We start from the raw sequence: 57,671 nt of genomic DNA on the forward strand, positions 1-57,671 counted from the left end.
AACAAAATTAAACAGCCAGTCTCCGGTAAAATACCGTAAACTGGCTGTACAATAAGGTGTTTTCTTATTGTCTCAAAAAAGACAGGCAGTGCCATAGCAAGAGGGGAGATTTTTTTATTACATCATACCGACACCGATTATACCGATAACGATGATGAATGCGATGATGATGAATAAGAATATAAAAATAACACTTGGAATAAATACGGTGAAGAATGCTTTCCAGTTTGAAATTTGATGAGCTTCAGCGACTACAGCTACAGCAATAACAAAGGACCAAATACTAACTACAATTGTCGCTAGGGTAGCTGGCCAAAAAATCCATGGTGTAGGGCCCATGTAGTCTACAGTTAGTAAAGATTCCGGGGCAACGTACAGCCAAATTAAATAAAACGGAATGAGTACAATATACGGAATAGCTGTTAAACTCAGTGCCTTAAATAGTTCAGAGAAATTACCTGTGCCTTTAAAAAGCTTACCAAATAGCCATGTGATTAATGCAGAAAATGCAGTGCCGATTAAACCAGCTATCGGTGCCAGAAGTATACATAATAGAACGATCCCCCAAACTGGAAAATCGATTTCCATAACGCCTGACAATAATGAACCAAAATAGCCAATCGATAAAATAAGGATTGCATAACCCGTTGATTTTACATCAATCATGTAGCGAGCGGTTTGCTTTGGCTGTAACCAAACTGATATAAATGGGTTTAGCGTAGGCCTGTGCTTCTCTTCTTGTTGATACGGGTCATTGTAGTGTTCCATCGAAAAACCTCCATAAAATAAAATAAGACCATGATGCGTATAATCATTATACGAATGAACTTTGTAAAAGTTTCAAAAATAAAAAGAGCCACATATCTGTGACTCTTTTTATAGACTAATTGTTAGTCAGCAAGCATGATTTTTTCAAGTTCTAAAGGCTCTATGTACTCGTCACCTTTGTAAGCGCGCATGTTACCACCTGAAATTTCATCGATTAATAAAATTTCATTTGTTTTTGCATCGCGACCGAATTCTAATTTAATATCGTAAAGTGTTAAGCCTTTTTTCGCTAGTTCAGCACCTACAAATTTAGAAATTTCAATTGTACGTTGTTTTAAAATTGTATATTCTTCATGCGTAAGTAGGTTTAACATTGCTAAAGCATCTTCAGAGATTGGAGGATCAAGGCGATCGTCGTCTTTAATTGTAACTTCAACGAAAGAATCTAAATCTTGACCTTCTTGTACGTATGCACCATAGCGACGTAGGAAAGAACCTACTGCTTTGAAGCGGCAAATAACTTCTAAACCTTTACCGAATACAGTAGCGGGTTTTACAGTCATTGTTGCATCGTCGAAGTTAGCATCTACGTAGTGAGTAGGAACGCCTTGTTCGTTTAGTTTTGAGTAGAAATAAGAAGTTAAGCGTAAACCTGCAAGACCAGCGCCATCGATAGTTAAGCCAACAGTGTTAGCACCCGGGTCAAATACGCCGTTTTCACCAGTAACATCATCTTTGAATTTTAATAAGTAATGACCATCTTCTAATTTAAATACATCTTTCGTTTTACCTGTATATAATAATTCCACAAAAAACCCTCCAATATTTCGAAATACCTCAGTATTATAACACGAATAATTAAAATAATTAATACCAAAAATGTTCGTTTTTTATATGAAAATAACCATTTTTTCTCTAAAAAATAGCAAAATAGAAGATGATGACGAATATTCGTCATCATCTAAGTGAAATTAAGAAATCTATAAAAAGGAGTATTAATATACGCCTTCAGATAGCATACCGTTTGCAACTTTAATGAAGCCAGCGATGTTAGCACCAACAACAAGGTTACCTGGGTAGCCGTATTGGTCAGCTGCAGCTTTGCTTTCTGCATAAATGTTTTTCATAATTTGGTTTAACTTTGCATCTACTTCTTCAAATGACCAATATACACGGCTTGAGTTTTGTGCCATTTCAAGTGCAGATACTGCAACACCACCAGCGTTTGCTGCTTTAGCAGGACCAAATAATACGCCAGCATTTAAGAATTCGTTGATTGCCTCAAGATCAGAAGGCATGTTTGCACCTTCACCGATTGCTTTAACACCGTTAGCAATTAATGTACGAGCAGAATCGCCATCGATTTCGTTTTGAGTAGCACATGGAAGTGCGATATCACATGGAATTGTCCAGATACCTGTGCAACCTTCAGTGAAAGATGCGTTTGGACGGTAGTTTAAGTAAGTAGAAATACGATCGCCTTTAACTTCTTTGATTTCTTTAATCGCATCAAGATCTAAACCTTCAGCATCGTAGATATAGCCTGAAGAATCCGAACATGCTACAACTTTTGCACCGTATTGCTGTGCTTTTTCGATTGCGTAAGTAGATACGTTACCAGAACCAGAAACAACCACTGTTTTGCCTTCGAATGAATCATTTGCATCTTTTAACATTTCGTTCACGAAGTATACAGTACCGTAACCTGTAGCTTCTTTACGAGCTAATGAACCACCATAAACAGGGTTTTTACCAGTTAATACACCAGACTCGCTTGCTTTTGTTAAACGTTTGTATTGCCCCCATAAGAAGCCAATTTCACGTCCACCAACACCGATATCACCAGCAGGAACATCGACATCTGGACCAATATGGCTGTATAATTCAGTCATGAACGCTTGGCAGAAACGCATGATTTCTGAATCTGATTTTCCTTTAGGATCAAAGTTAGAACCACCTTTACCACCACCGATTGGTTGGCCAGTTAAAGCGTTTTTGAAAATTTGTTCGAAACCTAAGAATTTGATGATTGATTCGTTTACTGTAGGGTGGAAACGTAAACCTCCTTTGTATGGGCCCATTACGTTGCTGTACTGTACACGATAACCACGGTTTACTTGAACTTGGTTGTTATCATCTTGCCATGCAACACGGAAAGAGATGATACGGTCTGGCTCAACGATACGAGATAGGATATTTGCTTTAATATATTCAGGATGCTGTGTGAACACAGGAACTAATGAAAGGAAAATTTCTTCAGCAGCTTGTAAAAACTCTGCTTGATGACTATTTTGTTGTTTCAGTTGTTCGAATACGCCATCTACGTATTCTTTTGCTAATTGTTCGTTGCTTACAGTTGTTGTTGTCATAGTGAAAACCTCCAAATGTTTTGATAGGTGTATCGTATATCTATTTTTCTCACTATTCAATAAAATACTTTTTCCAATGCCTGAAAGTTTGTGAAAAATTGAGCAATAGGGGTGTTGAAAATGTTATACTGATATAACTAGTGAGTGTTTGATTGATCTAATTATGAGAAAGGAATGATGCTTTATTGTGAAGGTATTAATAGACGCTGATGCCTGTCCAGTCGTGGATTTGTCGCTATCTATATCATCTGAGTTTGAGATTGAAACTATCTTGTTTTGCGATACATCACACCGTATTGAACGTGATAATGTAATAACAATTATGGTGCCTAAGGGTCCAGATTCGGTTGATTTTACGCTAGTGAATACGCTTTCAAAACACGATATTGTCATTACACAGGATTATGGTTTAGCTGCCATGGTTTTGGCTCGTGGGGGGTACCCAATCGACCAAAATGGACGTGAAATGACGCATGAAAACATCGAACGTTTGCTCGATATGAGACATGTTGGACAGAAAATCCGACGTGCAGGTGGACGTACGAAAGGACCGAAAAAAAGAACACAAGAAAACAATATTTCGTTCGAATTGAAATTTCGACAAATTTGTGAACGAGCTATTTTAGCGCAAAAAATGGAGGAAACATCAGATGGTAAATAACCTAAAACACGAACTATTCGAAGCATATCCGCTACTAAAAAACATTGCAAATCAAAACACTGTATTGTGGGAAAATACAAAACGATTAAAAAAGGCGCAGACTGACCTCTTTTCAATGGAAGAGGTAAAAGAAGCAGAAGAAACATTAAAACGCTTTTCTTCCTATTTAATAGTAGCGTTTCCAGAACTTGCAGCCAGTGAAGGGCTTATTGAATCATCCATTAAAGAGATTCCAAATATGAAAGCAGCTCTTGAAAAAGAGTTTGAGACATCGATTGCCGGTCAATTCATCTTAAAATGCGATTACGCACTTCCTATATCAGGTTCTATAAAAGCTAGAGGTGGCATTTATGAAGTGCTAAAGCATGCTGAACGACTTGCGATTGCAAATAGTTTGCTCAAGGAAGAGGACGATTATGCGACTTTAGCGACAGACGAGCTCCGAGCATTCTTCCAGCAATATACGATTGCGGTTGGCTCTACCGGTAATCTAGGCTTAAGCATCGGCATTATGGGTACAAAGTTGGGTTTTAATGTCGTTGTACATATGTCTAGTGATGCGAAGGAATGGAAGAAAGCTATGCTTCGTGAAAAAGGTGCTACTGTAATCGAATATGAAGCAGATTATAGTGTGGCAGTCGAGCAGGGGCGTAAAGAAGCGGAGCAAAATCCGATGTGCCATTTTATCGATGACGAAAATTCGAAAGACTTATTTGCTGGCTATGCAGTGGCAGCAAAGCGTTTACAAGCACAATTTGAAAAGACGAACATTGCAGTGGATGAAGAGCATCCATTGTTCGTTTATTTACCTTGTGGTGTCGGTGGCGGTCCTGGCGGGGTAGCGTATGGTTTACGTGAACTTTTCGGTGAACACGTCCATATTTTCTTTGCAGAACCAGTTGCTTCACCGTGTATGACGATTGGACTGATGACTGGTTTACATGATGAAATCAGCGTAGAAGATATTGGCTTAGACAATAAAACGGAAGCAGATGGTCTAGCTGTAGGTCGCGCTTCTAAATTCGTTGGGAAAGTGATGGAAACTTATATTAGCGGCTGTTATACAGTGAAAGATGAAGAATTGTTTACATCACTAGGTTTAGCCATGGAATCAGAAGGCCTATTTTTAGAGCCATCTGCACATGCAGGGATGTTCGGACCGATTCAGTTAATGAAAAACGGGCAAAGTTACTTGGAAAAGCATAACATAGCGGACAAAATGGAACAGGCGACACATCTTGTATGGGCAACAGGTGGGAGTATGGTGCCGCAAGAGATGCGTGAAGAGTATTTAAAAAAGGCATGAGGGTGGCATTAAATGCTGTTTTCGAAAAGATTGTGCCCTTCAATTAACGGGGTGCGATAATTAAAGATTATTGAGTTGCATATGCAGCTCTTTTTTTCTTTATTGAACTCTCATGAAAGAACTTAATCATCTTTCATTATCTGTGGTGAAGTGCTGGTTTTGCGCTACAAATTCATTTTAAAGTAAGAAAAGAAAGGAGCAACAAATGAAAAAAAGAAAAATTAAAAGGACATATATCATTTTGGGGGTATTAACCCTTTTGGTTGTTATGGTTTGGATGAATAATACGAGTCTATTTTATTCGAAAGATACAAATTATAAGATTCTAGCTCATAGAGGGTTGGCTCAAACCTTCGATATTTCAAAGGTAGAGTATGATACGAATACAGCTGAAATCATTTATCCACCTGAGCACCCCTATTTAGAAAATACAATTCCTTCTATGAGGGCGGCATTTGATCATGGTGCTGACGTAGTGGAATTAGATATTAAGTTAACGAAGGATCATCAATTGGCCGTTTTTCATGATTTCACTTTAGAGTATCGAACAAATGGGAAAGGTGAAGTCAAAGATTATATGATGAACGAATTGAAGAAACTAGATGTCGGCTATAGATATATGGCTGATAATGGAGAGAGCTATCCGTTTCGCGGCAAAGGCATTGGTATGATGCCAAGCTTAGATGAGGTGTTTGCCGCTTTTCCTAATAAAGAGTTTTTAATTCATGACAAAGATGGAGATATGGAAACAACAAAAGTATTGTGGGATTCATATTTAAGTAAAATGTCTAAAAAACAATTAGATAAAATAACAGTTTATGGTGATGGAGACAGCGAAGGTTTTGATTATTTACGTTCAAAACATGTAGAGATGAAACTGTTAACAAAAACAATGATGATAAATGCACTATTAAAATATGAATTAGTAGGTTGGACGGGATATATTCCGAAAGAATTGCATAATATGGAGCTCCATTTACCTTTAAAATATGCAAAGTACTTATGGGGTTGGCCAAATAAATTTATTGATAGAATGGAGTCTGTCAACACCCGAGTCGTAATCGTAGAGGGAAATGGTAAATGGTCAGAAGGATTTGATACAACGGAAAGCCTTGAAAAAATTCCAGAAGGATATCAGGGCTATATATGGACAAATAGAGTTGATAGGATTACTGAATGATTTAACTCATCAGAAATCGAACTTCTTATGAGATAAATTTAAATGATTAAAACCCTCCAATATAACACCAGTGAAAATTAGCGTGCTAAGCTAGTACAACCGCTGGAATATTGGAGGGTATTATTATGCAGAATTTTCAAGATGAACATCAAGCTTTAGCAAAGATCATGACAAAATTAAAAAAAGCACACATGGCTGTGAATGCCAAAGTAGGTGACTATGATGATGAATATATGGATTTGAAGCAGTATATGATTGATTACCGAAATGAGATGGATACGATGGAGATGTTCAGTAATCAGCGGGCATTAACAACTATTGATAAAACAGGGGTCATGACATTAAAACAACGTACACAGCTTGAAAAATTGATCGAATCTCCTTATTTTGGACGAATTGATTTTGTCTATGATGGTGACAGTAAAGCAGATGCTGAAACATTTTATATCGGTAAATTTTCATTTACGGATGAAGAGGGGACAATCTGTATTTTCGATTGGCGTGCAGCGATTTCGAGCATGTACTACGACTATGAGCTAGGGGAAGCATCCTATGAAGCATTAAATGGCACGGTTTATGGGGAACTCATTCGAAAACGTCAGCTAAAAATTATTAATAGCGAACTGGACTATGTACTGGAAAGCTCGATAAACATTCACGATTCGATATTACAAAAAGAGCTAAGTAGGGCAGCTGATGAACGCATGAAAACGATAATTGCCACGATTTAGAAGGAGCAAAATGCCATTGTCCGTAATGATCTAGCACATACGTTAATCATTCAAGGGGTTGCAGGCTCTGGGAAAACGTCAATTGCCCTTCACCGTATTGCCTATTTACTGTATAAATATAAAGAGTCTTTATCTTCAGAGCGTGTCATGATTCTGTCGCCAAATAAAGTATTCGCAGATTATATTTCGACCGTGTTACCGGAGCTAGGGGAGGAGCCAATTCGGGAGAGTAGTCTGGGTGAAATCGCTGAGAAAATTCTACCTAGCAAATATAAATTTATATCGCTATATGAGCAAACAAAGCAACTAATCGAATGTCCAGAAAGTGCATTAGCCAAACGTGTGGCTTTTAAATCTTCCCTTCATTTTTTTGAACAGCTAACTGCTTTTCTAAACAATCAAAACACTGATTTATTAATGCCCAAAGACATTACTATTCAAGAAATCGATATTGCTGCTAATTATATGACGGAGCGTTTTGCGAGCTATGCAAAGGAACCTGTGTCAAAACGCATCGAACATGTAGCAGAGGACTTACTAGCGGTTGTCAAAGCGAAACGCCAAGGGGAGGTAAAGCTGCCTTCAAAGAATGAAATCGTCAAACGTTTAAAGAAACGCCTCCGTTTTACAGATGCACTTAGTTTATATAAAGCGTTTTTTGAAAATGTGGGACAACCAGAACAGTTTATTTGGAAAAGAGGGACGTTTGAATTTGCAGATGTCTATCCGTATTTATATTGCAAAGCATATATGGATGGCGTAGATACATTTGATTTGGTGAATCATCTAGTCATTGATGAGATGCAGGACTACACACCTGTACAATATGCAGTTATTCAAAAGCTATTCCGCTGCAAGAAAACGATTTTAGGAGATTTCGGCCAATCGTTAAATCCGTTTGCTGTCAGTACCTCAAATGGATTCCAAGCCATTTTTCCACAAATGGAATACGTGGAATTAAAGAAAAGTTATCGCTCGTCGTTTGAAATCATCGAATTTACGAAACAATTCTTACCTGAAAATGCAATCGAGGCAATCGAGCGCCACGGTGAACAGCCAACAATAGAAAACTATATAAATTTCGCAGAGCAAACAGAAAAAATAAAGCATTATCTTAAAGAATTTGAAGCAAGTAGCTATAAAACATGCGGGATTGTTTGTAAAACAGCAGCACAGGTGGAAGAACTCTACGGGGTACTACAAAAGGAATTTAACGTTCATAAATTGGATGAACATAGTACAGCATTTGCAGAAGGGATTACCCTTTCCTCTGTGCAACTGGCTAAGGGACTAGAATTTGATGCTGTAATTGTGCCATTTGTGGATGAAGCATCGTATGCCAGTAATTTTGATAAAGGTCTATTATATGTGGCTTGTACAAGAGCAATGCATCAATTAACGCTGCTACAATCATCTAACAATTTTTCGCCGTTGCTGTTGGGACAAGTTGGGGCTGTCCAATAAGTCCCTCTACTCATAACATCTTGCTTTCTGTATAGTAAAAATCCGCTTCGCTTTCCGCGGGCACAGCGTAAGTCGCAACCCTCGCTACCCGCGGTTTGTTGCGTCTTACGTCTTGTGCGTACTCCTGCCGCTACGTTTCACTCACGCTTTCGTCGCAAATAATGTTCCCGCAGGAGTCTACGCGGATTTTTACTTGTATATCAAAAAACAGCATGCTGGAAGTACTCACAGCATACTATTTTTCCTTTTAGGAAAGCCCCTTTTGAGGTAGTTGGACAGTAATCGAATTAATTCTTTTATATCCTCCATTGCTTCACGTAAGCCCAGTTCTAATCGATCTGTGATATGAAGTATATCCTCTGTGCTAGAGGGAGTATTTAAAATATCTTTAATATCAAAGGGGAGGACGTCTTCTTGCTGCTGAACAAGGCGTAAAATAGAGACCATTGAAAAATGGGCACTTCGCAAAGTACGAATAACGAGTAGACGTTCGATATCTTCTTCATAATACACACGGTGTCTTTTTGTATTACGTTCCACAGAAAAAAGCCCGTTTCTTTCCCAATTTCGTAATACTTCTTCGGTTATTCCTAATTTGTTCGCCACTTGTTGATGCGTATAGATCTTGGTGTTAGAACTTTGCGTTGAATGGTACCAATTTTTAACGACTTCAATCGCTTCGAGTACATATTGATGTTCTAATTTTAAGTGGGAAAAATACTCCTTTGCCTCTATTAAAGCTTCGGGGAAGGCTTCTTGTCCGCTCAGTTTGACGATTCTCGTTGCACGTTTCCGTAAATTATTTTGAATCAATTCACAACGAAAGGCTAGCCTTGCAATTTTCAATTGAACTACATGAACCGTGTCATATACGCGGTAGCCATTCGCTGCTCGTGGAACAGGGGATAAGTAACCCCACTCCTCATAAACACGTACTGTATTTGGATGGACTTGTCCAATTTCTGCGATTTCATTGGTACGATAAGTCTGACGCATAGATGATCCCCCCAATAAATCCCTAGTTATAGTTCATTTTATACTATTTTTGAGGAGAAGTGCACAAGACCTATTCGTTACTTCTCGGCGATTTAGGAGGCGTACTTATGTTGAGACATTATAGGTGGGAAAAGGAAGAGTCCATAGAGTGTGCTAACCTTTGGTGAAGGGGTAGAGTAGATGCGAAAAACGCAAGAAGTGCTGGTTGATATCAGCATTCTTGCGTTTAGTTCTTTAAGGAAATCTTTTATATTCTAAGTTTAAATGTGTAAATATGGGTAACTTCCTAACATCGCTGATAGTCTCCTAAATCTCTAGTTCGATCTAAAGGTCAATTATTTGCCTTGAGCAGCTAAAAATACTTTATGTGCAGCGAGTACACCTGCGCCCGGTTCAAAATCATAAGAGAAGTCTTGTAGTCCCGCTTCCAGTAACGAAACGGCTTGTAAAACGTCGCTTGGGAAGCAATAGCCCATATGACCAAATCTGAACATTTTACCTTGTAAATGGCCTAGTCCACCCGCAAAATCTAAATGATACTGTTGTTTTAGATGCGGCAAGAAATCGGCTAGCGCAATTCCTTCTGGCGCCATGATTGCTGTAATAGTAGGTGAAGCGTGCTCGTCATCTGTCAAAAGTCCGATGTTGAGTGCTTTCATCGCACTGCGCACCATGTCTTTCATCAGTTCGTGACGCACGACTGTTTTAGCAAAGCCACCTTCTTCCTCGATAAGCTTGCAAACAGCTTGTAGACCATAGATGAGAGTGATAGTAGGCGTGTTAGGCGTCATACCTTTTTCTGCCCAGCTACGATAGCTTTGTAAGTTTAAGTAATAAGATGGTGCTTTATTTTCTTCAATTACTTTCCATGCTCTGTCGCTCACGCTAACTAGAGAAAGGCCTGGTGGTAACATCATAGCCTTTTGAGAACCAGTAACAAGAATATCCACGCCCCATTTATCCATTTCAGCAGGTGCTCCGCCAATGCAGCTTACCCCGTCAACAATTATTAATGCATCCGTTTCATTACGAACAACTTGTGCTAATTCACCAATCGGGTTTAAAATCCCCGTTGAAGTTTCATTGTAAGTAACGAAAACAGCTTTAATGTTATTTAATGGTTGTAAAAATTGTTGCAACTCCTCAGCTGTACATGCTTGTCCCCATTCTTTTTCAAGCTTATGCACGTTAAAGCCATATTTCTCACAGATGGAAACGAAGTAATCACCGAATGCCCCAACAGTGATAACTACAACATCTTCACCGGCAGAAACAGTATTTACTGCAGCTGCTTCTAATGCGGCTGTACCACCAGAAGGAAGTAGTAAAATATCTTGTTTTGTGCCGAAAATAGGCTTCACAAGCTCAGTCGTTTCACGGTACAACTCAACAAATTCATTGCTTCGATGGCTGTAGATATTTTGGCTCATAGCAAGCTGAACCTTTTTTGGAATAGGTGTTGGTCCTGGATGTCTTAAAATATTTTCATACATAATAAATAGATCCCCTTTGCTTAGAAAGTTAGAATTTTAAATTTTCTAACTATAATATAGCATATTCAATCTAAGTTCTAACTTCTTTTTTTAAAATATGATAGCAGAGGATTTTATTTAATTCAAAATGTAATGGAAACTTTGAATGGTTAGTAGAATTTATAAAACCAATTAAAGTTGCCTGCATGGTGAAGACTTGTTATAAAGCTAAGCGATAAGGAAGGAACCATTAACTGATCAGCAACGTCTCATAGTGCAAGAACGAATGGGGAATTTTGTCGCATATGAGAGAAGTACTGCAGTTGTAGATGGATGTTGAATAACAGACGCTCCAGAAGATCATTAGAGAATTTGTATTAGGAGCACTATTAACCTAAATGGTGGATTTTCTTTTTAGAAATTAGTATTAGGGGGTATTTCGGTGAAGAAGATAGCGACAATTTTAATGGTTATTTTGAGTCTCATCTTAGTCGGTATCGCTATAATTGTATTTTCCTTTGTTCAAAGTATGAAACCCGACAAAGAAAAAGAAGAAGAGGTAAGAATGCAAGCAGAGGAATATTTAGAAGAAAAGTTTAATGATAACTTCGAAATATTTGATACTTTGTATGATAATATGGGTAATTTCGGATTTGATTACGCAGCCAAGGCTCGGGATAAGAAAAATAACACTCAGTTCTTAATTTATTATGATGATGAGACAAAACAAATGGTGGATACGTACATCGCGGATAAATGGTCAGATGATGTTGAAAAAGAGATAAGACCATACATTAATGAGCATTTTGGAGAATCAACGGATGTCCACGTTTATTTTGAAGACAAAATTGGGAAACAATTAGATATCGATCCGACTAAACCTAAAAGTTATAAAGAATTTGACGTCAAACCTACTATCCGTCTTGCGGTACCTCGGAAAAAGAGTGACGAAGATGAAAAACTCTTTAATGACTTCATATCATTTCTAGAAAGCGAAGATAAACTGCAACAAGGGGTTGTTATTGTGAGGTATATTGCTGAAAATGGTGAAATATTAGAGGATACTGAGTGGAGTAAAGAATTTTAATTTGTATGTTGAAAGTAATGAGTTAATCGCACCGTTATCAAGTAGCTGGTTTTTTAAAAAAGGACAACGCTCAGTTCAAGTGAACTGAGCGTTGTCCTTTTCGATTGGAAATACATGAAATAACGCGGTTCAATCTTTTTAGTCTCTCTTTCTATTTCTTTTATCGTTCAAATAAATTATAATTATTAAGAAAATTCTAATTATTTTCAAGTGGACAGTAAAACACCTTAAGGAGATAAGATAATGTTAAATTCAGATTTGGATATACGCTTAGAACCGCGCATTAAAGAATTATATGAATTACATAAGGAACGTTCTGCAAATATTGACTGGAGCTATCACGAATTTATTCCGTGGGACAAGGCCATGTCCTTTAAACGTGTTCCTTGGGATGAGAGTCAAGTAACACTTCCAGAAGGAGTAATTGTTGCAATCGAAACAGCATTACTGACAGAAGCAAATTTACCTTGGTATACGTCGCATTTGGATTATACATTTAAAAATTCAATGGCAGTCATCAATGATTTCGTACACACTTGGACGGCTGAAGAAGACCAGCACGCTAACTTACTTGAAACGTATTTATTGGTGACACGCAACGTAAATCCTAAAAGATTGCATGCATTAAGAAAACGAATAGTTGAAAACGGTTGGTTCCCAGACTTCACGAACCCTCTAGCAACAATGGCTTATACTTCATTGCAAGAGTTAGGTACACTTGTTTTTTATAATAATGTAGCAAAAATAGCGGGGCAGTATGACAAAGATTTAGCAACATTACTTCGCCGTTTAGCGAAAGACGAAGCACTTCATTATGCATTCTACCGCGACACAGTAAAAGCGCATCTTGAACTTGATCCGAATTTCATAGTGTTCTTTGAGAATGTCATTATTAATTTCTCTATGCCAGGCGCAGTAATGCCTGACTTTAACGATAGAATGAAAACCATTGCCATCGATACAAATTATGGTCCACTACAATACTTTGACCAAGTATTAGATGTAGTGGTGAAGTATTGGGACATCGCGAACTTACAACCTACTAGCGAAGAGGCCAAACAAGCACAAGCGAATATCATGAACTATCATGGGCGTCTTAAAAGAATTAAAGATCGTCAACTAGTGAAAAAATAAAAGGTAGATGTATGAAAGGGTTTTTAAAAATGACAACAACTTGCGAATTATGTGAAAAAGAAACAAAAAATAAAGTAAGTTATTTAGAACTTGAAACGTGGGAATTTGATTTTTTAAAGAAAGAGCAAAAAGATTTTCATTCCATTTGTTTCGAGTGTTTTGACAAACATACTACTAATTTCATTGATAAAGAAATGGATCTTGATTTGAGAAAAAAACGTGCGCTATCGGTGAATAGAGAGCTCCAAGAAGAAATCGAGGCTATTCTTGAAATTGAAAACTAATTCCCTAAAAACACGAAAAATCCTCTTTTTGTCTTCATAGACGAAAAGAGGATTTTTTGTATGCAGTGTGACTAAGCTTTGAATGGTTGCTTCATACGCATTAAGCCGTAAATCGCAAAGAACAATCCACATGTAATGAACGTTAAAATAATGTAAAGAACAGCTTTGCCCGTTTCACCTGACCAACGATACATTAAGCGATACGAGTAATAAAGAACGATACCAGCCATCGCGAGTGAAGATATAAAACCGATTATGGGGATAAAGGAAACAATAAATAACCCAAAATAAATCAGCGCAATTTTCTTCGCAACAGCACGACTCGTTGCATCATCATCACCATTTGCAGTTAACAAGAACAAACTATATACATTAATTAACGGAATCCAAGCAATGTAAGCAAGATCGCTAAAGCCATTTGTTTTAGATGTCGTATAAAATATGATTGCACTAATCAGATAAGACAAAAGAGCAAAGATAAGGATCACGATAAAAGCAATTATCAGTAAACCACCAAGGACTGCATCATAATCACTATAATAAGAATCATAATTCATCAAAAAACCTCCTTCTCTAGTAAATACTTCATAATCATAACAATATAAACCTATTAAATCTATCCCGCAGAATAAGTTATATATGGTAATCTTTACAGAAAATTAAGGTAATGTGTATTAATATACCTTAGAAACCAGGATATTGATGATAACCTAGTGAGTGTTGAAAAGCTAGTTGAGTACTGAAAAAAGTAGTGTGAGTACTGAAAAAAGTAGTGTGAGTACTGAAAAAAGTAGTGTGAGTGCTGAAAAAAGTAGTGTGAGTGCTGAAAAAAGTAGTGTGAGTGCTGAAAAAAGCAGTGTGAGTGCTGGAAAAAGTAGTATGAGTGTTGAAAAAAGTAGTGTGAGTGCTGAAAAAAGTAGTGTGAGCGCTGGAAAAAACAGGTGGGTGCTGAAAAAAGTAGTGCGAGTGCTGAAAAAAGCAGGTGGGTGCTGGAAAAAGCAGGTGAGTGCTGGAAAAAGTAGTGTGAGCGTTGAAAAAACCAAGCGAACATTAAAACATCCTAGAATATAGTTTTTATATAGAAGAAACATATCCGAAAATTGCCAAGATAGGTCATGAGATTGAAAGTATCCTACCGAAAAGTCCACGAATGGCTTTGACATCTTGCCGTACGCTTGTGGAAACATTGTTGGATAAGGCAGTAGAAGCGGAAAGGCTAACTTAGAGTAACTTTCAAGAGCGTATTTCTTTTTTTATCATGATGGTTTACTCGCTACCGACATTAACGACGCATTTTATGTTGTAAGAAGGTACGGAAATGCAGCTGCTCATAATTCGTTTCGTAATTTCTATATGCTTGAGGCACTGGAGAGTTGGGAAAAGACATATAGCATTGCGAAACGGTATATCGAAGTATATGGTTCGGTGGATATTGAAATACCTCAATATGACGAATCTGTTTTTACAGAATCGAAAAATAACAGTTGATCAAATAAATTTGGTGTCATTAAACATTTTACCGATCAAAACCCAGAACCCGTATTTGGGGGAATCGGGGAAGTAAGATTTAATCGCACAACACAACCCGTCCGTTTTTAGATTCAATGTTGGAGTGGAATGAAAGTGCGTACTTCAAAATGAGATTGCAGAAGGCGGAGAAATACAGAGAAGTGAATCCCTGGTTAACACAAGTGGCAGAGGAGAGGGAAGGGTACGAATAACCGAACGTAGATATACTATATTTAAAAGGTATTAGATAGATAAATGTTTGCGGCAACATCATGATGTTGTACTCCCTACTAATACTACTGAAAACGAAACAAATTAACGTTTTTTGCATAATCCTATTGGAGAGGATGTATTTTTTGTAGAAGGGGGGGACTACTGGTATGGAAGATAGAATGGTGAAGCAAAAGAAGTATGGGATGATTAGTTGGATTTCCTTGATCATAGGAGTGGTTTGCTTTTTTATTGTATTTGTAACGCCTACAAGAATTGCAAACATTGGGAGTTTGGTTGGAGACTATATAACGTTTGCACTTACAGGTATTGGAATTGTCTTTTCTTTAATAGGGATTGTGAAAAAAACGGAGAAAAATGTTATACCTATATTATCTTTAATCCTATCATCATCGTTTTTTATCTTTTGGATTATCACAATCTTCTTATTAATGACTAATCAAATTGACTTTGCGCCGTAGAATCAGTGTGAATCGCAATACTTGCGTTGAGGCGTCTATTCAAACCTAAAGAAATAGGCACCCTGACGACTAAGTAAGGTCACTAGTTCTAAAACTTTAACTTGAGTCAGTCGCTAATTATGCGGCATGTTTCGTGTATAGACTGGGTGTGGACACACTCAGTCTTTTTTTAGTTTAGCGGCAAATGAGGTTAATAGTAATAGTAGAACATATGTGTGTAATAATTAAAGGGTAATAGATAGGTGACTCAAGTGTGGGTGGCTCACCCCGCATTCAGCAGAAAGGCGGACTAAAAGCGCCACATCCTGTGGCAACGTCCGCATGACTCGATTCGTGCGAGCCCGTGATGCCAGTGACAGTATTTGAAGGATTAATGTTTGCAGTTTCATTCGCGGCATTGATTGTATCAGTTCTTTCATTTAACCATAAAAAATAACCCATCCTTGAGTTAAAGGCTCAGATGGGTTATTATACCTGAAAATAGCCAGTCCCTTTGTGGGAGCCTGCTATTACGAGACTACGTGATGTTCCAGCATTATGTAGTCTTTTTTAAATTTATTCATTTCTTACGGTCATTATACGTTTTCGAGGTCTTTTTTACAAGATGACGTTCACTTCAACTATGTCATTAGATATTAATGCTAGTGAAATAGCTACTTAATGGATATTTTGTTTTACATGAACTTCTATTGGAAAATAGAATTGCTCGGAAGAATGATAATCAATAGAAAGGGTATTGATCACCTATAAATTAGTAGCACTTTCGTATGGAAAATCCTTTTATTATTTAAATTTGTGGAGTGCAAATCATGATATAGAGATGTACAATTTTAGATTGCCTGTGTAAATAGTTTATTGAAATATTCATGAAGAGAAAGTAGTATGTATTATTGAGAAAGCAATATCATCAAGCAAAATTTCCTTTTAAGGATGTGGCATTTATGGCAGAGATCAAATACGAAATTATTGAAACACTAGCAGTCTTATCTGAAAGTAGTAAAGGGTGGAAGAAAGAGCTGAATTTAATTAGCTGGAATGGGCGAGAGCCGAAGTATGACTTGCGCGAATGGTCGGAGGATCATACGAAGATGGGGAAGGGTGTTACATTCACACTTGCTGAATTGCAGATACTGAATGAATCATTGAATAAATTATCAGCTATAGATTAATGAACAAAGGAGCCGTCCAATGCGGCTCCTTTGTTGTTCTATTATTAAAAATACTCCATATACATTCTCATTGAATGAATATCTGAACAAAATATTCAGTGTATTAAAATAGAAGGTTATAAAACAACAAAAAACCGACCTGATTAGTGGGTGATAGGCGTTAATATTTGTTGATAAAAAATAAAAACTAAACAGCATGATTCTGTTCGTCTGAAGCGTTTGAACGAAACTGATTACTGATATAAGGAATAGTAGATTCTCGAGATACTCTATGGTAAAAATCGACTGCTTCTTGTTCATCTTTAAACGCAGTTAAAACACCACTTTTAAAATCTATTGGTAAAGTCTCTGTTATTTGAGGTGAAGGTTGTTGACCAGTGAGGCAGGTATAAGTATAAGAAAAACCTTGGTAATGTCTAATTTCATCACCTCTGATTTCTAAAATACGATTTCTAACTTCTTCATTTGGAGCAAATTGAGCCAAATGTTCGTAAAATCGGATAGCGTTGAATTCACCATTAATGGCATTAGTGAGGTCGAGAACTAATTTATCGTTTGAGCTTGGTTGTATAGCATATTGCAAAAAAATCACGCCCTTATTTTTTATGTTTGAAAATCACAATTCAAAAGTATCTTTTTAGGTACTCTATGTACTAAAGAATGGAAAGGTGACTACTGCAGGCATGATTGTTATATTGAACATTGGGAGGAAATAACGAACGTCTGCCTTAACAGTTGTACCATGTTCAGTGAAAAAAGGCCGCAGCATTCGAGCCGCAGCAAATTCTACATTGAAAAATCCCCCAAGCATATACTTAGAGAAATAGATGTGGCTTTGGGAACTAGGTTTTATTTATTTATGCGTTTGATTTGTTGTAACTCATTTATTAAATAGTCTATCTGCCTCTCCATGTTTTCTGTCTGTTTTGATTGTTCATTCGAGTTTTGAGCACCTTGGTTACTTGATTTTTCTAAAGCTTCTAGTGCAAGACCAGCAGCAACCATTTGTATACCATCACCTAATGTAGAAATAGCAGTGCCGATAAATGCAAGTCTAGCGATCTGAATATCTTGTGAGTCGGCGGATTGGTTTGAATTTTTTTTATTTCCCCTCATTTTTATATCCTCCTTACCAAAAGTAAATGCTCTTAACTGCATCATATGCATTTTTTTACTAAAGGTGAGGCATTATAAGAAACTGAAATTTATGAAGGTCAAATAAAAACACACAGTATCCTTTGACTCTACAGCTTCTGATAGGAATGGTCCTCATTGTACAATTCACAAAAATTCATCTCATCATCCTTTTCACTTGTTTTAATTCTTTTATTATACTGTTTATCTGCTTTTGCATGTCTTCTAATTTTTTAGATTGTTCATCTTGATTTTGAGATCTTTTGTTATTTGATTTCTCTAGTGCATCTATGACAAGTCTGGCAGCAATTAGTTGGATACCACCACCTAGAGAAGAGATAGATGCTCCAACATACGCAAGTTTAGCAATTTGAATATCTATCGAATCAGCTGATTGATTTACTTTCTTGTCATTCACTATTAAATCCTCCTTATCAACAACGAAGAAATTAAATTATCTTAATTTCATCTTATGAATTTAACAGAGAAAAATGAGAGATTAAATGGAACAATTAAAATATTGCTCAAGAGCTTGCGTTACTTTATGCAGCGGTTGCTTCATTTAGTGTTTAAAATATGTATGTGGTCAATTAGAAAAATTGATCTTTTCATTGAACTTCTAAATAGAGAGAATCAGAAGTACAGCTTCAAGTATAGAAAGAATCGTATTGCTAACCCATATATAACTTGCTGATTAGTGAACTCGATTCAACCTTTATTTAGGATAGTAAGAAAACCCAGGATATTTGACGACAGGCCATTTTACTTTGCGTAGCGCATGCAATAATTCCGGCCCCACATGCAAGTTGTCACTAACCAATTCTGGAGGGGTAAGCGCCATCCATTGGTTTAACGACACATCAACAAATCGATCGCTCTTGAACATTTCTAAAAACCATAAAGTTTCACTCCCGGTATTTTGAATATAGTGCCCAGTAGCAAATGGTACATAGCCGACATCACCGGCTCTATAATCAAATGTACGAGCTATGCCATTGCCAGCAAATACAGTCATGCGGCCCTGCCCGGTAAGATAATACTGCCACTCATCGTTATTCGGATGCCAATGTAGCTCTCTCATCCCACCTGGCTTAATTTCAACTAGCGCTGCTGCGATCGTTTTTGATATAGGGAAATTAGAAGAGTCTACGATTCGTACACTTCCACCAGGTGTAATAATAGGTGTTTGTGCAAGTAGCTGATGCTTGAAACTTTGAGGAATGGTTCCGTACGGGGATTGTACCTTATCGCTTTCTAGCGAACCAGGAACCTTGTCTTGAAAGATATAGACCTGCTTTGAAGGAATGTTGTCAAAGGCACTAATGGGCACTCCGAAATTGGCAGAAAGAACATCTTTTGGAGTGTGTGCAAACCAATCGGAGATAGATAAAGTGTTAAGATCTGAAAAGTGACCGTCATCGAAGACGAGCAGAAATTCGCAGTGTTCTAATCCCTGAATTGAATGCGGGAGGCCAGGGGGGAAGTACCAAAGATCACCAGGTCCTACGTCGGCAATGAAATTTCGCCCCTCTGCGTCGGTTGAGGTAATTCGTGCCCGACCTAGTATCATATAGGCCCATTCTGCTTGTTGATGCCAATGCAATTCTCTAACACCACCGGCTGTCAAACTCATATTTACCCCTGCAAGCGTGGTCGCAATGGGTAGTTCCCTAACTGTGATTTCACGTGACCAACCTCCATGATTTAATGTCATAGAAGCATCTGAGAACGAAAATTTCAAATTAGGAAGCAAGCCTGCATCCGTTTCAGGGGGAACTAGCATGTTTGGGTTTTCGAGATCCCGCATAATATCCCGTGGACCAGTATCATATCCCCCTGAGCCGTCATTTCGGATGGGCTGAGGTATATTGTCGTACATTCCTGTATTTTGTTCTGGGGTTTCCAATTCATAGGCTCCTCTCATTGGCTAGCTTTATTTATTTAATCTTACATAATGGTATATGACGCAAAAATTGTGTAAATGACTTTGTGATAAAAAACATAATCATTGTGTTGTATGCTTGGACAGTTAGAATGTGATGAATAAGGCATACAACTTCATTTACTTAATACTGACATTTATTTCATGTTTTAATTGGACCTCTTAGTTTCTCAAGAATTTTTAACCGTTCTGCTTCAAAGTCGAAGGAGGGAGGAGCTTCTACAGGTGTGAAGGTCTCATGGCGTTTGTGGAACCACTCCGGGATGATTTCTGTGCGTCTTTGGGTGTTCGGTGTTTGTTTTTTAGTTTTAAAAGATTGTTTATAGGCCTGGGCATCGGCCACTGATGTTAGTTGTTTTTGCTGCCAATCACGTAATACCGATTCAACGTAATTCCATTTGGGTACATTATTTTCAACCGCTGTTTTCATGGCGAATATCACCAATTCCTCGTTACAATCATCAATCCAAAAACCTATTTTTTCTGCTACATAAGAATTTAAATTACCGAATCCATTTTCTTCATAAAACTGAAAGGCTGTTTTCATTGGGGCATGTTGTAAATCTAATGATGGATTCTTTGGCGTATTTTTTGTGTAATCTTTGGTTATTGGTGTCGTCAAGTTGCTGATACCGTTTTCGGCATTTTGCTGAGATGGTGGTTCGCAAGTTACATCAATGGATACCATCATTTCTCCGTGTTGCATGTCCTCATTTTGAAAACTGCGAGTAGCCATATCAACTGCATCATAATTTACGCGATACCATTTTGTGCGGTCCATTTTCATACGGTTGTAGTTGCCGACCACAATCAGCTGATCTTCCTCCAGTTTACGAATAATGCGTTCTAGCGTACTTTTCGACCAAAACGGAAATTCCTTATGCCAATCCTCCAACGTTTTATAAACCCACTTATGCCCGCCCCGAATGTTTTTAGAAATGCGTAGCCAATAGTGCATTTGCTGCAAAACGAGCGCTTGATTTAAACCGATTTTTACAGCGAGTGAGGGCAATACCTGTAGTGGTGATTCGTTTATTAGTAAATTCAAAGATTCATGTCCCCTTTATGTTGATTTATGTGATGAAAAATGCAAGCTGGCGCATATTTCATTTCAACCGTTATATACAGTTTCAGTGTGGAAAAAGGGACATTGGAATTTAAACGATAAAAATTTATTGATTATCGATAATTGAAGAGCTATGATTTAGATGTAAATCAAAAAGTGAGGTGTTCTTATGAAACGAGGTACAACCAACTTTAAAAAGCCACTATTTTTGTCTTAGGAATTATTATTGTCACATTATGTACATTTGGGCTACCGGGATTAGCAAATGATGCAGCATAGATGAATCCAGAATATGCATATTTGAGATTTTCTGTTCTCATAGGTTTGAATATTACAGCAATTCCGTTTTGCCTAGCGCTGTATCAGGCGTTGAAGTTATTAAATTATATCAACAGTGAAAATGGATTTTCGGAACGATCTGTTATATCGCTAAAACAAATAAAAAACTATGCAATGATCATCATTATCTTATATGTAATGGGGATGATCTTTCTTATATCACAAAATGCATTACACCCTGGAATCACCATAATTTGTTTCGTCATCATATTTGCAGCGGTCCTTCAGGAATTGTTAAGAAGTTCACTTGAAATAAAAGGAGAAAATGATTTAACAATCTGAGGTGATATAGTGGGCATGACGTTGGCGAATCTTTCAAAATAGGGCAAAGCAAAAGCTAGACGATTTTCTACATTAGAGGTGATTTGCAAAGCTTAGGATTGACAACCCGGTGATATTCTCGAATACAGAAACGATGTTGATGATTTGGATTATTTTAAAGAGGGAGGAGGGATGCAATGTCATTGATTTTGTTATTACTAATGGGGCTTTTTGGCGTTTTCTTAATGGTTCTTAGTAAAAGGTCAATCATAGACATGCTTAGCGAAAATAACAAAGTGGTGCATAAGCTGAAAAATGCTGTGTGGTTTCAAAATCACTGGTACGCTGGAATGTTCTTATTCGTTATGAATGCAACTCTATTTTTATCGACAGGTTTAATACTTTATATATTGATTTATATTTCAATCCCATTTATTCATTGGCTAGTCATCATTCTTGCTACCATTGGGAGCTTCTTTGTGTGGGTAATCATCCATAAAGCATGGCAAAGTACGAATAGAAGTCGTGTGAAGATGGGGGCTATCGGAAGTAGTTTTTATGTGCTCTTGTCTATGGTGTTTATGTATTGGTCTTGGACACTTGAACCTTCTTATCCAGATGAAGATACTTTTATGAAAGGCCTTGTATTAATGATAGGTGTATTGATCGCAACGATAGCCGGTGTTTCGTGTTTTATTTTTACAGGATTATCTAATAAGAAAGCTGTGTGAAAGTAAAATTGCAACATGCCAACGTAATTGGACATACAAAAACACGAATAACTCATGTTGAAACGAATCGAAAAATCTTAAATGTTTGTCTTTTAATCAGGGGGTGTGAAATTGGGGATATTATTGGTATTTGTCATGATTGTGATTATTACGATGGTTGGGATTTTTATATTTGAAAAAAATAAAAAAGTTTCCTTTTTACTTTTATCCATACCTTCATTGCTCATTTTAGGATTAGTAGTTTGGTTTATATTTGAAAGGAATTACCACTTTGTGAAAAGCACAGATTTACGCACAGAAATTATCGGGAATATGGAACTAGAAAAATCACTTGAAGAATATATTAAGGGAAAACCTGATACCCAGTTTACAAAGGGTGAAAATGTGAAGTACCCTAATTATGTTAAAGGACATGATGTTTCTATTGGGGCAGATGAAAACAACAAAATTAAATTTGTCCGCACTATATCGCCTCATGATGAAACAAGCAAGCACATAAAAGTTTCAGACAGTAAAGAGGTTGTAATTAATAAATACGGTGAATCATATTATGAATGTCGTGATATGGGAATGGGAGAATATATTGCCTATGTTGATAGAGATTCTAAAAGGTATATTCGTTTTTGGCTTCAAGAAGGGAAAGTAAGAGAAATTGAATTTATGTTAATTTAGAGATCTCACTATAAATGGGATAGTTCCAACCTTTTATCATACTGTCCACTAAGACAACCTACTGTCATACCTTGGCTAAATAATGACTAAACGTCAAGTAGCTCGAAAATATATTACTTGTATGTGTATTTATCTTGAATAACGATAAAATTAATATTTTCAATAATAAGGGATCATGTATCAAAAACTTAGCGACAGGGTTTTAGCTAGTTATCAAAGGGAGATGTATTTATATAAAAATATGTAGAAACGATGGGGAGCCTTAGTGGGTATTTTTGATAGGGAGATAGGGCAGTTGAGCAATGTACAAAACTTGACGATATGTTAGTGAAATATTTTGCTGTAATAGAATTTTAATATTGAAAATAAAGTCTATAGGACTTTATAGTCTTTTCAAACTTCCTTGTAAAACAAAACAAAAATTGGTATTGTTTTTTATAGGAGGGGATATTTTGAAAATTCTGAAAAAGCTATTTCAGCGAGACTCGATAAGAAATCAATTTCGTATTTGGGTAGTTTTATTAACGTTTATTATTAGTTTTTTTATTTTTGTTCCTTCCTTGTTTATGGAGTATCATCAAACTATCAAACACCAAGATGAGGAAATGACTTATTTTTTGAATGCTCAAACATATTTTTTTGAAAGCTGGTTATCAGAACGTTCAAAAGATATCAACACAATTGCAAAATTAGATACTGTTAAAGAGCATAATTATGAAGAATCCAGGGGCTTTTTTCAAGATTTTATGAATGGAACAGATTTTACAGATTTGATAGTGATCAATAAAGAGGGTATCGTTCAATTCGACACATCCACAGAGAATAGTAAAGATAGTGTAGGAATGGATGTTATTGATAGAGAGTATTTTCGAGTAGCGAAAGTAGGAAAACAACAATATATTACCGATGTTCAAATAAGTAAAGTTACAAACAAACCGATTATGTCTATCGCTTCTCCAATTTTAGATGAGGAACAAAATTTTAACGGTGTCGTTTTAGGGACGATTAATTTAGATGTAATCGATCAACTACTCCATGAGTCTAGAGTTGGTCAATTAGGACATGCTTATCTTGTCAATCAAGATGGGATATTGTTAACTAATTTCAACTTCAATCAGCAAATCGACAAAAATAATGAAATAGTAGATATATTTTCTGAAAACTATATAATCGATGAAAATATATTGGCATTAGCAAGAAAACAATCTGGTCAATCATTGGACATGTATAAGGATGTTAGAGATGAATGGGTTTTAGGTGAGAGTCAAGCTGTCAATGGAGGGAAATGGTATATCATTTCTGAAGTAGGTGTGTTAGAAGCCTATGCTCCGTTTATAAAGAGATTCGCGTTATTAGCGTTTTGTATTTTGTTGGGGTCAATTGCTACTATACGTTTAACTCTTTATCTTGCAAGAAAAATAGAAGAGCCTATTCAATATCTTCTTGAAGGGGTCCGATTTGTTGAACAAGGAAAGTATGATCATCAAATCGATGAAAAACATACTACACCTTTTGTGAAGGAATTTCGTGAACTGTGTGCAGCTTTCAATCGAATGAGTGACAAAGTGAAAGGAAATACGATATTACTTGAAGGTTTGTCGACTACTTGCCAACTAACGAATATCTATAATCGTCGTTACCTGATGGAGCAAGGGGAGAGAGTATTTAGGGAGTGTGTAGCTTCAGGTAGCCATGTTTCCTGTGTAGCCATAGATATCGATTTTTTTAAAAAGGTGAATGATACGTATGGTCATACTATTGGTGATGAAGTGCTGAAACATGTTGCAAAAGTTATATCTTATTCTGTTAGAGAAAACGATATTGTCACAAGATATGGTGGAGAAGAATTTGTGATACTATCGCCCAATACTTCATTAGAAATGAGTGCAATATTAGCGGAGAAAATAAGATATGAAATTGAGAAAACACCTTGTGTAATAGAGACGACAAAGATTTATCTTACGGCTAGCATTGGCATTTCGGAATACTTTGCATATGAGGATGTTTCCACAATAGCGAGCTTGATTGATAGAGCCGATAAAGCGCTCTATGTAGCAAAAGGAAGCGGGCGGAATCAAGTGCAGTTGTACGAAGGTGTGGAAGTTGCTAGTAGTAGCTAATTTTTTGAGCTGGACAAAAGGTGTGTGAACGTATGTTTGGAATGTGTGTTCTCTTTTTGTGAGAAGTGTGGTAAATTTGGAGTGTAGAATTTTATCAACATGCAAGGAGAATTATGGACTATGCTAGGGAATACACACATCGTAGGAGGCATCACAGCAAGTCTTGCTTTTGCGCAAATTTCAAATGAAAACCCTATTGTATTAGTAGGGGCAGGTGTAGTCGGTGCGTTGTTGCCCGATATATGCCACAGTGGTAGTAAAATTGGGCGGACGTTTCCCGTCAGTTCAAGGATCGTCAATAAGCTGTTTGGGCATCGGTCCTTCACACATAGTTTGCTATTTTTGTTTTTAGTAGCGATACTGATGGATGCTATTGTGCCGTACAGATCGTTGATAATAGGTATTTTGCTGGGGATGGCTAGCCACTTGATCCTCGATATGGGGACGAAAAAGGGAGTTAAATTATTTTTCCCAATCAAAATAGCAGTGCGTTTCCCCATTACCATTAAAACGGGTAGTAAAGCAGAAAAAATGATTTTTGCAGTACTATGTATGCTATCGCTGTACTTTGGCTATGAGATTATGTTGGATATAGTGAGCGTTGTATAAAAAAGAAACCCTTTCATGAGAAATTTCTCGCGAAAGGGTTTTACTTGTTTTGCATTTTTTAGGTCATTTTAGAGGCTTATTTGGCACTCCGCATGTATTGCCCTGCGGAGAATTGTGTGAGTAACAGTCACCCAATCAGTCTGCTTGCACTTCCTCGACAGTTTGTTCAACTTCAGCTCGCGTCATTTTTTCACGACCTTCTTGCATTGCCTTCAATGTTTTATGTGCTAAAGCTAGTGGCAGGCGGCAGAATAATAGAATTGTCCGTTTGTTTAATTCTTTCATATAAAGATCGCCTTTTGCTAAGTTTTCTTCTGCGTAAGCAAATAAATCGTCGCGAGACCAGCCGTCAGGTACGAAGCTGACTCCACGCTCGTCCATATCCTCTTGTTGATTGCGTAAAATATTGACGGCTTGTAAACCTCGTCCATAGCCAATTGCTAATTCACGATCTGTTTGTATACCAGCGCCCCATTCCCATAGATCTGATAACATTGTACCAACGAGACCTGCAACATAGTATGTATACTCGTCTAAGTCTTCACGTGTATGCACTTGCCAATTAGCCTTTGCCCATTTCGCCATCCCATAAGACATTTCACTTGTCGCATTTTGAACAATCATGCGAGAGCCTTCCGGACAAAAAACTAACCAGTCCGCTAATCGCATAGTCACTTCTGGTAATTGGGCAGAGTAGGGTGCAAGTAGGGTAGTATATTTTTCATTATCAAACGGTGCTTTTAATAATTCACTCGTCGCCATTAATAAATCGAATTTCACTTCATTTGACAGATCCCCGTGGTCTTCAATCTCATCGATTGCTCTCATGGCCAAATATGCAGCGGCAACAGAAATTTTTAGGTCGTTTTTTAAAAAAGTAATTGGTAAATAAAAGGTGCGACTCGTGTCCTTTAAAACTTGCATCGCTTCTTTATAAAGTGTTTTTTGATCTTTCATGTGTAATTCCTCCGTTCAAATAGTCACGCCTCTAAAGTATATCGTATCGCAAAAATAGAGAAAGATAAAACAGATTGTTCATTTTTAGAAACAAATACTTTGAAAACGTTTTAGAAAAGTGATAAAGTTTAGTTGTAAACTATTTTAATCTATTATAGTTAGTCGTAAGAGAGCTAACTATATAGTCTCAAATTCGCAAAGGTGAGTTTGACAAGAAGGGGAGAGATTTAATTATGGGTCGTTTAGACAACAAGATTGCAATTATTACAGGTGGAGCTTCAGGAATGGGCGCTTCAATGGCACAATTATTCGCAAACGAAGGCGCAACAGTAATTGCAGCCGACATCAATGAAGACAACCTAGCTAAAATTTCTGAATTAGAAAACGTAGAAGGCATGAAATTAGACGTTTCTTCTGATGAAAACTGGGCAGAAGTAACAAAAGCTATCGTTGAAAAATATGGTCGTATCGATATTTTAATCAACAACGCTGGTATTTCTTCACATAAATTACCAGAAGAACTTACGGATGCAGATTGGGCACTTATGCACAAAATCAACTCATTTGGTCCATTCTTAGGTATCAAACATGCTTCTAAATACATGAAAGAAGCTGGCAAAGGTTCAATCGTTAATACTTCATCGTATACAGCTCTTATCGGGTCTGGCTTCAATGCTTACTCAGCATCTAAAGGTTCATTACGCGCATTAGCTCGTGCTGCAGCTGCTGACTTAGGTAAACACAATATTCGTGTAAACACTGTTTTCCCAGGTGTTATTGAAACACCAATGACAGCAGGCTTAACACAATATAAAGCGGCTATGGACATGCTAGTAGCAGCTACTCCAATGGGTCGTCTTGGACAACCACAAGAAGTTGCAAACGCAATTTTATTCTTAGCATCAGACGAAGCTTCATACATTACAGGTGGCGAGCTTGTAATTGACGGCGGATACTCTGCACAATAATATTTTCATGTTATAATAGCAATAATCAAAGAGTCGAGTGCATTAGCATCGGCTCTTTTTTTACATAAAACGGAATGAAATGCGATATTTATAGAATAAATTTTGATTTTTTTTATGTTTTTTGCATGAATGACAATCAAGTTATTGCACAATCATTTCAACAGGGGTAAAGTTTAGTAAGGGCGAATAATCAATTACGCCTCGGTGTAATTGAGTCCGGATTTTGAATTGTGTAAGCATAATTCACTTCTTTTAAAAATCCGTGACATCCGCAGGGGGCATTAACTTTATTCAGTTGGTGTTTCATTACTACTGAATAAAAGCTAAAAATCAGTATTTATCTTACCCTCTATAGAGGTAGGAACTTCTACTGAATAAAGTTAAAGGAGAAATAGTATGCCAAAGGCTATAGGTATTGATACGGGCGGCACATTGACGAAAATAGCGTATTTGGATGAGCACAATGAGCTGATTTTAATAACTTTTCCGTCTAATGATTTGCAGGCTGTAAAAGACTGGATTTTAGATCATCCAGATATCGAGGATATTGGAGTTACGGGGGGACGTACTGAGCAATTACTTGACGTCATTAAAATGATGAAATCAATTCATTATATAGTAGAGTTTGAAGCAACGTTGAAAGGTGTACGTTTTTTACTAAAAAAAGAAGGCCATCTTTTTGACCGAAGTATGATTACGAATATTGGTACTGGTACATCCATTCACTATATGGATGGCAATACAGATGTTCGAGTAGGTGGGACAGGTATTGGTGGTGGTACACTAATCGGTCTATCCGCGCTGACGACTGGTATTACTGATTACAATTCCATTCGTGAAATGGCGGCAAAGGGGAATCGTGAAGACATCGATTTACGTGTTAGCGATATCTATCAAGGTATGGATACACCAATCGATGGTCATTTAACCGCGAGTAACTTCGGGAAAGTCGGAATTACAGAAGATATTAAACACCAATCTGAAGACATTTTAGCGACTGTCCAAGGCCTAGTCGGTGAGGTCATTACAACACTCAGCATTCAATATGCAGAGGAAAAAAATGCCCAACATATCGTCTATATTGGATCAACGCTTAGCAATAATGAGCATTTAACGAACGTTATAGCAAATTACACACGCACAAAAAAACATACACCGGTCTTCATCAATGATCACGGCTTCTCAGGTGCAGTCGGTGCATTATTAAACATAACTGAATATACGATTGTCTAAGCGACAGGTAGAAATGGAGGTGTCTCAAAAGATTTTTGAGATAGCTCCATTTTGCAGTAAATGGTATTAGATAATTAGTAAACAACTCCATTTTTTCTGAAAAATCAAGGGTGAAACTAGGTCTTTGGGGCAAGCAGGCTCAACATTTTGCTAGCAGATAATTTCTTGGCTATACTATTTATTATTGATTGATGAAAGACAGAAATTATTTAACGTATTGGAGCAATCGAAATAGAGTGTGGTTGTCCTAAAAGTAAAATAGTGTGCTGAGAGTACTTTAAATATGCTGTTTTTTTGATATATAGGTAAAAATCAACGTAGACTCCTGCGGGAACATAATTTGCGACGAAAGCGTGAGTGAAACGTAGCGGCAGGAGCACGCACAAGACGTAAGACGCAACAAATCGCGCGTAGCGAGGGTTGCGACTTACGCTGTGCCCGCGGAAAGCGAAGTGGATTTTTACCATATAGAAAGCCAGTTGTTTTGCTTAAAGGGACTTATTGGATAGCCTCGCTCTGTTTTTTCTTAAAAGGAGAGAGCAAAATGGATTTATCAAATAAAAAAAATGTTGAACAACAAGATAGTCAATTATTAGAAGCATGGGTTGAGCAGTTTCGTCCTTATTCAAAAGAGGGGAAATGTGCTGATTATATACCTGCACTAGCAATGAATAATCCGAATCACCTAGCCATTTCAGTAATTGGCTCAGACGGAATTGAAATGAAAGCTGGAGATACGACTAACACGTTTACACTACAAAGTGTTTCTAAGATTGTTGCTTTTATTTCAGCTTGTATGGATAGAGGATTGCCTTATGTATTAGAGCGTGTTGATGTAGAGCCTACAGGTGATACCTACAACTCTATTGTTCGTTTAGAAAGTCATGAACCTGGAAAACCCTTTAACCCTATGATCAATGCAGGAGCTATTACCGTTTCTTCAATGATTTCTGGGAATTCATCACAGGAAAAATTAGATACTATATTAAAATTATTAGAAAAAATGGTAGGGAAAAAATTAAGTGTAAATGAAGAAGTCTTTCAATCCGAATGGGAAACGGCAAATCGGAATCGAGCAATCGCCTACTTTTTGATGGATTCTGGCTATTTAGATTGCGAAGTAGAGGAAGCACTAGAAGTTTATTTGAAGCAATGTGCTATTGAAGTAGATGTTTCGGATTTAGCAATGATTGGATTAGTGATTGGCAATGACGGTTATCATCCAATATTGAAAGAGCAGTTATTTCCAAAGGAAGTAGCAAAACTAACGAAAGCGTTAATGATTACTTGTGGCATGTATAATTCCTCAGGTAAATTTGCAGCTTTTATAGGATTGCCTGCTAAAAGTGGTGTCTCAGGAGCAATTTTTGCTGCTGTGCCAAGCCACGCAAGCTTACATTCGCCATTTCCTACTGGATGTGGAATTGGCATATATGGGCCGGCAATAGATGAAATTGGAAATAGTGTTGCGGGCGTGCATTTACTAAAGCATATTGCTACTGAGTGGAACATGAATATTTTTTGACACTGGTAGCAATAAGCACACATGTACTTTATAAAGTTTTTAATGTAGACAAGCTAACTGGCCTGTCTACATTTTTTTAGTTTTAGGCTCTGTTAGCTACAGTGTTGTTTATATGCTGTTAATGTCATTTATGTATATAACATCAAATGCGGTGGGTACGAAAAAGACAAGCATACAACTCAATGGCTAAAAGAAATATTGATGTTTGCTAAATCTAGTATCTATTAGTTGTAGCGTTAATAGATATATAGGTAAAGCAATTGTAAGGAAAGTAAGACCTCCCCAAAACAACACAGAATAAGCATCCCCGAACTGTAGTTTGTCATAACACTGACTATAACTTTTATAATATGTTAGATTAATGAAAATACAACATAATTACACTTTACATCCGAAAAGATATTTTTCCCAATATTAGATTTTAGGTAATAAGAAGGGAAAATATGTTTTAAATATTATAAGTTTCTGATATGATTCTAAAGTAGTTGAAAATACCAATTTAAGGAGACTTTTATGAAGAAGATTTTGTTTGCTTTACCATTATTGTTGTTTTTCTGTATGTCGGGGATAGCTAATGCAGCTTTTACCGATGTAACGCAAAACAAAGAGGAAGTTCAATTTTTAGTAGATAAAGAAGTTATACAAGAACAAGGGGAATTCAGACCAAACGATTCTATCACTAGAGTAGAAGCTGTTACAATGTTAATGCGTTCTCTTGATATGGACTATGACACATTAAACAATCCGAATTTCACTGATATAAGTGAAGATGATACTGGATATGAATATATTGCTAAAGCAAATGAATTAGGATTTATTAGCGGGAAAATAGATCAAAACGGAAATTCTTACTTTGATCCAAATGGAATTCTTACTCGCGCACAAATGGCTAAAATCATAGTAAATGCATTTTCCTTAACTAAACAAAGTGAAAAAACATTTAGTGATGTTCCTTCAAGTAGTGCACAAGCCTCTTATATTACAAATTTAGCATCCAATAATATTACCACGGGGTATTCTGACGGAACTTTCAAACCTAATAACAAATTAACAAGAATTCATTTTGCAGTATTTCTTGCAAGAACGTTAGAGCCGAACTATCGAGTGGAGACTTATTTACCGCAAATGTTTATGTCCTCTACTACTGCTGATGGTGGAATAAAAATTGCAGGGTTATCACAAGGTGGAAATTTAATTTCTTGGCATTCTGAAAGAAACGCAGATAATGATCGTTATTTAAAATCCTATAAACAGCTTACGAAAAATGCAAAAGAATTAGATAGTGGTTACGTTCTAAAAGAAGATGGTACTGTATGGGAACTAAATGAAACATATGATAAAATGTCACAAATCAACGGCTTGAAAAATTTAAAAATTGAAACTATTGAGTCGTTCGGTTCGTTTATAGCAGCTTTAACAACATCCAATGAATTGTATATACTGGATCCAGATAATACTCTAAAACAAGGTACCTCTGTATCTTCTCCTTTAAAAAAGCTTTCGGTAAGTAATATTAAACAAATTGAGGTAGGGGCTAATGTACTTTTTGTGTTACAAGAAGATGGTACAGCGTTAGCTTTAGGGAAACTAAATAAATGGGCAAATCAAGAAACTCAATTTACGCAAATACCTATAGGACAGCCTATCAAGCAAATAGTTGTTAGTGACCTATCGAATATGTATGCTTTTCTTACTGAAGATAACCAGGTTTATGTCTCTAATAATACTGTATATATAAACGGGGACTTTTTAGAATCGAAAGTGAATATTAGTTACAGACTTGTAAACGTATCAAATGTAAAACATATTTATAGTACAGGGCCAAGTATTCTATTTGTCACAAAAGAGGACAAATATTTTAAGATATCGAGCGGGGCGGCTCTTACTGAGCACGGTGTTACTGCATTTAAAATGAATGTTCCAAATAGCGCAATAGCAATAGGGAATGCATCTTCTCAGTGGAATGGTGGATTTGTATATTGGTTATTAAGTGATGGACGAATTTATGCAGAGCTCCCTAGCAATGATCCTGATTATGATATTAAGTACTTTATTCCAGCTTTAAAAAATGCATTAAAATAACCATAAAGTAATTGTTACTATGTTGTTGACAATAAACTCCGAATAGCAACCACTTTAAAAAGTGGACTATTCGGAGTTTTGTTTTTCTCTACTTTGTTTCTTATTTATCGCTTCTCGAACATATCCAGCAAAATAAGTAAATAATTCTCTGAAATATTGTCGTATGCAGGAGTTTGTGTTGCTTTTAAGGAAATAGGCGTAAAGCAGGTAGTGTCTTTAAGGTCACTGTTCAATATAGTTGATGGGTTTTCTAGCTCTAATTTCAGAGGTTCGCAAATAAGAAAGTCCGGATTTTTTCAATCACGTATTCGAAATTTGAATACGCGATTGAAATTGAAGAAAAGCAACAATCAAGTTAAACAGAGCCCAGTTTTAAAGAACTCATTATTATTTGTTTTTTTCTTTTGTTAATTAGAATGAGGAAAAGTCTAAAGAATAAAACCTTCTATCTTGCGCAAATTAGGTTTTAGGAGGTGAATGTAGATGGGGAAAAACAACAACAAGACAATGAATACAAGAACACATAACCCTTATGGTACCTACAAAAGTAAAGACCTTGACGATAGTAACAGTAACAACAATAACCCAAATGACAACTTAAACGAAGAATTCTCTGCAGAATTTGATGCAAAAGCAAAAAATGCAAACAATAAAACCAATCATGATAAAAATCAACAATCCAATAAAAAGAAAAATATATAATTGAAATTTAGGTTTCTAACCGTAATCTGTACATGGCTTTAATAGAAGTGTTATTTGGAGCAGATGAATCCCGAGACACTCCTGCGGGAAAGCAAGTCAGGCAAGACTCCACAGGTAGCTTGCGACTTGCTCGTGGAAAGGGAGTGGGATTCATCTGCAAGCACACAGTTGGTGTAGAGCCGAAATAAACTATTCATTTTTAAATGTTGGAGGTGGACAGGTAATGGCTAAGAAAGGTAAAACAAGTTTCAAGAAGAAAAAGAAAGAAGATGTACACAAAAGAAATGATCGTGAAGAATATTCTGCTGAATTTAATGCAGTGATTCATAATAATGCACAACAACCAAAACAAAACAATAAATAAAAGTATTATGAAAATAAACGCTCCTGGAGTAGGATATAAAAACTTCAGGGGTATTTATTTTTGCTATTTTAAAAAATATGCCCACTAAAATTCACTTTATGCAAATGAGCGATAATGCTGAGAATAAAATCAATTCTTTACAACACTAAAACTGAGGCGTATAGTGATTATTTAACTAGGTAAATAATTTAGGTGGTGAGAAGTTGAATCCGGTATTCCATGCGTTACTCCAAAAAAGTAGGTATTTAACGAATTGTTTAAATGAAACGTTGAAACAACACAATTTGTATAGCTCGCAGTGGACGATCTTATATTGCTTGCATGTACACGGTCCTATGACACTAACGCAAATTTGGAAGTATTTAAATGTTGAGGCACCCAGCATTACAAGAGCCGTCGTAAGGCTTGAAACACTAGGTTGGGTGCAAAGAGTGGATGGGGCAGATAAGCGCGAAAAGATTGTGACGTTGACAGGAATGGCAGAGGAATCCTTACCGGCGATTGAGCAAACAATTTTAGCATTTGAGGCAGAAATGATTGGCTCGATGACGATTGAAGAGCAACAACAATTTATGAATCTATTGCAAAAAATGAAAGGTTGATTGATGTGCAACAAGAAGAAAGTACGCAAATTTGGACGAAAAGGTTCATCAGTTTATTTTTGATCAATATTTCGGTGTTTTTTGTTTTTTATGGTTTAGTGACAACATTACCGCTATATGCAATTGGCGTGCTGCATCAAACTGATAAAGAAGCAGGGTTACTGCTTTCAAGTTTCTTATTATCTGCAATTATTGTCCGTCCGTTTTCGGGTAAACTATTGGATGTATTCGGCAAGAAAAAGCTGTTAGTCCTTTCTATTGCAGGCTATTTTGTATGTACGGTTTTATATTTATTGATAGATCCATTTGGACTTTTGCTTGGCTTACGTTTTATTCAAGGGATTTTCTTTAGTATTATTACAACGGCTGTTAGTTCGTTGGCAGCGGATAGTGTGCCAAAAAGCAGAAAAGGGGCAGGGCTTGGCTATTTCGCGATGTCAAATAATCTGGCAGTGGTCATTGGTCCATTTGTTGGCTTACTATTAATCCAATATAGTAGCTTTAGTGTGCTATTTATTGTGATGAGTATTTGTGTGCTAGCTGGCGGGTTTTTAGCTGCTTCTGTGAAAACGGATGATTTACCAAAGCCCGAACATCAAGGGAAGCTAAAGTTTACAGTTCATGATTTACTTGAACGCAGAGCATTGCCTATTGCAGCAATTGCTAGTTTAGTAGCCTTCGCTTATGCGAGTGTCTTATCGTTCTTATCGGTGTATGCACAGCAAAAGGATTTGATGGCGGTAGCGAGCTTCTTTTACGCAGTATTCGCCGCATCGATGCTCATTACGCGTCCGTACACAGGCAAGCTCTATGATACAAAAGGAGCTCAATATGTAATTATTCCAGGGTTGATTTCATTTGCCATTGGGTTAGTAATGCTTGCCTTTGTGTCTGGCCCAGTGTTGTTTTTAGGAGCGGCCATCTTTGTCGGTTTCGGCTATGGGGCTGTGACAACGAGTTTACAGGCATTAGCTGTACAATCGACGGCTCATAACCGTAGTAGCTATGCAACAGCGACATTTTTTACAATGTTTGACCTTGGGATTGCGCTAGGCTCATACGTCTTAGGCATCGTTGCGGTTCAAGCTGGCTATGCTTCTGTTTACATAACAGGGGCAGGGGTTTTAGCAGTTGTTTTCGTGGTTTATTTAATAAGGTTAGCAAAAATTAAGACGAGAAAAGTAGTCCATATATAGGAAAAGTGAATCCTCTCTTACAAAATTTTTTTTGTTTGAGGGGATTTTCTGTTATATTATGTAATCTTATAGAAAGAACTTTTGAAAAATTTAAAAGTGTAGGTGATAGTTAAATGTTTTCATGGAGAGTTACAAAGTATAATCCAGAGTTGCGAAATGAAGATGGAAGTTACATAAATCAAGATGAGTGGACTAGCATTTCAGATGTGGGGACCAAAGTGAGTGAAAAAGAATATTTAAAAGTAGAATCAATTTATTTAGATGCAATCGAAGCTTTTTTGCGTGAGATTGGCGTAGATAAAGTCTCGATAGAAGCACTTGAACTTCATATTTTAGAAGAACAAGAGCCGAGTGTACATTCGTTTTTATCGAAGTTAGAAATAGGTATTGAATTAACGACTTCCGAAATTAGAGAACTTTCAAAATGGGTTTTGAGAGAAGTTATTTGGTGTAAATTAAGTGTGCAAAATCAATGTTTTATCCATTTTGGGTATGATTATTATCTATACATAGGTGCGAATCGAAATTGTCCGAATGCTATTAAGGAAGTTGAACAACTAGGGTTATACGTTGAAGTATTCCAGACACCGTATTCAGACTAGAAGTGTCATTAGTGGAAGGTATGAGTAGTGTATTACAACACTCAATTGTTTAATTTTTATGTTAAATTATTTCAAATTGTGCAGAAGGACAGCATGTTCAAATAGTGGAAGTTCCAAATTCTTATTTTTTTATTATTTCATATTTTTGAACAATATGCGAAAACTTTTACGTCTAATTATTAAAAGACAATTAAGGTGATGATAACATGGAGCAGCTAGTAGAGGAATACGGAGAGTACCTATTCCATCTTAGCTATTTATATGTGAAGGACAGGCAACTAGCAGAGGAAATTACACAGGACGTGTTTTTTACATATGCTACAAAGAGAGACGATTTTCGTGGTGAGGCAGCACTGAAAACCTATTTGACAAGGATATTAATTAATCGCTGTCATGATGAATTACGTAAAATGAAGCGGAAAAATGTTTTGCAATTTTTAACCCCGTTTTGGTCAAACGAAAAATCTGCAGAGCAGGAAGTAATGAAGCAACAACAATTTCAATCATTAAAGCAAGCGGTAATGGGGCTACCAATCCACTATAGAGAAGCTATTATTTTGTTTTATTATGAAGAATTTGAGGCATGGGAAATTGCAGATTTGCTAGGTGTTTCTCAAAATACCGTGCGCACGCGATTACGTAGAGGCAAGGATTTACTTAGATCAAAACTATCGTCACAGGCGGAGGTGTTTATCCATGAATAATTTAAAAGAGCAGTTAAGAAAGGAGCTTCGTTCAGAGGCACCATTTACTGAGGACATGAAACAGCGCATTCTAATGAATAATAGATTAGTAAAAGCACCAGCAAAAAAATTAAACTGGCAAGTGTCTATTATTTCGCTGGCGTTTCTTCTAATTTTAGGTTTTGTCGTGATGCTGCAAGTCACGTCAGATGGGGAGACAGCTTCAAAGACGGTGGCGACATTGCCTACTGACCCGAATGAGCTTCTGGCATTATTGCAGGAAAATGAAAATGTGCTGCCAATTATTGAGTCGAATGGGCAATTAGTAATCGATCCAGATACTTCTTTTATAATGGGTAAACAGTGGATGCTGTCGAATCTTCCAATGGTGGTTAAACCGGATGCGGAGATACAAGTAGGCGATTATATTGCCTACTATAATACGTATGATATTACTGTTTCTCCTGTGTACGGCGTGGAGGGAGATAAAGTACAAACATCGAATGGACAAGTGACATTAAATGGTGATTTTCTAGCTTTACCAGGCACGGTTGCACCAATTGAATTCGATGATGCTGAACAACAAGAGATTTTTCAGTATTATTTTGGATATCGGTATCATTTCAATAAACCGCAGAGGGATTATATCGATGTAGATATTGATCCATTGAGTACGAATGAGTATGCCGTTTATATGAATGACAAGGGGCATACAGCACAAGTGATAAAAGAATCTCAGATTATTGGAAAAGTCGTGGGAATTGAAAAACTTGAGCCGACTTTTACGTTAACAACCGAGGAACAATCACTATATAATGCGTTTAAAGAAAATTATGATATGTCCTTACTTCAGGGTGCTGAACCGTTAACAATTACGAAGATGTATTTGCAAGCAGAAATGGAACTGGATTATGAAACACATTATGCTTTGTTAACGACACGTGAAGGTCCTGCGCGAGCGCAAATTGAGCACTATTTAAAAAATACACAAAAAATAAAGGAATATTATTTTACAGAAGACATCCAAAGACTGTTAAATGCATACGCCTTTAACGGTATTGAGAGAGGGCAATTTGAACAGAGAAGTGAAAACGGAGGTGTGATTACCTTCATTCCAACGAACTCAGGTTCTCTGGAGACGTCAGCAGGAATGCTCAAAAACGAACAAGGAATTTGGCAACCATCATTTAGTAGGCCGATTCAGTAATCCTTTATAAAGAGCCTGTCCTAATAGAAAAATATTATGCTGTTTTTTGATATACAGGTAAAAATCCGCGTAGACTCCTGCGGTAACAAAATTTGCGACGAAAGCGTGAGTGTAACGTAGCGGCAGGAGCATGCACAAGACGTAAGACGCAACAAACCGTGCGTAGCGAGGGTTGCGTCTTACGCTGTACCCGCGGAAAGCGAAGCGGATTTTTACCATATAGAAAGCCAGTTGTTCTGCTTAAAGAGACTTATTGGACATCCTCTGCTTTTTTTAATTGATATATTACTTCAAGTTCTTCTGCAAAAATGCTTTTGTACGATCATTCTGCGGATTAGTAAAAAATTCTTCAGGATGATTGGCTTCGATAATTTCTCCGCCGTCCATAAACACAACTTTGTTCGCCACTTCTTTGGCAAAGCCCATTTCATGCGTTACGACAATCATCGTCATGTGCTCTTCGGCTAAATCCTTCATTACTTTTAACACTTCACCTGTTAGCTCTGGATCGAGCGCAGAAGTTGGTTCATCAAATAATAAAATTTGCGGATTCATCATCAGTGCACGTGCAATGGCAACGCGCTGCTTTTGCCCACCAGATAGATTAGCAGGGTATGCTTTTGCTTTATCGACTAAGCCGACTTTTTGCAGTAAATCCTGACAGCGACGAGAAATAGCCTCAGGAGATTCTGTTTTCAGTAATCCTGGTGAGATTTCAAGATTTTGTTGCACGGTTAAATGGGGGAATAAGTTAAAGTGCTGGAACACCATACCCATTTTCGCAGTGATCTTTTTAATGTCCTGTGGCTTTGCGTATGTATTGTCTTGAACTAAATAATCACCGTCCACACGAATACTACCACCGTTAATCTCTTCTAAATGAATCAAACTACGAAGCATTGTACTTTTACCCGAACCAGATGGACCGATAACGGCAACAACATCATTCTTCTCTATATCGAATGTGATTTGTTTTAGTACTTCTAGCTGATCGTAGGATTTTTTTAAATTCGTTACTTCAATAAGTGCCATATGGTTCACCTCTATTCAAATTTAAAACGTCTTTCCAACCACTTAAATATTAACGTTAAGAACAGCGTCATCACTAAATAAATAGCCCCTGCGATAAAGTACGGTACAATCGTGAAATCACGGTTTACGGCAGTTTGTGCAAAGTGAAGTAGCTCTGGAACAGCTACTGCATATAGAAGTGCTGTATCTTTAATAAGTGTCACGGATTCGTTGGACAGCGCTGGTAGTGCCACGCGGAACATTTGCGGCATAATAATACGCGTTGTTGTTTGCCATTTCGATAAGCCGAGCACTTGAGCAGCTTCATATTGTCCTTTATCAATGGCAAGTAAGCCTCCACGGAATATTTCTGCAAAGTAGGCTGCATAGTTCAAGATAAACCCAAGGCAAGCCGCTACGAATCGATCGAGTACGAGATATTCACCAATAACCGGCATCATCGGTAAACCAAAGCAAATTAATAATAGCTGTAGTAATAGTGGCGTACCACGCATCACATAAATATATGTTTGTGCAAACCAAGCTAGCGGTTTGAAACGGCTTTTCACAGCAAATGTAAGTAAGAAGCCTAGTGGAATCGATACAAGAATCGCAATAATAAACAGCAGCACTGTCATTTTTGCTCCTTCAAGCATCGGCATGATCATTGTCTGCCAGTAGTCCGCCATAAAAATTCCCCTCCTAAAAAGGGGCCGTCCAATAAGCATAAAGGCTCATATGGGACAGCCTCATTAATACTCTATTTTCGCACAGAAGAGGCTGTCTCAAATACTTACAGACAGCCTCTTTGATAACATTCACTTATTTTAAAACCTTGTTTTCTCCAAACCATTTTTCAGAGATTTCAGCTGCAGTACCATCTTCGTTCATTTTATCTAAAGCTGCTTGAAGTTTTTCTAATAAAGCTTCATTGCCAGGTTTTACACCAACACCATATTGTTCAGGTGCAAGTGATTCTTCTAATAGTTTGAATGTATCAGGTTGTTGTGTCATGTAGTATTCTGCTACAACCGCATCAATAACGACAGCATCTACACGACCAGATTTTAAATCAGTTAATGCTAAAACGTTATCTGCAAATTCGGTAATTTTTTTGATTTCTTTTTGAATTGGGTTAGCATTTAAAGCATCTAATGCAGAAGATAGGGATTGAAGTCCAACTTCTTTGCCTGCTAAATCACCAAGTACTTGAATTGAAGAATCTTTTAAAGTCATTACAACTTGAGCATTTTCTAGGTAAGGCTTTGTGAATAATACTTTTTCTTTACGCTCATCAGTAATTGTGTAACCATTCCAAATTAAGTCGATACGACCACTAATTAATTCAGATTCTTTTGTCTTCCAATCGATTGGTTGGAATTCTACTTCAGCGCCCATATGCTCAGCTGCTGCACGAGCGTAGTCGATATCAAATCCGACGATTTCGTTCTTTTCATCGCGGAAGCCCATTGGTGCGAATTTGTCATCAATACCAACGATGATTTTTTCTGTTTTTGGTGTTTCTTCTTTGTCATTTGTGTTGTCTTTACCAGATGTCTTTTCATCAGATGTCCCACAAGCTGCTAAAAAAAGTACAGCTGTGAACGCGAAAAGTAGTGTAAAAATACGCTTCATAATCAATTTCCCCTCACATAAATAATAAATGTTTTACTAGAAAGCTAGAAAATAGTAACTTTATGCTTTCGTTTGCTAAACTACTAATGTGTCAAAGCATATCATCGTAATAATTAGATGTCAATATCTATTCTGAATAATTGGAAAATCTGATATATTTAGAATTGTTTTAGGTACTATTGTTAATAGATTAGCTTTGCTAGAAGGCATCATATACAGTTTTTACTGTAACTTTTTTTGCGAGTTCAGTCTAATCGGGTAAAGGGGTGAGGGAAATGAAGATATGGATGAAGCTAAGTTTGCTTGTTATTTTATTGGCAGGGTGTCAAAAGGTAATTGATTGGGTTGATTTTATTAAATGGAATGGTAAAAACTATTACGTGATTTTTTCAGGCGCTTTAGCTGATGACCAATATGTAGGGAACCAAATTGGAACGGTGAAATTTAAAGTAGCGGATAATGTCACGAGTTCATCATACAAAATAAAAGATGGGGATGCTGCTTTTCACGAAAAAGGTACAAACATCTACGCATTGGAAGGTCAGGAAGATATGATTGCGGTAAAGGATGAGCAAGCGATTAATGGCTATCGAGTCTATTATGAGAACGAAGGCAACGACTATAAATGGCATTTTAAAGATCTGCCTTCAGATGAAGTAAAGAAAGTAGAAATTTATGAAGCGTATGCAACAGAAGGAAGTAAACGAATAAATGAAATTACAAAAAATGAGGACATACAGAGCTTACTTGACCTATTAAAGAACAGTCAGGAAGATGCAAATTTTCAACCGAATATAGATAATGGAGATCCCAGTTTTTACGAAATTGTTTTGCATACAAATGAGCCGATTGCCTATAAATACGTCGTACAATTCGATGGGGTGACGTATACTTGGGCTCCGTGGGATACAGAGATATTGTCTGATGAAATAAAACAGTTTATCCCTAACAATTAGTAACTCGACTTTCTCTAAATATCGTAAATGCTAAATATTCTCTTACATTAGATAAAGCTGTTAAAATTACAATATATGTTGAATTAAAGATAGCGGCTTACTTAATGGTTAAGTTCAACTTAGATAGCATAATAACACATCTGGTAGCAATTATAAAAAAGGGAGTGAAACTACTATGAATAACGTACATTTCGTTGCTTCGTGGAGTGGTGGGAAAGATTCAGCGCTAGCCTATTATCGGGCATTGCAATTAGGGATGGTTCCAAAGAAAATATTAACGATGTTTGAGGACAATAAGGAGATTTCTAAATCTCATGCAATTCCATTAGACGTCGTGCAAGCACAAGTAGATAGATTGGGAGTATCACTTTTAACTAAATCTGCAAGTTGGAGCTCATATGAAGGACAATTTATCGCTGCGATGGACACATGTCGAGCAGAAGGCATAACGCACGGTGTGTTTGGTGATATTGATTTGGAAGATCATTTAGAATGGGTCCAAACAACATGTGCGAAATCGGATATTATAGCAGTTCATCCGTTGTGGAACATGGCGAGGCGGACAGTGGTAGAGGAACTGCTAGAAACTGGTTTTGAGGCGTGGATTATTGTAGTAAATACAAAAATGATGCCTGCTTCCTATGTTGGTAAAAGATTGACAAAAGAATTGATGGAGGAGCTAGAAGCTGCGGGCATCGATGCGTGTGGCGAGAACGGGGAGTTCCACACAATTGTAGTGGATGGTCCTATTTTCTCTGAGCGTGTGCCTATTTCCATTGCTGCTCCTGTAGAAAGAGATCATTATATTTTCTCTCCAGTTTCGTTAGAAGTAAAGTGAATAAAGGATTGTAATACATACTCAGCCAAGACGAGTAGTCGCTCAAGTTTGGTGTGAGGTCGCTCAAGTTGGGCGTTAATTCGTTCAACCCGAGCGATAAGTTGCACAACCGGAGCGATAAGTCACACAACAGGAGCGTTAATTCGTTCAACCGGAGCGTAAAGTCACACAAGCAGAGCGATAAGTCACACAACCGGAGCGAAAGTCACTCAACCCGAGCGATAAGTCGCGCACCCCGAGCAAGGGATTAATCATATTTTACCCCAATGAGGATGAAGTTATCGCGATTTAGATAATTTGAACAAGGAGCTATCCATTCTCAGTGTGGACAGCTCCTTGTTTGTTGGCAGTTAAGCTCTTATTTTTTACCTTTAAGAATCGCCGCACGTGCTAATGCATCTGCGGCTTTATTTTGGTTACTTGGTACCCATTTTATGAAAAATAGATCAAAACTCGCGGCAAGTTGTAATGCCTGCGCAAGAAGAGGTTTAAATTCTTCGTTTTTTACATATTCTTTTTCCATAGAGGCAACGACAATTTTTGAATCAGAACGAACGGAAACAATTGATGTACCAAGTTTTTTCGCTTCTTCTAATCCGCGTATTAAAGCGGTGAATTCTGCAATATGATTATTTGATGTACCAATGTATTCACTAATTTGCTCATGATGGCCTTCACCTTTGATGAAGATGCCAATACCACTTGGACCAGGGTTACCGGCACTTGCAGCATCAATATAAACTTCTAACATGCGATCCCTACTTTGCAAAAAATAATATACATTTATATTGTACAACAAGAAACAGTTTGCACAATCATCAAAATTGAATTGGTTTAAACAAAATAGTTGTCTAGAAAAGACCTTCCCTTCATAATAGGAGGAAGTGAAATTTGGGTGAAAGGAGCGAGAGTTTTCAAGTGGATAAAGTGACAGTCATGAAAGATATTGACGAGCTACACGATACGTATTGTGGGGACTGCTTAGTGATCAAACAATTGCGTAAAGATCGTGGTAAAACAGGGGCTCATCGCTTTTGTATCACATCTTGTACAGTGGGCGAGCAATTACAATTTTTAGGCGAAGAACTAATGAAAGTATATAAATCATAGAAGTGTACTACTGAAATTTAGTAATAATGAGCGAGGTATTCGGCAATATAAATGTCGAGTACCTCGCTTTTGCTTTTTTTTTTTGAGTTGAAAGCATATTTTTCTATTTATAAACATATATTAAATGGTAAAATGTTGTTGGTATATATTAGATACATTGGTATAAAAAACTGATAATATATATCGGTTTTTAATATTTTTTATATACTTTTTGATAAAAATATATTATACTAATGTAGTATTATTATTACTCCTCATGTTTTAAACAACTACAACGAAGTATGAATTGAAGTATTTTGGGCAATAATAATATTTGGTTGGTTACCATAGTTAAATTTATAAAAAAGGCTGGTAAGTCGTCTCTATAGACAACTCACCAGCCTTTTTTATGTTTACTAAAAGCCCCCTTTGCGATTTGATATGCAAAGGGGGCTGTCTATTATTTTTCTGCAGTATAGCTACATAAATCTTGATAGTATTTAGTTAAAGATGAAGCAGAGATATCGAAGGTTGCAGCGATTTCTTTGACATTCATAGATAATGATTCAAATAGACCGTTTTCTTGGCCGTAACGAATCGCACCAGCTGCGATTGCTGCTTCTTTACGAGCAGTAGGCTGACCTTCGATTAGATAGTCTTCTAAAAGCTCTAGCATCGCTGCTGTTTCACGTTCATTTTGCTCAAGGAATTCTTTTACTTGTGTCAATACACCACTTTCAAAGCTAGAGAATTCTTCGCCTTTATAGCCGTTTGATACAAGTAACTCCCAGAATGATAAATGATCTTCTTGTAAAAATGCCTCGACAGATTTCTTCGATGCTTCAAAGTTTTTCTTCAATTGCTCGAATACTTTAGCGTGGTCTTCTGGGAAGAAAATCAGTGTAGAAACAGCTAAATAATTCGATTCGTTAGATGTACCGTCTGGTAGGATAAATGCAAATACTTGCATACCTTCAGGGATTGGTTTGTCATTTTCACGACGAAGGTTAATAACCTCATTTGAAAGGACATGTGTTGCTTGGAAGTAATCTTCTTCCACAACATTAACCGTACCGATGAATAATTTAGGTTGTGACCAGCCGTCTAAAACTCTTAGCGTAGAAGGACGTACTACTTTTTTCTTCGTTTTCTTTAAATAGCCTGTCCAAATATTTGGTTGCTGATGGAAGAAGAAGTCATCCAGTGCAATCGCTTCAATAAGCTCACGCTGAAGTACGCTTTCTAATTTTGGCTGCCAAGCACCTACATGGTCGATATATGCACGAACATCTTTGCGTTCTGGATATTCCAAATAAAATGTTTGTAGTACGCGTTCTAGTTCTTCAATCGCTACAGTCTCAACTGAAATTTGTTGTTTACCTTCACAACATTTTTTGTATTTTTTGCCACTGCCGCATAGGCATGGATCATTACGTTTTACCATAAATAAAAACACTTCCTTTGAAAATTCTTATTAGATATTTGCTAGATATATTGCACTCTATTAATAATAACGGTACTTTCGTATGAAGAAAAATGATTATCTATTTTGAAAAATCGAATAATGTGGAGGGACGCCCTAAATCTATTATATGTACGACTTTACTAGTTTAGAACAAAATAATTAAAAGCCGTCAATGCGCAAAAAACGTGCACAGACGGCTTATCTTTATACTTCGATTTCTATAGTTAGTTGTTCGAGTTGAGTGATTAAGTCACCAATATAGGTAATTGTGTTACGAAGCGGTTGGTCGGTTGTAACATCGACACCTGCCATTTTCGCTAGTTCTACTGGTGTTTTTGTGCCGCCAGCTTGAAGGACAGCTAGCCATTCATCAACAGCCGTAGCGCCTTCTTTCAATATACGTTGTGATACTTGTGTGGAAATTGTAAGACCTGCGCTATATGTGTATGGATATAAGCCCATATAGTAGTGTGGCTGACGCATCCAAGTAAGTTCAGCGCCTTCAGTAATTTCAACAGCATCTCCCCAGAAATCTTCTAGGACAGAGCGTTTTAATTGATTTAACACAGTTGCGTTTACTGATTCACCGTTATCAATAAGTTCATAGACTTTACGCTGATATGCGGCTTCTAACAAATGTGTGACGAAGTTATGATAGTAGGTTTTCGATACAATATTCGAAACAACCCAACGTTTAAAGCGTGTATCTTCATTATGCGTTAATAAATAATTTGCTAGTAGCATTTCGTTCATTGTAGACGGTGCTTCTATGAAGTACAAAGAAGGGCGACTATTAAAATACGATTGATGTGCATGTGCATTCACAAAATGACCAGCATGACCAAGCTCGTGTGTCAGCGTAAATACTTCATTCATACGTTGATTCCACGATATTAAAATAAACGGGTGACTACCATATGGGCTTGAACAAAATGCCCCAGTCGATTTCCCTTTGTTTGGTGGAAAGTCAATCCAGCGCTCATTAAAGGCTTTTTCAATCATTTGGTTGTAGTCATCACCCATGACAGCTAGGGATTTTTTAATATAATCCTTTGCTTCATCCATTGTCACTTTTGGATCATAGCTTGGGTCTAGTGCAACTTTTAAATCTGCAAACGTCATCTTTTCTAAGCCATGTGCCTTTTGAATAAGTTTTGCATAACGACGCATGTGAGGTGCAAGTTCTTTTGTAATTAAATCAATTTGACGATTATAAAGCTCACGGTCCACGTCTTGATCAAACAATAGATAATCAATTACCGAGTCAAAGCCACGTAAGTTCGCCATTGTCTTTTCTTGCTGCACATGTGTGTTATACACCTTCGCAGTTGTATGTTGATAGTCACGTAGTTTTGAAGAAAATGCTTCAAAGGCAGCGCGACGCACATCTGTATCTGCTTCGAGTTCCCAGTCATTTTCGAATAATACATAGCTAAGTGGGTGACTAGTGCCATTTACCTCGAATTCTCCGAAATTCATATCCACAAGTTTTGTCGTGTTATATGTTTCATAAGGTGCTTTAAAAGTAGCGCTTAGCGAAGCTAATGCTTTTTCTACTTCAGGATGTAGCTGATGAGGTTTTTGCTTTAATAGCTCATCTAAAAAGTTTTTATAGAGTGGACTTAATGAAGCTGCTTCTTCAAGTGTCGTAGTTGGCAAATTGAGTAGTTCACTGCGTACAAAGGATAGGGAGCTGCTGATTTTGGCAACAGCTGAGCCGAATTTTGCTGCACGCATTTGTGCTGCATCATTTGTACGATCTACCTCTAAGTTCAAGCTAGCATAAGCACCGATTGGTACGATACTTTCTTGGAGTGATTCATAGGCAATTAATACATCAATTACCTTCTGTGCATCGGTAATAGAGTCCTTATAAGTACGTTCGAAGTTTACTGCATCCTCTATAACTTGTGTTAATGCAGGATCGAAATCTGTGTCTTGCGCCAATAAGTCAGCTAAATTCCAAGTTTGTTTTAAAGGCACATCTTTACGTAATGGCAAAGCTTCCATGGAATAACACCCCTTTTTTGTAAGTGAGTTTATTATAGCTAAAATATTTAGAAATGTTAAATATTTATTTGGTAGAAAGTTTGTTTTCTTAGTATGAATTTGATATCCAATGTTTTAAATTATGCCGGTAGGGAATAAATGAGAGTGTAGCATCAAACTATTCGACAAGTTGGAGGAGAAAGACAATGACGCAAAAACTAAACACAGAATTAAATCATTTGGTATCTTCATACTCAGTGCTTTATACAAAATTGCACAACTATCATTGGTATGTGACAGGAAATGCATTCTTTACGCTGCATGAAAAGTTCGAGGAATTATATAACGAAGTAACATTAAACCTAGATGAAATAGCAGAACGTATTTTATCAAAAGGTGGTAAGCCCGTTGCAACATTAAAAGAGCATTTAGAGCTTTCTTATATAGAAGAAGCGACAGGGAAGGAATCAACGATCCAAATGGTTGAAACAACTATTTCAGATTTTGAAAAGCTTATGAAAGCGTTGAATTCTACAATGGAGCTAGCTGCTGAAGAGGGCGATGACCGTACAGAGGATTTACTCAATGCGATGTACCAGTCCATTGAAAAGCATGCATGGATGCTAAAGGCGTTCCTGGGTAATTAATAATTAAATATATGACAACTATTACAGACAGATTAAATGTAATGTAAATATGTTTTATCTTAAATCAAGGGGGTAAAAAGATAATAAGCCATATAAATTAGGAGGAATTGGACATGAAAAATGAACAAAATCAACGAATTGAAGTGGCACATTCTCAAGAGGAGATGCTTCGTAAATTAGATAGCATGCGCCGAGATGGCATTAATTATCAAGACATCAACATTATTACGAGAGATACATCTCAATTTGAGGATGTAAAAGAGGACGCTGATGTAAAAACACATGCAGCAGGGAACTTGGTAGACCAATTTAAATCATGGTTTACTGGTGACTCTGCAGTAACCGAAGGATTAAAGCGATTTGACCTAACAGATGGACAAATAGCTTATTATGGTCAGTTGCTTGAACACGGTGCCATTGTTTTATTTGCAGAACAAGGTGATAACCTAAATAAATCAGAGCCATTTATCGATACTATTGATCATGCAGCAAACTCCGTTCAACGTGAAAATTCTTCGCGAATTGACTAAGATCAACTTGTTTAAAGAAAATGCAGAGCGAGCATCACCGGCGCTCTGCTTTTTTGTGCTCAGTTGAAGGTATTTCCAGTCGCGTTCTAGAATAAGGTCTAATAGTTAGTTTGGAAAAGAGAGGTTAGATTAGATGGGGCAAATTAAAGTTTACGGGATTAAAGAACATTTAAATCCAATTAAGGGGACATTATCGAATATAATTCACTCGTGCATGGTTGATGCACTGGAATTTCCAGCTGATAAGAAATTTCATAGGTTCTTTCCTATGGACACAGAAGATTTTTACTTTGCTAATGGCAGAACCGATGCCTATACAATTATTGAGATTAGTATGTTTGAAGGACGTACAATTGAAGCCAAAAAGCAATTAATCAAGCTTCTATTTGAACGAATAGAAAGCAGAATAAATATATCTCCTCAAGATATTGAAATCACAATTTTTGAAACACCGAAACATAACTGGGGGATAAGAGGGGTACCGGGAGATGTGTTAGAGCTGCATTATAAGGTGAATGTTTAGATATAAGATGATCAAATTGAATTGCCTAATTTGTCGCTTTCACTATTTGTGGAAAAACGAATCATGAATGAAAATTATAATCAAAAGGGGCTTTTATATTGAATCAAGCTTTGCTTATTATTGATGTCCAACAAGAATTAGTTGATGGCAATAGTGAAGAGAAAAGTGTACTTAATAAAGAAGCATTAATAGAGAATATTAATTTGGTTATTGATGAAGCCTTAAAAACCGATGCTTCGATAATTTTTATAAGAGATAAGGATGTTGCTGACGGCAAGGGTCCAGGTTTCCAAATACACTCTGACGTGAACGTACCGAAAACAGCTATAACATTTGATAAATCAGCTACAAATTCATTTTATGGAACTCCCTTAATGGAGTTTTTAAAGGAGAAAGCGATTGAACACCTTGTTATCATGGGATGTAAAACAGAACATTGCATAGATACAGCAGTGAGAACTGCAACGGTAAATCATTTTGATGTTACTTTAGTTAGCGATGGCCATTCGACGACAGATTCGCCAATACTATCTGCAGTACAAATCATAAGTCATCATAATGAAATACTTCACGGTCACTACAATGTGGATAATTTTTCAGTTGTACGGACTTCTCAAGAAGGTTTGTTTCAACCAATTCACCATCATTACCGATAAAACTTAGATAATCGGGTTTGAGGCCAGTAACCCTCAATGTATATAATCCCGTTCTATTTTTAGAACGAGATTATAGGTAGCTGAATATATAAGATTGAAACTTTGCAAATATCTCCTAAACAACTTTTTCATGTGCTGGCTTTTTAAAGAAGCGCATGATATGGAGTTGTTCAAACTGTGCGACTAAGTTACCGATTAAAATAAAGCCACCGCCAATTAGTAATTTCGTTGTGAGGCCTTCCCCTAAGAACATTACTGCGAACATTGCAGCAAAAATTGGTTCCAAAGAGAAAATTAAGCCTGTATGGGTAGGGGATGTATACTGTTGTGCAACAGTTTGCCCGATGAAACAAAAAGCACTACAAACAAGCCCTAAACCTAAAATCGAAATCCATGAAATTGTCGTATTCGGTAATGTTGGCGTTTCAAAAAGGAATGTTAATACTAACGCGTAAAGTCCTGCAAAACCTAATTGATAGATGCCAAAAGAAATCGATTCGACGCTACGTGTGAAAGTACTATTTAACACTAAGTATATGGAATAGCCAAATGCGGCAATGGCCATTAAAATATCACCTTGTTTAAACGCGAAAGATCCTTGTACAGTTAAAATGACAATCCCTATCATGGTACAAATAATTGCTAAACGGACGGCTCTTGACGGTAATTTTTTTTCGATAAAACTACTCATAATCGGCACTAATACAACGGTTAAGCTTAAAATAAAGCCTGCATTCGAAGCCGAAGTCGTTTCTAATCCGAAAAGGCTAAGCGCGAATAAAAGAAGTAAGAAAAAGCCTTGGATTGCTGCGTACTTTAATGTTTTGAAATTGACTTTTACCATGCGTTTATAAAAAATCAGTCCTGCTACGAAAAATGCAATTAAACACCGTAACGCCACTACATTATAAACGGCCAATGTTTCAAGCCCCAACACCATAAAGGTATAAGACAAGCCCCAAAACATTGTCACGATAATCATCAATATATTTGCTTTTCCTTGAATAGTCATTATGCTCACCTACAGTTTCTGTACTAAAACAGTTTATTGATAAAATTTACTATATATGGTCCATTGAGATTAGTAAAACGAATGTTTATAATGAGTAGTATTAAAATAATTCATGGATGGTAGAATGTAGTGAGTTTAGTAAAATACGAAATACTAAGTAAAGTATCAGAACAAATGAGTTTCACGAAGGCAGCAGAGGCACTTGGATTAACTCAATCTGCAGTTAGTCATGCTGTTTCTAGCTTAGAAAAAGAGCTAGGATTTGCACTTATTCATCGCAGTCGATCGGGTGTGACACTAACTAGTGAGGGGCAAACAATGCTTCTTTCAATGCGCCATGTATTGGATGCAGAAGAATTATTACAGCAAGAGGCAGCACATATTCTTGGGGTAACCCGTGGGAAAGTTCGGATTGGTGTAATTTCGAGTATTTCCTCAAACTGGATGCCTGAAATTATTCAAATTATGGATACTAATTATCCGGGTATTACAGTGGAACTACGTGAAGGGGATTATTATGAAATTGAGCAATGGTTGCAAAGTGGGGAAGTCGACGCTGGATTTTTGAATGGTGAAAAGTCAGATCAATTTCAATTTATCGAACTACGCCATGATCCACTCCTCTGCATAGTATCCGACAAAAGTCCTTTATATGATAAAGAAGAGATTGATATTGTCGAATTAGAAAATATGCCGTTTATCATGACGTCTTATAGGGGTAAAAATGATGTGAAGGTTCTTCTCGAGCAATATCAGGTGAAGCCGAATATTCGATTTGAGTTATCAGAAGAAATAGGCATTATTTCGATGATTACACATCATTTAGGGATGAGTATTTTGCCCAAATTAGTGATTGACCGATTCCCAGCTTCACTTAGAACGATCCCACTAAAACAAGGTGGGTACCGTACAATTGGACTGGCAATGAAGCACCATGCTTCACCTGTCACGAAGAAATTTGCAGAAATCTTGAAAGCTTGGTTAGATGAGCAAAATTAGAAATAGGTTATTTTGTTATTTTACGCTAAAATAGTATACATAGATTTTTAAGAAAAAGGTGACTGTATGGGGACTTTAAAAGGGAAAACGGTGCTTATTACAAGTGGGGGGACGCTTGAAAAATGGGATCGTGTGCGCGGACATACGAATTTATCGAAGGGGGTAATGGGCTGCTATTTGGCTGAAGCAGCACTTGCCGCTGGAGCCAATGTGCTATATATGCATGGCTATTTTGCGAAGCTACCTGAAAATAAAGATAAAATGCGTTTAGTGGGCTTTGAAGGAATTGAAGATCTAGGTGATAAAATTCGTACGGCGCTTCAAGAAGAAAACGTCGATATTGTCATTATGGCTGCGGCGGGTTCTGATTGGGTGATAGACAAGGTATATGACCAATCTGGCAACTTAATGGAGGAAGCGGGCAAAATGCCTTCGGACGAGCCTCCGATTATTTACTTTAAAAAAGCACCAAAAGTGTTAGGACACATCAAAGACTGGCATCCAAATGTCACACTTGTCGGCTTTAAGCTTGAAGCGACAGACGATGTGGATTTCTTGTTATCACGAGCACGTCTGCGTATGGAATCATCAGATGCACAGTTTATGGTGGCAAATAGCTCTCAGTCTTTATACGGTGAGCTAGAGCCGCATTGGATTGTACCGACAACAGGAGAACCAATCAAGGTAAATGGCAAGGAAGAAACAGCTAAAGTACTAATGGATTGTTTACAACAAATTTAAAGCTAAAAAACTGTGTAGAGTGCCAAAAATTCTGCACAGTTTTTTGTGTTTTTAAGCATATATTAATAACAAAATGCATTGAATTATATTTATAACTTAGTATTCGACTAGGTTTTATGATATTTATGTTGACTTCCAGTTTTTAGAATTATAAAATAATTCCAAGATACACCATTTATCTTGCGAGAGTTGTGAAAGGACTTGGCTCAATGATAGCGGAAAGTTTTGAGAGATAAGGGGCTCACCGAATCAAAATGATGCTTGGACATCTGTTTGTACACAGCCGTACAACAAAAAAATATGAAGGGGTGTTTCGTATGTCTCAACAGTCGAAGGCGGATGATGAGAAATTAGAAGCAATTGTTAAAGCCATTCAAGATTTGCAGTTTGGGGAAGTGCATATTACGATTCAGGATGGTGTAATTGTACAAATCAACCGACTAGAAAAACAAAGATTTCCACAAAAAAAGTAAATGACGCAAAGAGCCACAAATTGCATGAACGAATGTTTCGTGCAATTTGTGGCTTTTAAGACTGTTTTCTAAAAGGTTTTTGTTAATCAGCTAACGAGGAGGATAGTTAATTGATATGGTAAAATTAACCTGAATAATTCTATGAAGGGGGTTAATATGGAACAAGTTAATTTTTTAAAAAACAATCTTTTTTATGAAAAGGCAGAGAAAACTTACTTAGTACACAAAAAGATCATTAATGAACATATGCCTAAAGCTGATGTTCAGCACGTTGGAAGTACAGCTGTCCCTTATAGTCTTACAAAGGGTGATTTAGATATACAAGTGCGTGTTACGCCTGAGCTATTCCTACTTGCAGTACAGACACTTTCATCATTATATGAACTCAATGAAGGCAGTATAAAAACCGACTGCTTCAGAGCTTTTAAAGATGATTCAACAGTACCTCCTCTAGGGGTTCAATTAACTATTATAGATTCTGAATATGATTTTTTTTGGAAATTCCGCGATGTTTTATTACTAAATGACATTTTTAGGATGGAATATGATGAGTTGAAAAGAGAATTTGAAGGCAAAGAAATGGGTGAATACAGGGAAGCTAAAAACAGATTTTTTCAGAAAATAATGACCACTCCTGAATTTAAGAAACTGTGACTATTTGATGGTTTTATTATTAGATCGTACTACTTGTACTCAGCTAACGATGCACTTTAGCTCAAAAAGAAATTTCATTTTTAGGAACGAATTTAATAGTAGTTTCGGTGAACCGTATCATTAGTAAGTGCGGTCTACGAAAAGAACCATCTAGAACGTTGATTTGACAATGTTTTAGGTGACTTTAAGTTTGTGCATAAATTTTATTATTAGATTCTATACACCTTGAATTACAACATATAATATTATGTTATAATTTCACATATTACTAAACCTAGTGAGGCTTTTTTTATTTTTAAAGATCCGATATTTTTTAACCTAATTTTAACCTTTGATATATATACTGTTCCTAAAGACATGGTAATTCAGAAAATTCACTTACTAGTAAGGTGAAAGTGAAAAAAGTGAATTTTAGTATGTTTTTAATAATACAGAGATGTATAATAAGAAAATTTTATATGATGGTGATTATTACAATCTTCTCGCGACAGTTGAAGAGGATAGAATACTGAAACATAATTACTATTTCATAAGCAAAGGGGTATAAAATGAAAATTTTTGTAACAGGTGGAACGGGTTATATCGGCTCCGTTTTAGTAAAGGTAGCAAAAGATTTAGGGTATGATGTGACAGTATTGACACGCTCAGAAGAGAAGGCGCAGCAATTGCAGAACGAGGGAATGCAAACGATTGTTGGAGATTTACTTGTGGATGGAAAGTGGCAGCAATTTATCAATGAAGTTGATGCGGTCATTCATTTAGCAGCGCCTCCAACTTGGGGCAAGAAGGTAACGAAGAAGGTCGCGGAATCATATGCGGTCGGACATCTGGAGATGACGAAAAGATTATTCGAGGCAATCAATCCACAGAATTTAAAGAAAGTGGTTTATGTCGGTGGGACAAGTTATTTTGGCGACGCGGGCAATGGTGTTGCGCAAAATGAACATTACCGTAGTGCACCAAAAGGATGGGGACCGTATATTGCAAGCTCGATTGATTTAGCGAAGCAATATGGGGAGCAAGGGTACCCGGTGACGATTGTGTATCCGGCACAAATTTATGGACCGACATCGTGGATGGAGCAGCTTTATTTACGACCACTTTATGAAAATAAGCCACTTACAGGTTTAAAAGGCTATGACGCGTATTTCAGCCCAATTCATATTGAGGATTGTAGTCGTGCTTGTTTACATTTGATTGAACATGGAAAAGTCGGAGGAAATTATATTTTATGCGATAACCAGCCCCTACCAGCTAGTGAATTTCGTCAGGAGATTGAGCGTTTGATGGATGTCCAAGATGTTAAAATTCGCTTCTTCCCGCGTTGGCTATGTCAGGTAGCGCTTGGTCCTGTGTTAACAGAATATGCAACAGCCAATACGAACTTTTCGAATAGAAATCTACTTGAAACGGGCTTTCAATTTAAATATCCTGATTACAAACAAGGCTTACCGAATGTAGTTCAGACTTGGTTGGCTCAGAAACTTGATTTAGGATAGGTAAAGGGTATTGAAAATAATTTGAGTCTACACGTGTATAGGCAATGATGAGCGCTCATCATTGCTTACTTTTATATCTATTCATAGATAATCATATTCATGAGTTAGAATTTAAAACTCCAAGAATGGATGAAGTGAATTCAATAATAGAGAAAAATGAAAAATAACCTTAATTTAGGAGTTATAGACCTCATTTAGCTAGATCACGGTGAACCGTATCATAAGTAAGTGCGGTTTTTTAGAGGAGGCTGAAGTTAAGCCCACGAAAAGCGAGCAGAGTGGCCTCATCAGTTTTTCACCATGAGTTTTAAATAATTAATGAAGAAAGGGCTTATGAGACAGCCCCATAATAGTGCGCCAGCATGGACGTAAACTATCAAAAAATTATATTGACAATTCTAATCACACTAACGGTTTTTTAGGTATTTCAACCTCATCAAAAATGCATTTCTTTCAGTTGATATAATTATTGAACAGCCATTTGGAGAAAAGGTGTGGACTTATAACAGGTACATATACATTTGTTCCATTTAACGGTAAAATAAAACCAAAATGATTGGGGTGTATTAAAATGAAGAGGATTTTAATTGCGTCAATTGCTTATTTAACTACGGGAATCGGTTTTTATTATACTTTTTTTAGTGAAACCAACATTTATGGGGTAATTATATTATTCGCGGGTCTATTAGGTATTCTGACTGACATCTTTTACAAAAAAGTTAACTATAAAATAAATTTCACATTTTCTAATTCAAGGAATGGCGGCAATAATTGAAGATCAGCCAAATGCAATCAGGCTAACCACCAATTATTATTAATGTAGAGAACCATATCATAAGTAAAGGATATAAGGGGAAATATTTTAGCTGTTAGGTATGTATTGATGTAAAAGTCGATACATATTTTTTTGTTCACCAATTCATTAAAGAAAAGTTGGGTTTTCTATCTATACTTACACAAAACAAAGATATGTAATTAATGATGAGTTGACGAAATGAAGTATAAAATTGTAGAGAAAACAATTAAAAAGTATATTGAAATTAATCAGCCATTTACTTGTGAGTCTGATATTTTAGATATTATTGGTATTTGTGTTTCAAATGATATAAATTTGATAGTGCATAGAGAAGAAGTGTTTAATAATATTTGAGATGCTGAAAATTGTGTTTTAAATATTTTATATGTAAAGTAATCTTTTGGGAAAGAATGTACTTAAACAAACGGAGTGTGTTTCTACCACGAGTGAAGACGCTTTTTTACTAGCGGAGCGATTTAGTCCTTAAACCATTATTCATAACAATTAGGGGGAAACTATTATGACAACGAGAAATAAGGAGTTGCCACTAGAGCAACGTGAGGAACTACTCAAAACTTTGAAAGCCCGTTTTGAGAAAAATATGAACCGCCATAAAGATCTTGAATGGGATAAAGTACAAGCTAAGCTCGAAGCTAATACTGATAAATTGTGGTCGCTCAATGAAATGGAAGGAACTGGCGGTGAACCGGATGTTGTTGGCCATGATGAAAAGACTGGCGAATACATTTTTTATGATTGTTCAGCGGAAAGTCCTAAAGGCCGCAGAAGTGTTTGTTACGACCTTGAAGCACTCGAGTCAAGGAAAAAACACAAGCCAGAAAATAACGCTATTGATATGGCAACTGCCATGGGCATTGAGCTTTTAACGGAAGAACAATACCGGGAGCTGCAGGAACTTGGAAATTTCGATATGAAAACGTCGAGCTGGGTGCAAACACCTGCTAATATTCGAGAACTCGGTGGGGCAATCTTTTGTGATCGTCGCTACGACACTGTCTTTGTATACCATAATGGAGCTGACTCCTATTATGCTGCAAGGGGCTTCCGTGGCTCGCTAAGGGTCTAAATTTTGCATAGACATCTAAATTTGAATTTGAGAACGGATCATCTAGGGAAGGCTTTAATTTTATTCTTCAACTATCGGGTGATTAGCTAAGAATCGGAACTGACATAGGTCAGTTCTTTTTTATTGGTGGAATATTTCTTAACGCTGTAAATCCGTATTTTCCTGACGTGCTCCCTAATAGAGTAAGCCTATTGATACAGGGGAACCGCCGCAAATTGTTGACTTGAAATAAAGCCAATTATAGAGGAAAAAGTCTTGGGTCAATTCTGTAGAATTGCCAGAAGACGCCGTTCTATCTATATCCAGATACCTCGCCATACTCCACACGAAGTTGGGTAAAACCAAAATTGTCTCCCGTCTCTAAGCCATACGTAAGTGTATTGATATACAAAGTCAACGATATAAGAAACAGATGGTTTTGCTGGTATGAATGTTGGGGGAGGAAATATTGGAATCATTGTCCCCTGGCGTTGGAAATGTGAAGGCACTGAAAAATTCTAAACTAAGATTATTTTATAGTGATATTTTGCATGGGTATTATTTTCTATGTAAGGATTTTGCGCGGCAGCGAATATCTTCCGCGCGAAAGCAAAGCGACAGCGGCGTGAGACTCCAGCAGGAACATTATTTGCGACGAAAGCGTGAGTGAAACGTAGCGGCAGAAGCACGCACGAGACGTAAGACTCAACAAACCAAGCGTAGTGAGGGTTGCAACTTACGCTGTGCCTGCGGAAAGCGAATGCTTAAGCGCATAATCCTTTAGTTCATATTTTTATTAGAGAGTATATTTAAAGAACACTTTTCAGTGGCTCGGGAAATGTCCCATGTGATTTCACTCCTTTTAGTTAGGTCCACAAGAGAATGTATTGAAGAGAAGTGAAAGGTTTTATTTAACGTGAAAATCTAAAGATTGTGAAGTTATGTACTTAATGCTAATGAGCAGATACTTCAATAATGAAGATCGCTTTTTCTTGTTCAAATCCTAAATGGAAATTTATAATAAAATTATATATTATTTGTAATGGATTTCTATATAATAGATGTAGGAAGGAGCACTACAGTGTCTCTGGTGCTCCATTTTTATTAGATTAAAAGATGGGGGCGAAACATTGAATGTCCAATGATAATGAAGATTTATTAGATAAAGGAAAACGAAATGATTTAAAAGTGAAAGAAGAAAGGAAAGAGGGAGAACCGACTCCAGCCTTCAAAGGGGCTTCTTGGGCAGCGCTATTAGTAGGTGTTGCGTCTTAT

At 36.9% G+C, this 57,671-nt stretch carries 61 protein-coding genes (1 of these 61 running past the window's edge); 42 read left to right on the top strand and 19 right to left on the bottom strand.

Annotated features, from left to right (window positions below; genetic code table 11):
* Positions 1-117 precede the first annotated feature (117 nt).
* The 3 genes from ACIQ2D_RS18625 to gdhA all read right to left on the bottom strand — a co-directional run bounded on the left by ACIQ2D_RS18625 (position 118) and on the right by gdhA (position 3,137).
* Complete coding sequence (locus tag ACIQ2D_RS18625; protein WP_402866803.1) at positions 118-768, bottom strand: Yip1 family protein; 651 nt, start codon at positions 766-768, stop codon at positions 118-120.
* A gap of 122 nt (positions 769-890) precedes the next feature.
* Entirely contained in the window at positions 891-1,577 is a 687-nt protein-coding gene (locus ACIQ2D_RS18630; RefSeq protein WP_402866805.1) for a phosphoribosylaminoimidazolesuccinocarboxamide synthase, read from the bottom strand.
* 186 nt (positions 1,578-1,763) lie between these two features.
* On the bottom strand, positions 1,764-3,137 hold the full coding sequence (gene gdhA, locus ACIQ2D_RS18635) for an NADP-specific glutamate dehydrogenase (protein ID WP_402866807.1): 1,374 nt from the start codon (positions 3,135-3,137) through the stop codon (positions 1,764-1,766).
* A gap of 187 nt (positions 3,138-3,324) precedes the next feature.
* On the opposite strand from gdhA, the gene ACIQ2D_RS18640 reads away from it, so the two are divergent.
* The 5 genes from ACIQ2D_RS18640 (at position 3,325) to ACIQ2D_RS18660 (ending at position 8,479) form a co-directional block, all read left to right on the top strand.
* Entirely contained in the window at positions 3,325-3,798 is a 474-nt protein-coding gene (locus tag ACIQ2D_RS18640) for a YaiI/YqxD family protein (protein ID WP_402866809.1), read from the top strand.
* Positions 3,788-5,104 carry a D-serine ammonia-lyase gene (locus ACIQ2D_RS18645; RefSeq protein ID WP_402866811.1) on the top strand — a complete coding sequence of 439 codons (1,317 nt, stop codon included), beginning with the start codon at positions 3,788-3,790 and terminating at the stop codon, positions 5,102-5,104. The genes ACIQ2D_RS18640 and ACIQ2D_RS18645 overlap by 11 nt, the downstream gene beginning before the upstream one ends.
* A 205-nt stretch (positions 5,105-5,309) precedes the next feature.
* Entirely contained in the window at positions 5,310-6,284 is a 975-nt protein-coding gene (locus ACIQ2D_RS18650) for a glycerophosphodiester phosphodiesterase family protein (protein WP_402866813.1), read from the top strand.
* A gap of 125 nt (positions 6,285-6,409) precedes the next feature.
* Positions 6,410-7,015 carry a helicase domain-containing protein gene (locus ACIQ2D_RS18655; protein WP_402866815.1) on the top strand — a complete coding sequence of 202 codons (606 nt, stop codon included), beginning with the start codon at positions 6,410-6,412 and terminating at the stop codon, positions 7,013-7,015.
* 15 nt (positions 7,016-7,030) lie between these two features.
* Complete coding sequence (locus ACIQ2D_RS18660) at positions 7,031-8,479, top strand: HelD family protein (protein ID WP_402866897.1); 1,449 nt, start codon at positions 7,031-7,033, stop codon at positions 8,477-8,479.
* A 225-nt stretch (positions 8,480-8,704) separates the two neighbouring features.
* Here ACIQ2D_RS18660 and ACIQ2D_RS18665 read toward each other — a convergent pair whose 3' ends face one another.
* Both ACIQ2D_RS18665 and ACIQ2D_RS18670 read right to left on the bottom strand, forming a co-directional pair.
* On the bottom strand, positions 8,705-9,475 hold the full coding sequence (locus ACIQ2D_RS18665; protein ID WP_402866817.1) for a MerR family transcriptional regulator: 771 nt from the start codon (positions 9,473-9,475) through the stop codon (positions 8,705-8,707).
* Between the two features lie 335 nt (positions 9,476-9,810).
* Positions 9,811-10,968 (bottom strand): pyridoxal-phosphate-dependent aminotransferase family protein, encoded by a 1,158-nt coding sequence (locus tag ACIQ2D_RS18670; RefSeq protein WP_402866818.1) that lies wholly within the window; start codon positions 10,966-10,968, stop codon positions 9,811-9,813.
* A gap of 421 nt (positions 10,969-11,389) precedes the next feature.
* On the opposite strand from ACIQ2D_RS18670, the gene ACIQ2D_RS18675 reads away from it, so the two are divergent.
* The 3 genes from ACIQ2D_RS18675 (at position 11,390) to ACIQ2D_RS18685 (ending at position 13,452) form a co-directional block, all read left to right on the top strand.
* Positions 11,390-12,034 carry a hypothetical protein gene (locus tag ACIQ2D_RS18675; protein WP_402866819.1) on the top strand — a complete coding sequence of 215 codons (645 nt, stop codon included), beginning with the start codon at positions 11,390-11,392 and terminating at the stop codon, positions 12,032-12,034.
* A 243-nt stretch (positions 12,035-12,277) separates the two neighbouring features.
* Complete coding sequence (locus ACIQ2D_RS18680) at positions 12,278-13,168, top strand: acyl-ACP desaturase (protein WP_402866820.1); 891 nt, start codon at positions 12,278-12,280, stop codon at positions 13,166-13,168.
* A gap of 11 nt (positions 13,169-13,179) precedes the next feature.
* A complete protein-coding gene (locus tag ACIQ2D_RS18685; protein WP_402866821.1) occupies positions 13,180-13,452 on the top strand; it encodes a hypothetical protein in 273 nt (90 codons plus the stop codon).
* Between the two features lie 71 nt (positions 13,453-13,523).
* Here the strand turns inward: ACIQ2D_RS18685 and ACIQ2D_RS18690 are convergent, their stop codons facing one another.
* Entirely contained in the window at positions 13,524-14,009 is a 486-nt protein-coding gene (locus tag ACIQ2D_RS18690) for a hypothetical protein (protein ID WP_402866822.1), read from the bottom strand.
* A gap of 175 nt (positions 14,010-14,184) precedes the next feature.
* Here ACIQ2D_RS18690 and ACIQ2D_RS18695 point away from each other — a divergent pair, with 175 nt between their 5' ends.
* The 3 genes from ACIQ2D_RS18695 to ACIQ2D_RS18705 all read left to right on the top strand — a co-directional run bounded on the left by ACIQ2D_RS18695 (position 14,185) and on the right by ACIQ2D_RS18705 (position 16,822).
* Positions 14,185-14,523: a hypothetical protein gene (locus ACIQ2D_RS18695; protein WP_402866823.1), complete on the top strand. Its 339-nt coding sequence runs from the start codon at positions 14,185-14,187 to the stop codon at positions 14,521-14,523.
* An 818-nt stretch (positions 14,524-15,341) separates the two neighbouring features.
* Positions 15,342-15,653, top strand: a complete 312-nt coding sequence (locus ACIQ2D_RS18700) for a hypothetical protein (RefSeq protein WP_402866824.1) — start codon at positions 15,342-15,344, stop codon at positions 15,651-15,653.
* A 941-nt stretch (positions 15,654-16,594) separates the two neighbouring features.
* The gene (locus ACIQ2D_RS18705; RefSeq protein ID WP_402866825.1) at positions 16,595-16,822 is read left to right on the top strand and encodes a YdbC family protein; all 228 of its coding nucleotides are present in this window, start codon (positions 16,595-16,597) and stop codon (positions 16,820-16,822) included.
* 187 nt (positions 16,823-17,009) lie between these two features.
* On the opposite strand, the gene ACIQ2D_RS18710 is transcribed toward ACIQ2D_RS18705, so the two are convergent.
* From ACIQ2D_RS18710 to ACIQ2D_RS18730, 5 genes are all read right to left on the bottom strand, one after another.
* The gene (locus tag ACIQ2D_RS18710) at positions 17,010-17,405 is read right to left on the bottom strand and encodes a ferritin-like domain-containing protein (RefSeq protein WP_402866826.1); all 396 of its coding nucleotides are present in this window, start codon (positions 17,403-17,405) and stop codon (positions 17,010-17,012) included.
* 266 nt (positions 17,406-17,671) lie between these two features.
* Positions 17,672-17,938: a translation initiation factor 2 gene (locus ACIQ2D_RS18715; protein WP_402866827.1), complete on the bottom strand. Its 267-nt coding sequence runs from the start codon at positions 17,936-17,938 to the stop codon at positions 17,672-17,674.
* Positions 17,939-18,113: 175 nt separating this feature from the next.
* Entirely contained in the window at positions 18,114-18,374 is a 261-nt protein-coding gene (locus ACIQ2D_RS18720; protein WP_402866828.1) for a translation initiation factor 2, read from the bottom strand.
* Between the two features lie 297 nt (positions 18,375-18,671).
* Positions 18,672-19,835 (bottom strand): oxalate decarboxylase family bicupin, encoded by a 1,164-nt coding sequence (locus tag ACIQ2D_RS18725; RefSeq protein ID WP_402866898.1) that lies wholly within the window; start codon positions 19,833-19,835, stop codon positions 18,672-18,674.
* 205 nt (positions 19,836-20,040) lie between these two features.
* Positions 20,041-20,946: a DnaD domain protein gene (locus tag ACIQ2D_RS18730; RefSeq protein WP_402866829.1), complete on the bottom strand. Its 906-nt coding sequence runs from the start codon at positions 20,944-20,946 to the stop codon at positions 20,041-20,043.
* 297 nt (positions 20,947-21,243) lie between these two features.
* Between ACIQ2D_RS18730 and ACIQ2D_RS18735 the strand changes: the two genes are divergently transcribed.
* From ACIQ2D_RS18735 to ACIQ2D_RS18755, 5 genes are all read left to right on the top strand, one after another.
* A complete protein-coding gene (locus ACIQ2D_RS18735) occupies positions 21,244-21,585 on the top strand; it encodes a DUF2975 domain-containing protein (RefSeq protein WP_402866830.1) in 342 nt (113 codons plus the stop codon).
* A 176-nt stretch (positions 21,586-21,761) separates the two neighbouring features.
* On the top strand, positions 21,762-22,295 hold the full coding sequence (locus ACIQ2D_RS18740) for a hypothetical protein (RefSeq protein WP_402866831.1): 534 nt from the start codon (positions 21,762-21,764) through the stop codon (positions 22,293-22,295).
* Between the two features lie 111 nt (positions 22,296-22,406).
* Entirely contained in the window at positions 22,407-22,967 is a 561-nt protein-coding gene (locus tag ACIQ2D_RS18745) for a hypothetical protein (RefSeq protein ID WP_402866832.1), read from the top strand.
* A gap of 452 nt (positions 22,968-23,419) precedes the next feature.
* A complete protein-coding gene (locus ACIQ2D_RS18750; RefSeq protein WP_402866833.1) occupies positions 23,420-25,087 on the top strand; it encodes a sensor domain-containing diguanylate cyclase in 1,668 nt (555 codons plus the stop codon).
* Between the two features lie 120 nt (positions 25,088-25,207).
* The gene (locus ACIQ2D_RS18755) at positions 25,208-25,696 is read left to right on the top strand and encodes a metal-dependent hydrolase (protein WP_402866834.1); all 489 of its coding nucleotides are present in this window, start codon (positions 25,208-25,210) and stop codon (positions 25,694-25,696) included.
* 135 nt (positions 25,697-25,831) lie between these two features.
* On the opposite strand, the gene ACIQ2D_RS18760 is transcribed toward ACIQ2D_RS18755, so the two are convergent.
* Complete coding sequence (locus ACIQ2D_RS18760) at positions 25,832-26,653, bottom strand: squalene/phytoene synthase family protein (protein WP_402866835.1); 822 nt, start codon at positions 26,651-26,653, stop codon at positions 25,832-25,834.
* Positions 26,654-26,886: 233 nt separating this feature from the next.
* Here ACIQ2D_RS18760 and ACIQ2D_RS18765 point away from each other — a divergent pair, with 233 nt between their 5' ends.
* The 11 genes from ACIQ2D_RS18765 (at position 26,887) to ACIQ2D_RS18815 (ending at position 37,817) form a co-directional block, all read left to right on the top strand.
* Positions 26,887-27,621 (top strand): SDR family NAD(P)-dependent oxidoreductase, encoded by a 735-nt coding sequence (locus ACIQ2D_RS18765; protein WP_402866836.1) that lies wholly within the window; start codon positions 26,887-26,889, stop codon positions 27,619-27,621.
* A 396-nt stretch (positions 27,622-28,017) separates the two neighbouring features.
* Positions 28,018-28,854 (top strand): type II pantothenate kinase, encoded by an 837-nt coding sequence (coaW, locus tag ACIQ2D_RS18770; RefSeq protein ID WP_402866837.1) that lies wholly within the window; start codon positions 28,018-28,020, stop codon positions 28,852-28,854.
* 544 nt (positions 28,855-29,398) lie between these two features.
* The gene (locus ACIQ2D_RS18775; RefSeq protein ID WP_402866838.1) at positions 29,399-30,379 is read left to right on the top strand and encodes a glutaminase; all 981 of its coding nucleotides are present in this window, start codon (positions 29,399-29,401) and stop codon (positions 30,377-30,379) included.
* 513 nt (positions 30,380-30,892) lie between these two features.
* Positions 30,893-32,461 carry an S-layer homology domain-containing protein gene (locus ACIQ2D_RS18780; RefSeq protein WP_402866839.1) on the top strand — a complete coding sequence of 523 codons (1,569 nt, stop codon included), beginning with the start codon at positions 30,893-30,895 and terminating at the stop codon, positions 32,459-32,461.
* Between the two features lie 483 nt (positions 32,462-32,944).
* Positions 32,945-33,163, top strand: a complete 219-nt coding sequence (locus ACIQ2D_RS18785; RefSeq protein WP_402866840.1) for a hypothetical protein — start codon at positions 32,945-32,947, stop codon at positions 33,161-33,163.
* A 223-nt stretch (positions 33,164-33,386) separates the two neighbouring features.
* Positions 33,387-33,527: a hypothetical protein gene (locus ACIQ2D_RS18790; RefSeq protein ID WP_402866841.1), complete on the top strand. Its 141-nt coding sequence runs from the start codon at positions 33,387-33,389 to the stop codon at positions 33,525-33,527.
* A gap of 203 nt (positions 33,528-33,730) precedes the next feature.
* Positions 33,731-34,129, top strand: coding sequence for a MarR family winged helix-turn-helix transcriptional regulator (locus ACIQ2D_RS18795; RefSeq protein ID WP_402866842.1), 399 nt, complete (start codon positions 33,731-33,733; stop codon positions 34,127-34,129).
* Positions 34,130-34,134: 5 nt separating this feature from the next.
* On the top strand, positions 34,135-35,325 hold the full coding sequence (locus tag ACIQ2D_RS18800; protein WP_402866843.1) for an MFS transporter: 1,191 nt from the start codon (positions 34,135-34,137) through the stop codon (positions 35,323-35,325).
* Positions 35,326-35,438: 113 nt separating this feature from the next.
* The gene (locus tag ACIQ2D_RS18805; protein ID WP_402866844.1) at positions 35,439-35,927 is read left to right on the top strand and encodes a hypothetical protein; all 489 of its coding nucleotides are present in this window, start codon (positions 35,439-35,441) and stop codon (positions 35,925-35,927) included.
* A 206-nt stretch (positions 35,928-36,133) separates the two neighbouring features.
* Complete coding sequence (locus ACIQ2D_RS18810) at positions 36,134-36,631, top strand: sigma-70 family RNA polymerase sigma factor (RefSeq protein WP_402866845.1); 498 nt, start codon at positions 36,134-36,136, stop codon at positions 36,629-36,631.
* Positions 36,624-37,817: a hypothetical protein gene (locus ACIQ2D_RS18815; RefSeq protein ID WP_402866846.1), complete on the top strand. Its 1,194-nt coding sequence runs from the start codon at positions 36,624-36,626 to the stop codon at positions 37,815-37,817. The genes ACIQ2D_RS18810 and ACIQ2D_RS18815 overlap by 8 nt, the downstream gene beginning before the upstream one ends.
* A 285-nt stretch (positions 37,818-38,102) precedes the next feature.
* Here ACIQ2D_RS18815 and ACIQ2D_RS18820 read toward each other — a convergent pair whose 3' ends face one another.
* The 3 genes from ACIQ2D_RS18820 to ACIQ2D_RS18830 form a co-directional block, all read right to left on the bottom strand.
* On the bottom strand, positions 38,103-38,849 hold the full coding sequence (locus ACIQ2D_RS18820) for an amino acid ABC transporter ATP-binding protein (protein ID WP_402866847.1): 747 nt from the start codon (positions 38,847-38,849) through the stop codon (positions 38,103-38,105).
* An 11-nt stretch (positions 38,850-38,860) separates the two neighbouring features.
* Positions 38,861-39,517: an amino acid ABC transporter permease gene (locus ACIQ2D_RS18825; RefSeq protein WP_402866848.1), complete on the bottom strand. Its 657-nt coding sequence runs from the start codon at positions 39,515-39,517 to the stop codon at positions 38,861-38,863.
* A gap of 133 nt (positions 39,518-39,650) precedes the next feature.
* Positions 39,651-40,463: an amino acid ABC transporter substrate-binding protein gene (locus ACIQ2D_RS18830; protein WP_402866849.1), complete on the bottom strand. Its 813-nt coding sequence runs from the start codon at positions 40,461-40,463 to the stop codon at positions 39,651-39,653.
* Between the two features lie 275 nt (positions 40,464-40,738).
* Between ACIQ2D_RS18830 and ACIQ2D_RS18835 the strand changes: the two genes are divergently transcribed.
* On the top strand, positions 40,739-41,419 hold the full coding sequence (locus ACIQ2D_RS18835; RefSeq protein WP_402866850.1) for a hypothetical protein: 681 nt from the start codon (positions 40,739-40,741) through the stop codon (positions 41,417-41,419).
* 175 nt (positions 41,420-41,594) lie between these two features.
* The gene (locus ACIQ2D_RS18840) at positions 41,595-42,257 is read left to right on the top strand and encodes a Dph6-related ATP pyrophosphatase (RefSeq protein WP_402866851.1); all 663 of its coding nucleotides are present in this window, start codon (positions 41,595-41,597) and stop codon (positions 42,255-42,257) included.
* Positions 42,258-42,615: 358 nt separating this feature from the next.
* Here ACIQ2D_RS18840 and ACIQ2D_RS18845 read toward each other — a convergent pair whose 3' ends face one another.
* Complete coding sequence (locus ACIQ2D_RS18845; protein ID WP_402866852.1) at positions 42,616-43,008, bottom strand: reverse transcriptase-like protein; 393 nt, start codon at positions 43,006-43,008, stop codon at positions 42,616-42,618.
* A 167-nt stretch (positions 43,009-43,175) separates the two neighbouring features.
* Here ACIQ2D_RS18845 and ACIQ2D_RS18850 point away from each other — a divergent pair, with 167 nt between their 5' ends.
* A complete protein-coding gene (locus ACIQ2D_RS18850) occupies positions 43,176-43,367 on the top strand; it encodes a zinc-finger domain-containing protein (RefSeq protein ID WP_402866899.1) in 192 nt (63 codons plus the stop codon).
* A gap of 439 nt (positions 43,368-43,806) precedes the next feature.
* On the opposite strand, the gene ACIQ2D_RS18855 is transcribed toward ACIQ2D_RS18850, so the two are convergent.
* Positions 43,807-44,790, bottom strand: a complete 984-nt coding sequence (locus ACIQ2D_RS18855; protein ID WP_402866853.1) for an SEC-C domain-containing protein — start codon at positions 44,788-44,790, stop codon at positions 43,807-43,809.
* A gap of 225 nt (positions 44,791-45,015) precedes the next feature.
* Positions 45,016-46,821, bottom strand: coding sequence for an oligoendopeptidase F (gene pepF / locus ACIQ2D_RS18860; protein ID WP_402866854.1), 1,806 nt, complete (start codon positions 46,819-46,821; stop codon positions 45,016-45,018).
* A gap of 185 nt (positions 46,822-47,006) precedes the next feature.
* Here pepF and ACIQ2D_RS18865 point away from each other — a divergent pair, with 185 nt between their 5' ends.
* The 4 genes from ACIQ2D_RS18865 to ACIQ2D_RS18880 all read left to right on the top strand — a co-directional run bounded on the left by ACIQ2D_RS18865 (position 47,007) and on the right by ACIQ2D_RS18880 (position 49,156).
* The gene (locus ACIQ2D_RS18865; RefSeq protein WP_402866855.1) at positions 47,007-47,447 is read left to right on the top strand and encodes a Dps family protein; all 441 of its coding nucleotides are present in this window, start codon (positions 47,007-47,009) and stop codon (positions 47,445-47,447) included.
* 113 nt (positions 47,448-47,560) lie between these two features.
* Positions 47,561-47,977, top strand: coding sequence for a general stress protein (locus tag ACIQ2D_RS18870; RefSeq protein ID WP_402866856.1), 417 nt, complete (start codon positions 47,561-47,563; stop codon positions 47,975-47,977).
* 133 nt (positions 47,978-48,110) lie between these two features.
* Positions 48,111-48,500 carry a tautomerase family protein gene (locus tag ACIQ2D_RS18875; protein WP_402866857.1) on the top strand — a complete coding sequence of 130 codons (390 nt, stop codon included), beginning with the start codon at positions 48,111-48,113 and terminating at the stop codon, positions 48,498-48,500.
* 98 nt (positions 48,501-48,598) lie between these two features.
* Positions 48,599-49,156: a cysteine hydrolase family protein gene (locus ACIQ2D_RS18880; RefSeq protein ID WP_402866858.1), complete on the top strand. Its 558-nt coding sequence runs from the start codon at positions 48,599-48,601 to the stop codon at positions 49,154-49,156.
* 115 nt (positions 49,157-49,271) lie between these two features.
* Here ACIQ2D_RS18880 and ACIQ2D_RS18885 read toward each other — a convergent pair whose 3' ends face one another.
* Complete coding sequence (locus tag ACIQ2D_RS18885) at positions 49,272-50,168, bottom strand: DMT family transporter (protein WP_402866859.1); 897 nt, start codon at positions 50,166-50,168, stop codon at positions 49,272-49,274.
* A 129-nt stretch (positions 50,169-50,297) separates the two neighbouring features.
* On the opposite strand from ACIQ2D_RS18885, the gene ACIQ2D_RS18890 reads away from it, so the two are divergent.
* The 8 genes from ACIQ2D_RS18890 to yiaA all read left to right on the top strand — a co-directional run.
* Complete coding sequence (locus ACIQ2D_RS18890) at positions 50,298-51,167, top strand: LysR family transcriptional regulator (protein WP_402866860.1); 870 nt, start codon at positions 50,298-50,300, stop codon at positions 51,165-51,167.
* A 66-nt stretch (positions 51,168-51,233) separates the two neighbouring features.
* On the top strand, positions 51,234-51,908 hold the full coding sequence (locus ACIQ2D_RS18895; protein WP_402866861.1) for a phosphopantothenoylcysteine decarboxylase domain-containing protein: 675 nt from the start codon (positions 51,234-51,236) through the stop codon (positions 51,906-51,908).
* Between the two features lie 317 nt (positions 51,909-52,225).
* Positions 52,226-52,381: a YezD family protein gene (locus ACIQ2D_RS18900; RefSeq protein WP_402866862.1), complete on the top strand. Its 156-nt coding sequence runs from the start codon at positions 52,226-52,228 to the stop codon at positions 52,379-52,381.
* A gap of 156 nt (positions 52,382-52,537) precedes the next feature.
* Entirely contained in the window at positions 52,538-53,035 is a 498-nt protein-coding gene (locus tag ACIQ2D_RS18905; protein ID WP_402866863.1) for a GrpB family protein, read from the top strand.
* A 548-nt stretch (positions 53,036-53,583) separates the two neighbouring features.
* Positions 53,584-54,534: an NAD-dependent epimerase/dehydratase family protein gene (locus tag ACIQ2D_RS18910; RefSeq protein ID WP_402866864.1), complete on the top strand. Its 951-nt coding sequence runs from the start codon at positions 53,584-53,586 to the stop codon at positions 54,532-54,534.
* Between the two features lie 994 nt (positions 54,535-55,528).
* The gene (locus ACIQ2D_RS18915; protein ID WP_402866865.1) at positions 55,529-55,684 is read left to right on the top strand and encodes a hypothetical protein; all 156 of its coding nucleotides are present in this window, start codon (positions 55,529-55,531) and stop codon (positions 55,682-55,684) included.
* A gap of 166 nt (positions 55,685-55,850) precedes the next feature.
* Positions 55,851-56,417 (top strand): DUF4256 domain-containing protein, encoded by a 567-nt coding sequence (locus ACIQ2D_RS18920; RefSeq protein WP_402866866.1) that lies wholly within the window; start codon positions 55,851-55,853, stop codon positions 56,415-56,417.
* 1,113 nt (positions 56,418-57,530) lie between these two features.
* Positions 57,531-57,671 carry the start of an inner membrane protein YiaA gene (gene yiaA / locus ACIQ2D_RS18925; RefSeq protein ID WP_402866867.1) on the top strand. 330 nt of this gene lie beyond the right edge of the window, so only the first 141 of its 471 coding nucleotides appear in the window; its start codon is at positions 57,531-57,533; its stop codon lies beyond the right edge, outside the window.

This window comes from Lysinibacillus sp. NPDC097287 (assembly GCF_044761695.1).
In the GTDB taxonomy this organism is placed as follows: Bacteria; Bacillota; Bacilli; order Bacillales_A; family Planococcaceae; genus Lysinibacillus.

Coding starts and splice junctions, on each gene's coding strand:
- ACIQ2D_RS18715 (WP_402866827.1), bottom strand. CDS start 17,938: ATGAGGGGAAATAAAAAAAATTCAAACCAATCCGCCGACTCACAAGAT.
- ACIQ2D_RS18755 (WP_402866834.1), top strand. CDS start 25,208: ATGCTAGGGAATACACACATCGTAGGAGGCATCACAGCAAGTCTTGCT.
- ACIQ2D_RS18645 (WP_402866811.1), top strand. CDS start 3,788: ATGGTAAATAACCTAAAACACGAACTATTCGAAGCATATCCGCTACTA.
- ACIQ2D_RS18680 (WP_402866820.1), top strand. CDS start 12,278: ATGTTAAATTCAGATTTGGATATACGCTTAGAACCGCGCATTAAAGAA.
- ACIQ2D_RS18625 (WP_402866803.1), bottom strand. CDS start 768: ATGGAACACTACAATGACCCGTATCAACAAGAAGAGAAGCACAGGCCT.
- ACIQ2D_RS18785 (WP_402866840.1), top strand. CDS start 32,945: ATGGGGAAAAACAACAACAAGACAATGAATACAAGAACACATAACCCT.
- ACIQ2D_RS18805 (WP_402866844.1), top strand. CDS start 35,439: ATGTTTTCATGGAGAGTTACAAAGTATAATCCAGAGTTGCGAAATGAA.
- ACIQ2D_RS18780 (WP_402866839.1), top strand. CDS start 30,893: ATGAAGAAGATTTTGTTTGCTTTACCATTATTGTTGTTTTTCTGTATG.
- ACIQ2D_RS18870 (WP_402866856.1), top strand. CDS start 47,561: ATGAAAAATGAACAAAATCAACGAATTGAAGTGGCACATTCTCAAGAG.
- ACIQ2D_RS18825 (WP_402866848.1), bottom strand. CDS start 39,517: ATGGCGGACTACTGGCAGACAATGATCATGCCGATGCTTGAAGGAGCA.
- ACIQ2D_RS18815 (WP_402866846.1), top strand. CDS start 36,624: ATGAATAATTTAAAAGAGCAGTTAAGAAAGGAGCTTCGTTCAGAGGCA.
- ACIQ2D_RS18775 (WP_402866838.1), top strand. CDS start 29,399: ATGGATTTATCAAATAAAAAAAATGTTGAACAACAAGATAGTCAATTA.
- ACIQ2D_RS18705 (WP_402866825.1), top strand. CDS start 16,595: ATGGCAGAGATCAAATACGAAATTATTGAAACACTAGCAGTCTTATCT.
- ACIQ2D_RS18910 (WP_402866864.1), top strand. CDS start 53,584: ATGAAAATTTTTGTAACAGGTGGAACGGGTTATATCGGCTCCGTTTTA.
- ACIQ2D_RS18920 (WP_402866866.1), top strand. CDS start 55,851: ATGACAACGAGAAATAAGGAGTTGCCACTAGAGCAACGTGAGGAACTA.
- ACIQ2D_RS18835 (WP_402866850.1), top strand. CDS start 40,739: ATGAAGATATGGATGAAGCTAAGTTTGCTTGTTATTTTATTGGCAGGG.
- ACIQ2D_RS18670 (WP_402866818.1), bottom strand. CDS start 10,968: ATGTATGAAAATATTTTAAGACATCCAGGACCAACACCTATTCCAAAA.
- ACIQ2D_RS18810 (WP_402866845.1), top strand. CDS start 36,134: ATGGAGCAGCTAGTAGAGGAATACGGAGAGTACCTATTCCATCTTAGC.
- ACIQ2D_RS18845 (WP_402866852.1), bottom strand. CDS start 43,008: ATGTTAGAAGTTTATATTGATGCTGCAAGTGCCGGTAACCCTGGTCCA.
- ACIQ2D_RS18740 (WP_402866831.1), top strand. CDS start 21,762: ATGTCATTGATTTTGTTATTACTAATGGGGCTTTTTGGCGTTTTCTTA.
- ACIQ2D_RS18665 (WP_402866817.1), bottom strand. CDS start 9,475: ATGCGTCAGACTTATCGTACCAATGAAATCGCAGAAATTGGACAAGTC.
- ACIQ2D_RS18915 (WP_402866865.1), top strand. CDS start 55,529: ATGAAGTATAAAATTGTAGAGAAAACAATTAAAAAGTATATTGAAATT.
- ACIQ2D_RS18765 (WP_402866836.1), top strand. CDS start 26,887: ATGGGTCGTTTAGACAACAAGATTGCAATTATTACAGGTGGAGCTTCA.
- ACIQ2D_RS18875 (WP_402866857.1), top strand. CDS start 48,111: ATGGGGCAAATTAAAGTTTACGGGATTAAAGAACATTTAAATCCAATT.
- ACIQ2D_RS18830 (WP_402866849.1), bottom strand. CDS start 40,463: ATGAAGCGTATTTTTACACTACTTTTCGCGTTCACAGCTGTACTTTTT.
- ACIQ2D_RS18885 (WP_402866859.1), bottom strand. CDS start 50,168: ATGACTATTCAAGGAAAAGCAAATATATTGATGATTATCGTGACAATG.
- pepF (WP_402866854.1), bottom strand. CDS start 46,821: ATGGAAGCTTTGCCATTACGTAAAGATGTGCCTTTAAAACAAACTTGG.
- ACIQ2D_RS18840 (WP_402866851.1), top strand. CDS start 41,595: ATGAATAACGTACATTTCGTTGCTTCGTGGAGTGGTGGGAAAGATTCA.
- ACIQ2D_RS18895 (WP_402866861.1), top strand. CDS start 51,234: ATGGGGACTTTAAAAGGGAAAACGGTGCTTATTACAAGTGGGGGGACG.
- ACIQ2D_RS18760 (WP_402866835.1), bottom strand. CDS start 26,653: ATGAAAGATCAAAAAACACTTTATAAAGAAGCGATGCAAGTTTTAAAG.
- ACIQ2D_RS18690 (WP_402866822.1), bottom strand. CDS start 14,009: ATGAATTATGATTCTTATTATAGTGATTATGATGCAGTCCTTGGTGGT.
- gdhA (WP_402866807.1), bottom strand. CDS start 3,137: ATGACAACAACAACTGTAAGCAACGAACAATTAGCAAAAGAATACGTA.
- ACIQ2D_RS18900 (WP_402866862.1), top strand. CDS start 52,226: ATGTCTCAACAGTCGAAGGCGGATGATGAGAAATTAGAAGCAATTGTT.
- ACIQ2D_RS18790 (WP_402866841.1), top strand. CDS start 33,387: ATGGCTAAGAAAGGTAAAACAAGTTTCAAGAAGAAAAAGAAAGAAGAT.
- ACIQ2D_RS18820 (WP_402866847.1), bottom strand. CDS start 38,849: ATGGCACTTATTGAAGTAACGAATTTAAAAAAATCCTACGATCAGCTA.
- ACIQ2D_RS18700 (WP_402866824.1), top strand. CDS start 15,342: ATGGAAGATAGAATGGTGAAGCAAAAGAAGTATGGGATGATTAGTTGG.
- coaW (WP_402866837.1), top strand. CDS start 28,018: ATGCCAAAGGCTATAGGTATTGATACGGGCGGCACATTGACGAAAATA.
- ACIQ2D_RS18650 (WP_402866813.1), top strand. CDS start 5,310: ATGAAAAAAAGAAAAATTAAAAGGACATATATCATTTTGGGGGTATTA.
- ACIQ2D_RS18655 (WP_402866815.1), top strand. CDS start 6,410: ATGCAGAATTTTCAAGATGAACATCAAGCTTTAGCAAAGATCATGACA.
- ACIQ2D_RS18865 (WP_402866855.1), top strand. CDS start 47,007: ATGACGCAAAAACTAAACACAGAATTAAATCATTTGGTATCTTCATAC.
- ACIQ2D_RS18725 (WP_402866898.1), bottom strand. CDS start 19,835: ATGTACGACAATATACCTCAGCCCATCCGAAATGACGGCTCAGGGGGA.
- ACIQ2D_RS18735 (WP_402866830.1), top strand. CDS start 21,244: ATGAATCCAGAATATGCATATTTGAGATTTTCTGTTCTCATAGGTTTG.
- ACIQ2D_RS18855 (WP_402866853.1), bottom strand. CDS start 44,790: ATGGTAAAACGTAATGATCCATGCCTATGCGGCAGTGGCAAAAAATAC.
- ACIQ2D_RS18685 (WP_402866821.1), top strand. CDS start 13,180: ATGAAAGGGTTTTTAAAAATGACAACAACTTGCGAATTATGTGAAAAA.
- ACIQ2D_RS18905 (WP_402866863.1), top strand. CDS start 52,538: ATGGAACAAGTTAATTTTTTAAAAAACAATCTTTTTTATGAAAAGGCA.